Consider the following 56,556-nt stretch of genomic DNA (forward strand, 5'->3'; position numbering starts at 1 on the left):
TTACCTCAGGCGTAGGTGCTTTGTAGCAACGTTCAATGAGTGATAGTTAACGTTTAAGTTAATTAATACTAAAAAACTCGAGCTTAGCCTCGGGTTTTTTAATGCCTAAAGAAAAGTGTTTCGTTTTCAGCTATTAGTAGCTTGGTGTTAAATTATACTTAACACATAAAAAAGCACGACTTTAAGCCGTGCTATTAATTAAACTTTTTGATAACTGACAAATTTCACAGCTTAGTGTTTTTTGGCATATGCTTCAGCTTGCTTCCATACTCTTAGTGTATTGCCACTCAGTATTTTTTTTATGTCGCCATCGCTGTAGCCTCTATCCATAAGGCCTTGTACTAAGTTTGGATAACTAGACACACCCTTCAAACCAATCGGTAACGAATCGCCAACACCGTCGTAATCAGAGCCAATGCCAACATAATCAATGCCAATCAACTCTACAACGTGATCAATATGATCAAGCACTTGTTCAAGGCTGGCAAAAGGGTACGGATTTTTAGCGCGATAAGCCGCATCAAAATCATTACTTAGCTTAGTGCCTTGTTCTTTAGCAGACTCTTTTGTACTTTTTAGTTGCTTACCCCATGCACCTGCTTTTGCTGTAACAAAGCTTGAACCAAAGTTAATTTGAATCACACCACCGTTCTTTTTAAGGGCTAATAGCATATCGTCATTCATATTACGCTCAAAACCCGGAGTGTATTTACGAAGCGATGAATGTGAGGCAATAACAGGAGTTTTAGACAATTCCATTACCTGATAAAACGCATCATCAGAAATATGCGATACATCTATTAACATACCCATATTATTCATTGCAGTGACCAGCTCTTTACCAAAGGGGCTTAAGCCTTTCCATTTACGGCGAATATCGTAAGATGAGTCAGAAATATGATTGCTTTGTGAGTGAGCAAGGGTGATATAACGTACGCCACGGTCAAAAAAGTGCTGAAGGTTTTTTAAGTCACCTTCAATAGGAGAGCCGTTTTCCATTCCCATAGCAATAGACAATTTGCCATCTTTAAATTGTTGCTCTATGTCGTTTGTAGAGCTTGCCATTGCAAATTTAGCGGGCGCGCGTTGTGCAATCGCTTCCATCCCATCAATTAACTGATTTGCTAATTGATAGCTTTTACCTTTTCCTTCAAACTCTAAATGAGCAGGAATATAAATCGACATGAATGGCGCGTTTAAGCCACCTTTTACTGCGCGAGGATAATCAAAATCGCCATCCTGAGTCGCTTTAGTTACATCAGCCCACGTATCGTGAATACGGTAAGGTACATCAATGTGGGTGTCGATTAAAATAGTGTCTTTGGCAAGTTTGACCGCTTTGTCTGACGCGCTAACAGGTTGCTCTGCAAAGGCTTGGTTTGTTAAAGCTAGTGATACGGCTACCACTAGAGTGCTGAGTTTTATCATGTTTTGGCTCTTTGGGTAAAAAGCCATTGTGTACGCTCAGCTAAAAAGTTACAAGTATTACACTCTAATCATACGACGCTTGTTGGTGCTCTTCACTTTGCAGTGCTTTAAATTCACTCTTTGAGATGATAGTGACCGATTCGTGCAGCTCAGAGAAAAATACCATGGCTTCACCATTTTTTAGCTGCTGATTGACTTGCGCTACTTTACTTTCAATACTGAACTCTTGCTCGCCATAATCAGTGCCTTCACGCAGTACATAGCTTTCTATTAAGTTGTATAGTGTGTCTTTATCAAGTTGTTCAAAAGGGATAATCATTACTGCTTGTTACTCGTTTTGTTTATTATGTGTTGGCTAAAATAGCTAGGTACGGCTTTTTCTAACCAAAAAATGGGTTTAAACGGATTACTACCGCTAATAAATCCAACGTGCCCACCTTTTTCAGAGACGCACAGGGTAACATCTTCACTCACATCTTGCTTGCTAGGCACTGCTTTAATCGACAGCATTGGGTCGTCTTTCGCATGAATGATTAAGGTAGGTACAGCAATATGTTTTAAGTAGGGCATAGCACTGGCTTGACGATAATAATCATGTGCATTCTCAAAGCCATGCAAAGGGGCTGTTATATGATTATCAAATTCTAATAAATCATTAATGTCCATTAATTCATCAGTTGTAATGGGTATTTGCTGCTTAATTTGAGGCAACTTGCGCTGCATCGATTTTTTCATACGATCGAGCAAATACTTTTGATAAATTTTACCCAAGCTTTTGCGTATTACATCACTTGATGATGATAAATCATACGGTGCTGATATAACGGCTGCTGCATTTAATGGGCATCGCTGGGCTTGCTCACCTAAATATTTTGCTAAAACATTACCACCTAACGAAAAGCCAACCGCAAATAAAGGCCTGTTTGGAAATTGTAGTTTTAAGTGATTAATAAAAAAGGCTAAGTCGTCTGTGTCACCACTGTGGTACGCACGGGGAAGACGGTTTACCTCTGTTGAGCAGTTTCTAAAGTGCATGAGTACAACGGCATACCCTTGCTTTTTTAGCGCTTTCATCATGCCTTTGGCATAGAAGCTATTAATATTGCCTTCAAGGCCATGCAATACAATGGCAAGTGGAGCGTTTTCGTTATGCGGAAGTGACCATGCAAGCTCAATAAAATCACCGTCGGGTGTATCAAGCTGTTCTAATTCGTAGCGAGTATTATGAAAAGGGCGGAAAAAACGCGGCATTATGGTTTGAACGTGACGATTGGTCATCCACCATGCGGGTTTAAACTTATGAGTCATGTTTATACTACACACTTTGCAAAAACGAAGCGTTAGTGTATCAAAAAGAATAAAAAGCGCCTAATTAATAACTAATTAGGCGCTTTGTGCGTCGTGCTTAATTTTTTAATGTTGTTCTTTCAGATCAGCGTCGTGTACTTTTTTCATGAAAAAATACACAAAAAATAGGCATAAACTAATAACGACGCCTAAAAAGCCAAATGATAAAAATAACACTGGGTCGCTAAAAAAATCTCTAAAGAATACGTCCATAATTGCCTCCTGATGTCTATGGGGTAATCATAGGTCTATTTTTGCAGCTCTGAACTGATCCAGATCAAGCTATTTTCCTGATTATTAAAAGAGTCGTAAAGAAGTTGATTTGGATCAAATAGGTTGGCTAGAGCATAGCGAAACCCAACGAGAATTAATGATAAAAAGCAGTTTCAAGGTAATGAATTACTGTAGGTCGTCATTTATGGCGATAATTTTTATTGTAAGTTTGCTGAGCTAAATCACGGCTTTGTTTTTCTCTTAAAGCGAAGCGCCTCTATGCCTCATTGTGAGTCAGTTATTTAAATAGTTTTTTGCACAAAGAGAGAATGAGAAGTAAATGAGGGGAATGCAAAATTTATTCGCAGCTAAAGCTGGTTCCTACAAGCTTAGTAGCAATAACATCTGCTTGGGCTTATAATTTTCCTTTATAGCTTTATTTTTATACCTAGTAACAATGGTGGCAGGCATTGAACATTACACGGATAGTTAAATACACTTTAGTGATTATGCTGCTGCAAATTGCCTTATCGACATTACTTAATACTGTTGTTGGTTTTGAGCGCTATGCATCATCGAGGCTTGGCGATTACATTCTTATTGCAATCATGCCTTCTAGTGTTTTATCTTTTTTACTATACGGTGTAATGGCATATCGCAGTGATAATTATGCTTGGCGATATACATTTTATGTTTACTTTTTAGGCTCTTTGCTTGGTACAGTAACTGTCTCATTGATATTGCAAGAGTTTTACTTTTTCAGTGAAACTTCCATTATAGAGTTGCCTGTTTCATTGTTAGTTATTACTTTAGCAACCCTAACAGGGTTGCAGTTGCAGCAAAAAACGAATGCTTAAAGCTCTCCAACATATAGCATTACATTAGTGGTCTTCGAATCAGGCTCTAATGTTAAAGTATTCACTTTTTCTACTAACATCTGTTGTTGTTGTTTCTCGAGCTTGAGCTCAGTACTGAGCAGCTCTTTACGAATTACAGCGTAATCTGCAATCTCGGTTTGATTTGCTTTTAGATAGGCGCGTGTAGCACGAAGGGGCTTCAGTACCTGCTGGTCAAATTCACAAATTGATTGTTCAAGCTTGTTTAGCTGAGTTTGACTAACTGCTAGCTTGAGAGAGTCTAGGTAATACAGTAACAAACACAGGTTTACATTTTTACCTTGCTGGTTTTGATAATCCAACAGACGCGTTTGCATGTCACCTTTGCTATAAAGGTCACATGCAAATTGCCAAAAGTCATCGCAGTTAAGCAAGTTCATCGGCAAACGCTTGTTCTTTTTCTTCCATTTCTTCAAGGGCCATGAGTAGCTCTTCTTCGATATCGTTTACTTTAGGTGTTAATGTCGCTTGTTTTGCTATTAACTCTTTTAACCGGGCTTTGTTGTCATCGTTATAGAGTTCGTTATCGCCAAGTGCAACTTCCACTTCGCTGAGCTCTGCGGCGTGTTTGTCGAGCTGCTTTTCAAGTTTCTCAATTTGCTTTTTAAGCGGTTGAATGGCTTTTCTAAATTCAGCCTCTAAGCGCTTTTGCTCTTTTCTATTAACCCCTGAGTTTGCTTTTGGCTCTTCGGCTTGCTCCGATTTAGTAGCCGCTTTATTAGCATTAAGAAGCCATTGGTAATAATCGTCAAGTTCGTAGCCAAATTGGGTTACTTCACCGCTGTCTACAAGGTAAAACTCATCGGCGGTGTTTTTCAGCATGTGGCGGTCATGCGATACGGTAACCATAGCGCCTTCAAAGCCTTGCAGGGCCATAACAAGTGCATGGCGCATTTCTAAGTCAAGGTGGTTGGTAGGCTCATCGAGTAGCAGTAAATTTGGTTTTTGATATACCAACATAGCCAGCACTAAACGGGCTTTTTCACCACCCGAAAACGGCGCTACAGGCTCAAGCGCTTTATCGCCAATAAAGGCAAAGCCGCCTAAAAAGTCACGTAGTGATTGTTCAGTAGCTTTTGGGTTTAAACGTTGTAAATGTGTAATTGCGCTGGCTTTTAAGTCAAGGGATTCAAGCTGGTGCTGTGCAAAATAGCCAATATTAAGGCCTTGGTGCTGAAATACATCCCCTGCTTGTGGTTTTAAGTCGCCGGCAAGTAATTTAATTAATGTGGATTTACCTGCGCCATTTCTACCAAGCAGTGCAATACGGCTGCCAGGTACCAGGTTTAGCTTAATACTATTTAAAATAGTTACGTCGCCATACCCAGCTTGAGCTTTGTCGAGCGTCATAAGTGGGTTTGGTAGCGCTAATGGCTCTGCAAACTCAAAATTAAATGGTGAGTCGGCATGTGCAGGGGCAAGCTTTTCCATACGCTCAAGTGCTTTAACACGGCTTTGCGCCTGTTTAGCTTTACTGGCTTTTGCTTTAAAGCGAGTAATAAACTGTTCTAGATGAGCAATTTGCTCTTGCTGTTTTTCGAACATGGCTTGCTGTTGTAATAAACGCTCTGCTTTTTGGCGTTCAAACTGCGAGTAGTTACCTTTGTATACATTGATAAGTTGTTTATCTATGTGCCAAATTTGATCAACCACTGCATCTAAAAACTCGCGGTCGTGCGATATAAGTACCAATGTGCCTGTATAGGCACGTAAAAAGCGTTCAAGCCAATATACGGCATCTAAATCAAGATGGTTTGTTGGTTCATCGAGTAATAGTAAATCAGCGTTTCGAATAAGTGCTTGGGCAAGGTTTAAACGCATGCGCCACCCCCCTGAAAACGCACTAACGGGGTTTTCTATTTGGTTATTAGCAAATCCTAACCCATGCAACAGCTCGCCAGCTTGCGATTCAATGCTGTAGCCTTTCATGTTTTCTAGCTGAATATGCACTTTGGCTTGGGTATCGCCATCGTTATTTTGTTCTGCTTCTCTCAGCGCAATACGCAGCGCGTAGTATTCAGGGTGGCCTTGTAATACATAATCAATCGCGCTTATTTCGAGGGCTGGGGTTTCTTGTTTAACCGAGGCAATAGACCAATCTTTAGGAATACTGCAATTACCAGCATCAAGTTGCAATTCAGATTTTAGTAAACCAAATAAGGTTGATTTTCCACAGCCATTGGCGCCCACAAGGCCTACTTTGTGCTCTGGAAATAACGTAGCTGATGCATTTTTTAATAAGGCTGTTCCGCCACGAAGGAGTTCTATTTCTGATATTTGGATCATGAATGCGTTACTTTACTGTACCCTTGTTAAGTTGGCGCTATCATACCATAGAACTTAATGCGCTTATCAAGCGTATCAACAAGTGATGTTATACGATAAAATAGTTGTAGTTCAAACCACAGGAAAAATGTTGTGAGACAAAAGAAGCGATTTATTGCTGGTGCATCGTGCCCTGACTGCAAAGCCATGGATACAATGATGCTTTACAGAGAACATGATGTTGAAAAAGTAGAGTGTGTTGAGTGTGGGCATAAAATGTCACAACCAGAGAACGCTGTTCAGGCATCTACTCGCCAATTTGAGCAAGTCATTGGTGTGTTTAAACCGGGCGACTAACCCGGTTTTTATTATTGCCTAAGTACATACCTTTTAGTAATGCGGAGGCGGTGGCTCTGGCATATTAGACATCATAGAAGGCGAGGTTTGCGCTTCTTTAATTTTTTCTGCCAGCAGTTCTGTTTGGCGTTTCATTTTAGCTAGCATTTGCTGGTGCACTTTGATCTCATCGTTTAAGATTTCAATCGTTTCATCTTGAAAAGCCACTTTGGCTTCAAGTTCCATTACGCGGTGTTCAATTGTGTTCATTAGTGTCTCGTATAATAAATCGCTCTGCGATACCGCTGGAGCTTTCGGTTAACAACGACTTATCGTTATCTATAAATGCCACATCAAGCACAACGGCCGATTTTGGTTTACTGCCTTCTCGCGGCGTAACTTGCCACGTTTGAATTTTTTCACCGCTTGATATTTGCCATAAATCAACTCGCTTATTAGGCGAACCCGTTGCCAGCAATGTGCCTTGCTCATTAAAGCGCACGGCAGTAAAAATTTTCTGACGCGCAATATACGCCAGTTTACTCACAAGATCACCTGTAGTCAGTTTCCATACATGTGCTTGTGCCATACTGTCGGCGGTAAATGCAAAGCGACCTTGTGGATCAAGGGTTACTTGAGTAACACGAGTTGGGTGGTTAAAGCGATGAATAACTTGGCCTGTATTGGTATCCCAAAAATAGGCAACATAGTCGTTAGAGCCGCTTAATGCATAACGTCCGTTTGGCGCCAAATCAACGGTGTTAACTTTATCTTGATGGCCTAAAAACTCAATGCGACGTCCGGTTTCAAGGTTTAAAAATACAACCACGCCATCGCTGCGGCCATATAATACACTGCGACCTTGGTTACTAATGGCAATATCTCGAATCGTGGCTTTTTGTATTTTGTAATAGCCTTTGTTTTCGCCAGTGTTGATATCCCACACTGCGAAAGTTGTTTTTTCTGCGGTAACCGCCACGCTGTTATCAAAGGCAATAGCAAGGCTGTAAACTAAGTTGTCTTGTGATTGCTGCTGAAACCATTGGTATTTTAAAACCTGCTGTTGATTATCCCACAGCGCGACCCCATGGTTGATAGAAGAGATTAAACTGTACTTTCCATCGTGAGAGAGAGCTGACGAAAATGCACCTTGTGCGGTATGCTCAAAGCTTTCTACCGATTGATTTTTTTTATCGGTACAGGCAATGGCTAAAAAACAGCTAAAAACGATTAAAAAAGTACGAAATATCGACATCTTACAGGTATTTCCTCTTAACTCTTAGTGACTGAGAGGTTAGACTAGGTGCGTTAAATGCCTAGGTTGTTTGTCTAATCACTGGATATATATTTCTAAGTTTAGCTAACAATACAGACTTTAGTTATTAAACAAACAGCCTACCATGTAGGGCGTTAATCTTTAACTAGTAATATTACAATAAATGACAACTGCAAAGTATGTCGGAGATTTAAAATGAAAAAGACGATTAGATTGTCATTGATTGCAGCGTCGGTTTTAGCGCTTACAGCTTGTAATCAAGAAGCAAAAAAAGAGCAAGCTGAAGTAACATTAGACACTGTAGAGCAACAACAAGCATACGGTATTGGTGCTTCTGTAGGTAACTTTTTAAATAAAGACCTAGCAGACAAATCTGAAATTGGCATTGAGCTAGACCAAGCGCTATTAATTCGTGGTTTTGAAGATGCACTTGCTGGCAATGCAAAAATTGACGAAGAAAAAATTCGTGAAGTGTTAACAGCTTTAGATACCTCAGTACGCACTAAGCAAGAAGAAAAAGCGAAAGTTGAGTCTGAAAAAAGCAAAGCGGCAGGTGTTCAATACCTAGCTGATAACGCTAAAAAAGAAGGCGTAACAGTAACTGAGTCTGGCCTACAATACGAAGTATTAAGCGAAGGCGAAGGCGAAAAGCCAGCAGCAACAGACGTTGTTAAAGTACATTACAAAGGTACTTTATTAGACGGCACTGAGTTTGATAGCTCATACGCACGTAACGAACCAACTACATTCCCACTTAACCGCGTAATTGCTGGTTGGACGGAAGGTTTACAGCTTATGCCTGTAGGGTCTAAGTACAAGTTTACTATTCCTTCAGAGCTTGCTTACGGCGATCGTGACCTTGGTAAAATTCCAGCCAATTCAACACTTGTTTTTGAAGTTGAATTACTAGAAATTCAAAATGCAGAAGCACCTGCAGAATAAGCCAAGCTTAAAACGTAAAAAGGGACCTTAGGGTCCCTTTTTTAATTCGTGTAACTTAATTAAATCTTGATTTAATCAGTATGATTAGAAAACAGGTTATCAATCAGTTCATCTTCAAGCTCAAAACGAAGCTCTAATGACTCACCAATAACTGAAAGGTCGTTATCAAACCCTTCTAATAAGTCTTCTTTATTTACTTCAGCGTACTTGTCATTAAAATCAAGTGCGACATCGGTGGTGCTTGAAATACGCGGATAAATTGAGTTTGCAAGTTTTTGGCTCTCTAAGCCCTTTTTTTCACAGGCTTTAGCAATATCATCGTACACTTCAAAATGCCCTGCAGAGAGGTAATCCATAAGGAGTTGGCAAAAAGACTGTATTTGTTCAGGCTCTGGTAGCGCGTGATCTTTTTTATCATAAGGCGCAAACCCTGCAATCTTGCAATACAGTACAATAAGTTCTTGGCGTTCATTAAGCCAGTTATCGATTACTGTATGGCTACCACCCCATTTCTGTTGAGCTTTTTCTACACGCGTCAGCATAACTGTTCTCCTAAGCTGGGTTGGTTTTTAGTTACATTCGTTTTTATGTACATCAAGATATATTTAATTTGCGTGTATATCAACAAGTAATGCAGATGTTGTAAAAGTGCAGAAGAATTATTTATTGAAAGGCTAAACATTTTATTGCAGGCAAGAAAAAACCACCGGTTAAGGTGGTCTAATTTCTTCAAGTGGCTTGTTATAACAAGCTTTCTTATTTTTATTAAATGATTTTTATTGTTATTATTTAAAACTTTTTATTTTTATTGTTTTAATAATTTATTATTGTTTTTGTTAACGCGGGAAAGACAATACCAAGGTTTTTGTTATGTTGCAAACATATTAACAAAAAGTTTTAAATGTTAGTGTTTCTTGCCTGATTTATAATCAAAATGGATTAAAACCATCAATATTATTGATCTGCTTCTATGTAAAGGTGTTTTCGTCTTTAAGAAATAGAGAGGCGATGAATATGGTGGTACAATCTTGCACAATTTCTATAAGCATTAGGATCATTTACGCCATGAGCGAATTAAAAAACGACCGTTATTTACGTGCACTTGCAAAACAACCTGTTGATGTAACGCCTGTATGGATGATGCGTCAAGCTGGACGTTATTTACCAGAGTACCGTGCTACGCGTGCGCAAGCGGGCGATTTTATGAGCCTGTGCCGTAATGCTGAGCTTGCTTGTGAGGTAACACTTCAGCCACTGCGTCGTTACCCATTAGACGCGGCCATTTTGTTCAGCGATATTTTAACGATTCCTGATGCAATGGGTTTAGGTTTGTACTTCGAAACAGGTGAAGGCCCTAAGTTTGAACGTCCTATTTCGTCGCTTGCAGATGTTAAAAAAATACCTAAGCTCGATCCAACTGACGAGCTTGGTTATGTAATGAATGCAGTAAGTACTATCCGCCGTGAACTTAAAGGCGAAGTACCACTTATTGGTTTTTCTGGTTCACCATGGACACTTGCTACCTACATGGTTGAAGGCGGTAGCAGCAAAGTATTTGGTAAAATTAAAAAAATGGCGTTTGCAGAGCCGCAGACACTGCATTTACTATTAGACAAACTTGCTGATTCAGTAATCGACTACTTAAACGCACAAGTAAAAGCCGGCGCACAGTCGTTAATGGTATTTGATTCGTGGGGCGGTGTATTAAGCCCGCGCGACTACAACGAGTTTTCACTGCAATACATGCACAAAATTGTTGATGGCCTGATTCGTGAGTACGATGGTCGCAAAGTGCCAGTAACGTTATTTACTAAAAATGGTGGCCAATGGATAGAAGCCATTGCAGCCACAGGTTGTGATGCAGTGGGCCTAGATTGGACCATTAATATTGGCGATGCTAAACGCCGTGTAGGCGATAAAGTAGCGCTACAAGGTAACATGGACCCGTCAATGCTACATGGTACGCCAGATCGTATACGCCAAGAAGTAGGCACTATTTTAGAAGACTTTGGTACAGGCAATGGCCATGTGTTTAACTTAGGTCACGGTATTACGCCAGATGTTGACCCAGAAAATGCCGGTGTATTTATTAATGCCGTGCACGAGCTTAGCGGCCAGTATCACAAATAATTAATGTGTTTTATGCATTAATACTAAAAAGCCCGCTTAACAGCGGGCTTTTTGTTTATACGCTTTAAAGTGCTTACTTAAACAAGCGATTTAAACCATTTAATGCTGCAACTCGATAGGCTTCTGCCATGGTTGGGTAGTTAAATGTGGTATTTACAAAGTAGTCGATATTATTGCCACCATTTTTTTGCTCCATAATGGCCTGGCCAATGTGAACAATTTCAGAGGCACGTTCGCCAAAGCAATGTACCCCAAGTACTTCTTTGGTTTCGGTGTGGAACAATATTTTTAAACTACCTACTTCAGTACCTGCAATCTGCGCGCGTGCAAGGTGTTTAAACTGAGCGCGGCCTACTTCGTAAGGTACTTTAGCCGCGGTTAGTTCTTGCTCTGTTTTGCCCACTGAACTCATTTCTGGAATGGTATAAATACCCGCCGGAATATCAATAATTAACTTATCATCACAGTTACCACAGGCTATTGCATCAGCTGCAATACGGCCTTGGTCAAACGCAGCACTAGCTAGGCTTGGGTAGCCAATTACATCGCCTACCGCATAAACGTTTTCAACCTCAGTTTGGTAGGTTTCGTTTACTTTTATTTGCCCACGGCCGTCGGCTTTTAAGCCAATGGCTTCAAGGTTAAGTGTGTCAGTGTTACCTGTGCGGCCATTCGCAAATAAAATACAGTCAGCCTTTACACGCTTGCCCGATTTTAAATGCATAACAACGCAATCGTCGCGCGTTTCTACACGGTCAAACTCTTCGTTATGACGAATAACAATGCCGCTATTCCAAAAGTGGTAGCTAAGTGCATCAGATATTTCAGCATCCATAAAGGCAAGTAAACGGTCGCGAGTATTCACTAAATCAACTTTAGCGCCTAAACCTTTAAAAATAGAAGCATACTCACAGCCAATAACCCCTGCTCCGTATATAAGTACGCGCTGAGGGTCGTGCTCAAGGCCTAAAATAGTATCGCTCTCGTAAATACGAGAATGGCTAAAATCAACTTCAGGTGGGCGGTAAGGGCGAGAGCCCGTAGCAATAACAATTGTTTTAGCAGTGATACGCTCGGTTGAACCATCAAGGCGTTTTACTTCAACAGTGTGTTTATCAACAAAGCTCGCATCACCCTGAAACATATGAATGCGATTACGATCGTAAAAGCTGCTACGTAAATTAGACTGCTTAGAAATAACCGAACTTGCGTGACGTAAAATATCAGGGAACGTTAAACGACTCGGGCGTTCACCAATATTAAACAACGGGTTGGCTTTGTATTCAATATAGCGGCTAACCGAGTGACGTAATGCCTTAGAAGGGATAGTTCCCCAATGTACACAACCGCCGCCGACTGTTTCTTGGCGCTCTATAACCGCTACTTTTTTGTTGTTTTTCGAAAGGTTCATGGCGGTGCCTTCACCGCCAGGGCCCGTACCAATAATTATTGCGTCATATTGGAAACTTACGGGTGCTTTTTTCTGTTCTGGTTGTTTGGCCACAGCCACTCCTAAATTAATTAAAAGAGGCTTTTAATAACCTCGCATTAAGTGCTAGCCATGCCTGTTTTTGATTTTCCCAGGCGGCTTCCAGCTCGTGATATTGTGCCATTAAAGCTGAACGTTCACACTGCTTTGCCATATTATTTTTTTTAACTTCTAAAACTTGTTTTTGAAGTGAACAATAAGTCTGCAGTTTTTTCAGCAATAAATCGTATTCTTGTTGTAATAATGTAAGCCTATCTTGCGCTAAAGGCAATTTTGCAAGGCGTGTTTGCGTTTTGCTCATAAGCGTATCGGCTTTGGCTTTTTCTATGCGCTCAACAGGGGTACGCTTTAATTTACTGGCTAAACCAACAGCGGCTAAAGAGCGAATCATCCATTTAGTGGGGTCATAATGAAACCACTTAATCCCATTACGGTAATCACTTGCAAAAATATGATGAAAGTTATGGTAACCTTCGCCATAAGTAAATAACGCTAAAAAGCCATTATCGCGCGCGGTATTTTTTTCAGTGTATGGGCGCGAACCCCAAATATGAGCCACCGAGTTAATAAAAAAGGTAAAGTGTTGGCTTAATACTAAACGCAGTAAACCCGCTAAAATAAGCATACCCCACACGTCGCCCACTAATAAACCAAGTACTAATGGTAGGCCAACATTCATCGCAATAACCAGTTTTAGGTAGTGCTTGTGTTGCCACATAACGATTTTATTACGCTGTAAATCACGACAATTACTGTAATCACCGTAGCTATCGCCTTGGTAGTCACGTAACATCCAGCCAATGTGGCTGTACCAAAAGCCATTGGTTGCGGCGTAAGGGTCTTTTATTGGGTCGTCAACTTGGCCATGGTGTATACGGTGATCGCTACTCCAGTGCAGAGCGCTGTTTTGCAACGCAAACGCACCGCCAAGGGCAAAAATAAATTCAACGGCAGGATGAGCATTATACGTTTTATGTGCCCATAAACGGTGATAACCGGCTGTGATAGATAGGCCCGCAAAAAACATACAGGCTACAAAAGCAATCCAATGTGCGCTGGTAAATCCGTAGCTAATGCCATACCAAGGAACAAGTGTGATAGCCGCTAAAAAGGTAAGGCTAAAAAATAGGACGTTTGTCCAAATAATCGGTGGTTTATTCATCATTCTCAATCTCAGCGTACAACTGTAAGCTAAAATAGTATTTCAAACTCTCGCCGTCAAGTATTAGACTGGGGAATTGAGCTATTATCACTAAATATTAATATAAAATTATTCAGGGAGTTGTTGATGTCGGGTGTTAGAGCGCAACAGAAACAAAAAACACGACAAGCCTTAATTCAGGCGGCATTTAATCAGCTAAGTGCAGATCACAGCTTTTCGAATTTAAGTTTACGCGAAGTAGCCCGCGAAGCCGGCATTGCGCCCACCTCGTTTTATCGCCATTTTAAAGACATGAACGAGCTAGGTTTAACCATGGTGGACGAAGCCGGTTTAACCCTTCGCCAGCTAATGCGCCAAGCCCGAAGACGCATAGCAAACGACGGTGGCAGTGTAATCAACACCTCGGTTGTTACGTTTATGGAATTTATAGACAGCTCAAGCAACCAATTTAGGTTATTACTGCGTGAGCGCTCTGGCACATCTAAGGCATTTAGAGCCGCAGTCGCACGCGAAATCAAACACTTTATTTTAGAGCTTGCCCACTATTTAGAAAGCGAAACCAAGTGCGACGCCATGCACGCCTACATTCAATCTGAAGCCATGGTAACACTGGTATTTAATGCCGGCGCAGAGGCGCTAGATATAGAAGGTCAACAACTCGACGAACTTGTTGAGCGTGTTATTTGGCAGCTGCGTTACATAACGCGTGGTGCAACCCATTATGTAAGAGAAACAAATTAAGTAACTTAGCCTAAAAAATAGTAAAAAGTTAATATAAGCAGAGTAGCTTGTTGAGATTGTAAATTTAAGCGTGACTTAGCTTTTTTTTGATTTTAAAATCTATTTTTCAGTGATTTTTTGAATAATAAAACCCAAAAGCGTGTGCTATGAAGTTGTTTTTTGGAATATTTATGCTTGCACCAACTGCTTTGTAATGTTAAAAATAGGCCTCACTGAACACACACAAGAAACAAGATGCAAAATATTCGTTTAATTACACTAAAACTTAACCTCTTACTGCTATGGCAAGTAAGCGGGGATTAGTGTGTTTGCATTGAGTTGAACATTAAAAACCCCGCAATTGCGGGGTTTTTTTTATCTCGCGGCTGGGATAAATTGAAATTTGGGTAACATAGGAATGAGGGGCAGTTATGCAAGACAAAGATAAAGTATGGATTTTTGATACCACTTTACGTGATGGCGAGCAGGCACTTAAGGCAAGCCTTACTGAAGATGATAAAATTCAGTTAGCGCATACTATTAGCCGTTTGAATGTTGATGTGATGGAAGTGGGTTTTCCGGTATCCAGCCCTGCTGACTTTCGCTCGGTGCAACGAATTGCAACTGAAGTAAAAGGCCCAATCATTTGTGGTTTAGCACGTTCAGTAGCAAAAGATATTGAAGCCTGTGGTGAGGCACTTCGCACAGCACAGCAAAGCCGTATTCATACTTTTATTGCCACAAGCCCTTTGCACCTTGAACATAAATTACGTATGAGCCTAGATGATGCAACGGCCATGGCGGTTAAATCAATAAAATTAGCGCGCAACTACACAGACGATGTGGAGTTTTCGTGTGAAGATGCAGGGCGCACACCGCACTGGGATTTATGTAAAATTGTTGAGCAGGCCATTAACGCAGGTGCCTCTACTATTAATTTACCCGACACCGTTGGCTTTGTAACGCCAGATGAATACGCCGCGATGATCCACCATTTAATGAATAATGTGCCGAATATAGATAAAGCACGTTTAAGCGTGCATTGTCATAATGATTTAGGTTTAGCTGTTGCTAACTCGGTCGCCGCGGTACAAGCCGGTGCTCGCCAGATTGAATGTACAATAAATGGTATTGGTGAGCGTGCGGGTAACTGCTCGCTTGAAGAAGTGGCAATGATCATGAAAATGCGCAAAGACCACTTAAAAGTTCACACCGATATTAAAAGCGAAGAAATTTATCGTGCATCTCGCCAAGTGGCAAAAATTTGTAATATGCCAGTACAGCCAAATAAAGCCATTGTGGGCGAAAACGCCTTTGCACATAGCTCGGGCATTCATCAAGATGGCGTATTAAAAGCACAAAATACGTACGAAATTATGTCGCCAGAAAGCGTAGGCGTACCAAACAACCAATTAAATATGACTTCGCGTTCGGGCCGTCATGTTATTGAGCACCGCTTAGAAGAGTTAGGGTATCAAAAAGCGGACTACGATATGGACAGCCTATACGAAAGCTTTTTAGCGCTAGCTGATCAAAAAGGCACGGTGTACGACTACGACCTTGAAGCCATGATTTACTTAAATCAAATTAACGACAAAGACGAAAAATACCAGTTAGAGTTTGTTAACTCAGCGTCTAACTCGCAATCGGTAGCCAGCTCTACTATTGGTATGGTGATTGATGGCGAAGTTAAACAAGAAGCCGCAACAGGTAATGGCCCCGTAGAGGCGTCGTTTGCAGCTATTGAGCGCTTAACCGGTATGAGCGTTGAAATGATTGAGTATAACTTAGAAGCGACAGGCCAAGGTGCAAGTTCGCTTGGCCAAGTAAATATTATAGCTAAATACGATGGCCGACCTTACCACGGTGCGGGCATTGCAGCGGATGTGGTAGAAGCGTCGGTACGCGCCATGATCCGTGTTTACAACTTAATTTATCGTGCACAAAAAGTGTCTGATTTAAAACAACAAAGGAAAGCAGGATGAGTAAAACAAACTACAGCGTTGCCGTATTAGCAGGCGACGGTATTGGCCCAGAAGTAATGGCAGCAGCAGAGCAAGTACTTGATGCTGTGAGCAATAAGTTTGGTTTTACTCTAAACCGCGAGCATCATGCTATTGGTGGTGCAGCCATTGATGAATTTGGTGAAGCATTACCACCAAAAACACTGAGCGCGTGCGAAAACGCTGATGCTATTTTATTTGGCTCAGTAGGTGGCCCTAAGTGGGAAAACCTTCCACCAAACGAGCAGCCTGAGCGTGCATCGCTTTTACCGCTTCGTAAGCACTTTGGTTTGTTTTGTAACTTACGCCCAGCACAGCTTTTACCGGCGCTTAGCGCAGCATCGCCATTACGTGCCGATATTAGCGAAAAAGGCTTTGATATTTTATGTGTACGCGAGCTTACCGGCGGCATTTACTTTGGTGAAAAAGGGCGAGGTGGCGAAGGCGAAGAAGAGTTTGCATTTGATACGCAAAACTACTCGCGTAAAGAAATTGAACGCATTGCCCGCTTTGCTTTTGAAGCAGCAAAATTACGTAGTAACCATGTTACCTCTGTTGATAAAGCCAACGTACTTGCATCAAGCGTATTATGGCGCGAAGTAGTCACCGAAGTAAGTAAAGACTACCCAGAAGTCAGCCTAGATTATATATACGTAGATAACGCAGCTATGCAGTTAGTTAAACAGCCTAGCCAGTTTGACGTGCTACTTTGCGATAACTTGTTTGGTGATATTTTGTCAGATGAGTGTGCGATGATCACAGGCTCAATGGGCTTATTACCATCGGCAAGCTTAAATCAATCGGGCTTTGGTTTGTACGAACCTGCTGGTGGCTCCGCGCCAGATATTGCAGGTAAAGGCGTTGCAAACCCAATAGCACAAATTTTAAGTGCCGCACTGATGCTACGTTACTCATTAGGGCAAGACGAAGCAGCACGTACGATTGAAAAAGCAGTAGCCGAAGCCGTAGAAGCAGGCGTTGGCACGCCAGATATCTACCCACAAGGTGGATACAGCACAAGCGATGTGGCAGCTGCCATCGTTTCACGTATTTAATATATAAATCGCAGCACCGTTATGCTGCGACTTAACAAAGTAGGGAATTAGCAAGTGGCCCAAACGTTATACGACAAAATTTGGCAAGCACACACCGTTGCCAGCATAAACGAGCAAACTGATTTACTTTATATTGACCGCCATTTAGTACACGAGGTGACATCACCACAGGCTTTTGCAGGCTTACGTGAAAAAAACCGTACGGTGCGTTGCCCAGAAAAAACCTTTGCAACGATGGATCATAATGTATCGACTAAAAGCCGATCACTTGATGCCGCAAGCGAAGTCTCTAAAAACCAGTTAATGGCGCTAGATGCGAACTGTAAAGAGTTTGGCATTGTACTTTACGATTTAAACTCAATTAACCAAGGTATTGTGCATGTAATGGGCCCAGAGCAAGGTATTACGCTGCCTGGCACTACCATTGTATGTGGTGATAGCCATACTTCTACGCATGGTGCGTTTGGCGCATTAGCACATGGTATTGGTACCTCTGAGGTTGAGCATGTATTAGCAACGCAAACGCTACAGCAAAAAAAGGCAAAATCGTTAAAAATTCAAATTAACGGTGTGCTTCGCCCAACGGTAACTTCTAAAGATTTAATTATGGCGGTTATAGGCAAGTTAGGTACCGCTGGTGGCACAGGTTATGTTGCTGAATTTTGCGGTGAAGGCATTGAAGCACTTTCAATGGAAGCCCGTATGACGCTATGTAACATGAGCATAGAAATGGGTGCTAAAGCGGGATTAATAGCACCAGATCATATTACGTATGATTACTTAAAAGGTCGTCCGTTTGCACCAAAAGGCGCAGATTTTGATGCAGCAGTTGAATATTGGGAAACCTTAAAATCAGATGAAGGTGCACACTTTGATTTAGTTGTTGAGCTAAATGCCGACGATATTCAGCCGCAAATTACGTGGGGGACAAGCCCAGAGCAAGTAATTGGTGTTGATGAATGCATACCTGATCCAGACCAAGAGCCCGATTTAATTAAAGCCGACGCTATACGCAGTGCGCTTAAATACATGGACTTAAAAGCCGGCGATAAATTATCAAGCGCGAAAGTAGATACGGTCTTTATTGGCTCATGTACAAATAGCCGTATCGAAGATTTACGTGCCGCGGCAAAAATTGTTGAAGGCAAGCAAGTAGTAGCAGGCATTGAAGCACTTATCGTACCGGGCTCAGGCCTTGTTAAAAAGCAAGCCGAAGACGAAGGCTTAGCCGATATTTTTAAAGCGGCAGGTTTTGAGTGGCGCGAGCCGGGTTGCTCAATGTGTTTAGCAATGAACGACGACCGCTTAGAAGCAGGCAAACGCTGTGCATCTACGTCTAACCGTAACTTTGAAGGTCGCCAAGGTCGTGGCGGACGTACACATTTAGTAAGCCCTGCAATGGCGGCAGCCGCTGCAATACATGGTCACTTTGTTGATATAAGAGGAGAAGCCTAATGAGCGTATTTTTTAGTGGCTTAATGGCCCCACTTGATAAAAACAATGTAGATACAGACCAAATTATTCCAAAGCAGTTTTTAACATCAACTAGCCGTGATGGTTTTGATGCAGCACTGTTTTACGATTGGCGTTACCTAGAAAACGGCGAACCAAATCCTGATTTTATTTTAAACCGTCCATGCTACCAAGGCGCACAAATATTATTAACGCGCGATAACTTTGGTTGTGGCTCATCACGTGAGCATGCACCGTGGGCACTTAAGCAATATGGTTTTGAAGTGATTTTAGCGGAAAGCTTTGCCGATATTTTCTTTAATAACTGTGGCAACAACCAAATGCTAGCCATTGCGCTACCGGCTGATACGCTTGAGCAATTGTTTGTACTTAGTGAGCAACACGACGATATAAACATTCAAATCGATCTTGAAAACCAAACACTAACAAGCGATAAGTTTGCGCCAATTAGTTTTGATATTCGTAAAGACGTAAAAGAGCGTTTATTAAGTGGCTTAGATTTTATTGGTGTGACCGAAACGCTAAATCCACAAATAGATGCGTTTGAAAAACAACTTGCTGCTGAGCGCCCTTGGCAGTAACGAAAAGCAATTAATTACATATGAAAACAAAGCGCGGCTGAGTATATAAGCCGCGCTTTTTTATGTTTAAGTCTTCTTATTATTAATGTCTAAAATCTGCCATTAGCGCGGGTATGCCTGGCAGCATACCAACAATAGCCATTACCGTAGTTAAAACCACAAACATAATGAGTGGGATAACCCAACGGCTCATTTTAGTTAAGTTAGCACTGCGCTCTTTACAGCCAATTAAGCCTAAGTTATCAAGCAGCATAGTTAGAGACCAACCAAAAGCAGGGTTAACCAAGCTTGAGGCAAATACCACAATAGCGGCCGATTGCGTTGTTTTACCTTCGCGTGTCATTTCCATACCCGCCTCTAGCAGCGGAATAAACACACCTACAATAAGCGCAACGCAAAGCACGGGTTGCCAAATGGCTAAATCCATTGGGTAGCCCCATAAACCCGCAACAATACAAAATACGGCTGTTAAAATGGCGCCTGCCGGAATAGGGCGTTTAGCAATAGCGGCAGGGACAATGTAAGTTCCCCACGATGAGGTAAAGTTAGCACCACCGGCTAGCGAGCCAAAGGTTTGTCTAACCGATGCGCTTAGCATGGTGTCGTCTATGTTCATTTGAACTTTTTCAGTGCGTTGCGGGTAACTAATTTTTTGAAATACTTGATGCCCTAAAAAATCCGGTGACCACATAGCCACAGCTAATACCGCAAAAGGCAGTACAACCACAAAGCTTTCAAGCGTAGGTAAGCCCAGCATCCAACCTGTGTTTTCGCCCCACCAATAAGCTGGGTTCATATTTGGTAAGCCCGGCGCGGTATTAAATTCAAACGGCGCACCGAGTGCAAATGCAACCACACCGCCAATAAGGCAGCTAAGCGGCACAGCTAACCAGCGCTTTTTAAAGTGCTCAAGTAACGCATACAATAAAATGGTCGCCAAAATAACAATAAACGCAATGTGCGCCATATCAATGGCCTCAGCCCATGCAAACAGTTTTTTAACCTGCGAAATTGTGCCAATAAAGCCTAAATATATAAGTAAGCCCCCGCACACGCCTTTACTTGTTAAGCGTGCCAGCAAGCTCCCTCCTTTGGTTATGGCTAAAATAAAGCCAAAGGCACCAATCAGTAAGCCAAACGCCATAGGATGGCCGCCAGCGGCAACCACAATAGGAATAAGTGGAATAAGTGGGCCATGAGTACCCGCTAAGTTAGCGGTAGGTAAAATAAAGCCCGAAAACAAAATAATAAAAATAGAAACAATCAGTAATTCATAGCGTACGTTCTCTAACACAAACGCATCGCTTAAACCTAGTGGCGCTGCAAATGTAGCGGCAATAGCACCCACCATAACCACTTTACCAATAGTGCCCGCCATGGCTGGAATCGTGTCTTCAAATTCAAAGCGGTAGTCTCTAAAAGGTAAATTAGGCCGCCAGCGCTTAGGCTGCATAATTTGTAGCTCGTGCTCTAGGTATTCGTCGCGGGTATTAAACTCTGAACTGGGTTTATGGTTGTTTTGATAGCTGTTGGTATTGTCGTGCAATGTACTTTTGTGATCTGAGTTGTGACCCTTTGGGGTTACTGACATAGTCCCTCCTGTTACTCGTTGCTTATTTACTAATACGGCTTTTGTTAAAGCAAATGAATAGTGAAGGGGCAGGGTAGATCAGCTTTTACTCAGGAATGTATAGGCAAAAGGTCGTGTATGGTTGTTTTTAATACAGTTAATTTAAAAAACAGCTTTACACTAAAAGTCATAAATTACAGAAAATGATTAAAAGTTTATATAGATCATGCTCTTGAATGTGTCATTAAAGATGCTCAGAGCTATTTGCAGAAATAGTATCGTGTTAACGGCAGGTTATTATCCTTTAGTCTTAGTGGTTGTTAAAGTTGTTTTATTTCAAGCTATTTGTTTGCGGGAGCCGTTAATTTTGTTTTATTTGTGGTGGAATAATACATCTGTTACTTTCTGATTGTTAATAACAACAATAAAGAATAGAGATGCAATTCAACTCCCCTAAATCAATTGGTATTTTACTTGGTATGCTTTACGGCATATTTATGCGGCTGTTTGTCGAGCTGCTTGATACTTATAATTTAAGTAGCCTTGTATCCATTTCATTTATGTTTTTAGTGCCCGTTGCAATTGGTTATATTCGTATTCATTTTGAATTTAAAAGCTCAAATACATTAACTAAAAGGCAAATGGTGACTATTGCTTGGCAGCCAATTTTTGTTTTTTTACTTGTAAGCGTTATTACACTGCTTGAAGGCAGTATTTGTGTGGCAATGGCTTTGCCTGCCTTTATGCTCTTTGCAAGTATGGGTGCTTTATTGGCAGGCTTTATTAAAAACCGTCAAACAAAAAACGCTAACCGGCCTTTACTTTCAATCGCTTTGCTTCCTGTGTTGCTCTCACCTATTGAGGTAAATTATTTAAACTTATCAAAAACGTACGAAGTCACCAACTCTATAATTATTGAAGCGCCTATAAATCGTGTATGGCAGCAGCTTGCAAATGTAAGCACCATAGAGCCACAAGAATTGCCATTTTCGCTTACCCAGTTAATCGGTGTACCTAAACCTTTAGAGGCAAATATGAATGCTACGGGTGTTGGTGCAATTAGAACCAGTAAATGGCAAAAAGGGGTTATATTTAAAGAAGTTATTACTGATTGGCAGCCAAATAAACAGATGCTTTATAGGTTTGACATAGACCATGATGCTATTCCCGATGATGCACTCGATAAACATGTAAAACTAGGCGGCGAATACTTTTCACCTCTTTACGGTGGGTATGCGTTAAGTGAAGATAAAAGCGGCAATACCATTTTAACTTTAAAAACGACCGTGCAAGATAATACAAATTTTGGTGTTTATTCGCGAATATGGGGTGAGGTAATTTTTCAAGACTTCCATTATTCACTTTTAACATTAATGAAAAACAGAGCAGAAAAGCCACTTGTCGCAGCTATTTCCTATTATTAACTTAAACCGCTATGGTATTAAAAAACTATTATAAGAGTACTTTATGAAATTATTAACGGTAGCAACGTTATTACTTGCTTCATCAGCCGCTATTGCGCGCCCTGCGCCTTTGGTATCTATACCGACACACGATGCATTTTTTAATAATATAGCTGCGCATTGTGGGAAAGCGTTTGAGGGCAAAGTAAGCGTAGATAACGCAAAAGGCCCAAGCTCATTTGATAATAAAAAGTTAGTTATGCATGTACGTAAATGTACTGATAGCGAGCTACAAGTGCCATTTCATGTGGGTGATGATGCATCGCGTACGTGGATCATTACTAAAACGGGCAGTGGTTTGAGCTTAAAGCATGATCATCGCCATAAAGATGGCACAGATGACGCTTCTACTATGTATGGCGGTCATACACTTGATGCGGGTTTTGCACAAATGCAGTCTTTCCCGGCCGATCAATACTCTAAAGAATTATTTGTAGCACAAGGCATTGAACAGTCGGCAGGTAATACATGGCAAATGTATATTTATCCTGAGGTATTTACGTATCGGTTAATTCGCCAAGGGCGCGAGTTTAAGGTGGACTTTGATTTAACTAAACCTATTACGCCACCCGCTGCACCATGGGGATACGAAGAGTAAGCGTATTATTCAGGCTCCTCGCATTGCAATAAAACCGTTAAAGGTGGTTGATAAGCGCGTGGTTTAGTAGGAAAACGTTCGTACTCTTGCACGCCTTCAAGCACTTTTAACATAAAGGTGTTACCACGGCATAACCTGTCTGCATGGCGCAGTAAAAACATACTTTGATTAGCAAAGTGTTTGTAATCGTCTGATTGTATTTCTATTTTATAATTGCTGTTGTCAATTTTGGTTTGATAATAATGAACTTTGTTATCAAAGTCGTATGATTTTTCTTTTTCGACGGTGTCGGCCAGTGCAGTGCCCGTATTCGAAAGGCCCACCAGTACGCAACTAATGATAAAGCGCGGTGAATATAACCCTTTCATAAAATGTATCCTTTAATTTGCGAACTTAATACCCATTAAATACTCATACAAGTTCGGTTTATGTACGTTAAGTCTAACACCCAAAAGAGATAATGTGATGTTCAAACAAATAAAACAGCTTTTTACAGCATTCGATGATCCAGCGCCAAGTATAGAGCCACACGATTTAAAAACAGCGGTAGCAGCGTTGTTAATTGAAGTAATGCGTGCAGATACCAAGCTTGACCATGATGAACAACACACCCTGACTGTAACCTTAAAAAAGTACTTTAATTTAACTGATTCTGAGGTTGAAGAACTCACTACCAATGCAGCAAGTAGTTTAGATGGTGCAATTGATTACTTTCAGTTTTCAAAGCAGATTAATGAGCATTGCAGTGCGGCAGAGCGAATAGAGATAATAGAATTGCTGTGGCGTTTAGCCTACGCAGACGGTGAAATAGACCCACAAGAAGAGTATGTAATACGTAAAATAGCGGGTCTATTATATGTAACGCATGTTGATTTTATCGCCGCAAAAATAGCGGCGACAAAGCAAAAGTAAAGCGTATAAGGTTACTTTAATTTGCTTGTAACACTGACTAATTGATGAGCAAGCGAAGATACTTTATCGGCTACTTCTGGGTCGCTAATTTGGCCATTGTCATCAAAAACAGAAAACGCAGACGGTACAGCAAGTTGGTCGGCAAGCACTAACGAACCAATGCCGCTTAAAATATCACGTACGTGGTTTAAACCGCGTAAACCTCCTAATCCACCCGGTGAAGTAGCAAATAAGGCCACAACTTTATTACGAAACGCCGGTACTGCACCTTGCTCAGTGCGTGACGCCCAATCTATAGCGTTTTTCAATGGCGCAGTGATCGAGCCGTTATACTCTGGGCTTGCCAGTAAAATACCATCTGCAGAGCGAAGTGTGTCTTTTAAACGTTGTGCATCAGCGGGTGTGCCTTGTGCTTCAATGTCCTCGTTAAATAGTGGAATATCTAACTCGTTTAACTGAATAACTTCTACTTCAGCACCTGTTTGCAGAGCAAAACGTGCTGCTTCATTAATAAGTTTTTGATTAAAGCTTTCTTTACGTAAGCTGCCCGCAAGCGCGATAATTTTTGGTGCTGACATGAGTTTGGCCTTTTTATGTTTTAAGTTACATACCTAATCTAGCAAACTTTTACTTGTAGAAAACCCAAATAAACGCAACACTTATGTGCATATATGCACACAAGTTAAAGGCAGAGCGCATGGCAATTAAATTTGATGACTGGCAAGACGTAAAAGTGGCCTTTGAAGTGGCGCGGCTTGGCACACTTACAGCTGCAGCAGAGGCACTTAATGTGCACCACAGTACTGTGTTAAGACGAATTAACAGCCTTGAAAAAAACCTAGATACCCGCTTGTTTCATCGCCATGCTCGTGGTTACAAGGTAACTGAAATTGGCGCTAAATTATTTGCGACAGCGCAAACTATAGATACCTCGCTCGAACAGCTACATAACGATATTGCCGCTGCCGACAGTACTTTACGCGGAAGTTTATTACTTACTACGGTGAGTGGGTTTATTGATGTTATGGGTGATGTATGTGAGCAATTTCAGGCATTACACCCACAAGTGCAGCTTGAAGTTATTTTGGAGCAAAAACGCTTGCGGCTCGATCACGGGCAAGCACATATTGCGCTTCGTGCAGGCCCTAAACCTGATGAGGGTGACTACATTGCTCAGCACTTAGCAAAGCTTACATCGGGTTTATATGCTAACAAACGCTACATTACAAGGCATGGCATGCCTAAATCACTAGGTGATTTATTGCAGCATAATTTTGTATCCGGAGTGGCGGGATATAATGCGCGCGTACCTTATTTTGCTTGGGCAGACGAAAACATTCCTGCATCGCAAATCAAATTACGTGTATCAGAAACTGCCGAGGCCACGCGCGCGATTATTAAAGGCTTAGGCATTGGTGGTTTACAACATGATGTAGCAGCGCAATATAGCGATTTGGTCCCTGTGCTACATAGTGAATTAAATTGGCCCACAGATGTGTGGTTAGTGACCCACCATTTAGTGCATCGCACCGCGAAAGTACAAGCTTTTGCAGGCTTATTAAAGGCGCATTTTAATAAACTTGCTAAGTAAAAAAATTGAAGGGCTCCCGATCGAGTTATTTTTTGGCAATTAGCATTTAAACAGTTTTACAATGAAAAGGCGTACAACAACAAGTTGTACGCCTTTTTAGTTTTTAAATTACTGTGCTTTACAACTTACGTTTTTAAGCTCAATAGTGAGATCTTTTTTAGGGTAATACAGCACGCATTGCTCGCCAATAATTTGCAAAACAAACTTTTCTGACTTGATATTATGCGCGCCCATAATGGGCATGCCATTGGGATCTTTACTATTTCCATGGCTTAGTAATAACTCACTGCGTTTGGTAAAAACGGTGTCGGCCAGTGTAACTAGCGTACCGCCTTTAGCTTTTATAATTGCCTGTTGCAGCACAGTTATAACGCCTGGGTTAACCTCTGTTAATAGCGCAGGCTTTGCAACGGCATTACTCATACTATTACATCCCCCTACACTTATTAATACAGTGAGTACCGTCAGTAACTTTACCATTATTGCTCCTCAGACAAAGTAGGCCATGTTAGATCCATGTTACTGCGGGTAAGATCGTTTGGTGCGTTTAAAGGCTGCAGTTTTTCGCCCGTTGCAGCAAAGCTTGGTACATCTACTTTACTATTAGCGACTGTTGTTGTAATTGGGCATGCGCCGTTATTATCTATATGAAAAAGTGCTGTAGATAGTAACCTTTCGTTGCTATCACCAAGTTGATTATCAAAGTCATCACTAACAACACACCCTTGTACATCGGCATTAAATTGTGGTGTTGGTGTTGGGGTAAAGCCTGCGGCATATTCGCCAAAGCCTTTACTGTTAACGCCACTAAATTGAATGGTGTAGTAGGTTGTTCCACAGTTGTGTGTAGGCGTAAATCCGTATGGTTTACCACAGGTTGTGTCGCCAATAAGTACCACCTCTGCATCTATTCCCTTTAAGCCATTAATAAATGCTTCAGAGGCTGAACAGGTACCTGATGTACTTAGTACATACACTTTAGATAAGTTTAAATCAGGTAATTTATCGCCAGTACTAAAAAACGTTGAGTAATCTATTTCTTCGTCAATAAACGGAAATGGAGAATCGACAGGCTGTTTATCATTTTGTTGTGTTTGATAGTAAAAGCGGTTTTGTACATTGGCACTTCCTGCCACCATATACGCTAGCTGCGCAGACAGCGCTAATAAACCACCGCCGTTGTATCTAAAATCAATAACGAGTTCGTCTACGTTATCGGTTCTAAATTTATTTACTGCATCAATTAAGCCCTCTTGGGCAATACCTATATGACTATTAAACTGCATATAACCAACGCGCGTGTTATTGCTTGTTACAATCGTTTTTACATTTTGAACAGGCGTTTGCTCAATGTTACCCGCTGTGACGTTAAATGTTTTTTCCGTGCCGTCGTTACTGCGAACAACAATTGTATGTGAATCACCGTTGGTTGGGCTAAATAAGCCTTCGTTTAAAGTATCAATCCCTGCTTGGGTATTGGTATTAATGCTTACGCCATCAACTTCAAGTACGGTATCGCCTCGTTGAAAGCCAATTTGGCTAGCTGGTGAGTCATCTTCAAGGTAAGCAACACGTAAAATTCTATCGGCTGAATCACCAATAAATGCCCAGTTAATACCATAACCAGAGGTAACGCCCGATTGTGCTTCTTGGAAGTAATCTTCAGAGGGTTCTGAAAAATGAAAGTTATCTTTTTTAGCGCCTGAATCGGTTAGCTCTTCGGTTTTTAGTTGAGCAAAATAGTCAGCGACGGTATCGAACGATTCAGGGTCGTTATCGGCTATTTCGTCATACCACAGGTATGTTTCGTCGCTCCATGAGCGAAGCCATAATTTTTCGTATAAGGCTGAACCAGCTTGGTCAGGGTAAGGCTCATTATTATTAAACGGGTCGTTACCTGTACGTGGGTTTTCGCAAAAGTTTTTGAGTTCGTCTGAAGGTTCAAATACACCGGCAGTCCATGTCGGTGTGCTACTTGTAGGTGGCGTGACAGGCGCTGGTGTAGTGTTGCTACCTCCGCCTCCACCACAACCTGTTAAAGCAAAAACTGAGAGCGCGCTAATAATTGCAAGCGATAGAGTGTTGTTTTTAAACATATTCGGTACTTCCTGTAAATAAGTTGTTTAAAATACTACAACACCTGATTATTTATTCAACGTTTTGCTTTTTCTTTATGTAAATAATTGTGTCATTTTTTATTGGTAAAGCAGTATTTTAAGTTCGCTTATTAGCAGGAATATCATTACATTTTTTGTATAGTGCTTTTTAGTGCTAGGTCTTGCTTTTGCCACGCATTAAAAAGTTTTTGTTGTTGTTTTGAAATTTTTAAACCATAGGTTTTTTGCATGTAAGCATAGGCGTCGGCAATTTTTTTACGGGCATAAAATGGTGGCTCAACAACACGTTGCTTAAAGTTTACTTTTACATCGCATTGGCCGTATTGAGTCGCGGCTCCACCTAGCATGCCAAAACGATAATTAGAGCGGTCAGCATTTATTTCGCCAATTGCGGGGGCTAAGTTGTTTATGTCAGCTTCCATTTTTCGAAATTTTTCGCTGACTTTACGGCAGTTTTTCCGCCCACCATTTTGCCAACATTGTAGTTGATGCCCAAACTCCCATGCCGATACAATATGCTCCCATTCAATACGTAAAGCGCGCTGGTTTACTTTGCCTGAGCGGGTAAATGTATTACGAGGTACATAGCCACAACCCGTTGGATCTGGCACTAGTTTTTTACCTTGTTTTTTAATATCACAACCGCAATACAGGCTTTTTGCATTGTGCGGTAGCGTTTTTATTAAGTGCTTTTTAGCAGTAGAGAAGCGAGTAAAGTCTTTACTTGATACCGAAAAACAGACACAGCAAGCCAGTAAGGCCAAAATCAATCGGGTCATATCCATCACATACGTGAACTACAGGAGTCCCTAGTTTACTGGCTCAACAGGCAAACATAAACTTATTTAAATCTGCGTTTAATCCTTATGTTTTGCAATAGCAGTAAAAAGCCAGTTAAACAAAAAAGCACACTGGTTGCAGCAAAGCTAATTAATAGAGGATTGTTAAAGTTTTCACGTTCATCGTAATCCATAATATGCAGCATCCAAAAAAAGTCGAAAATTCGCCACAGTGTGCTGCGCACAGTAATCACTTTGCCTGTATCTGATGACAAATAGAGGGTGGTATTAAATGTATCGTTAAATTGTACTTTCCATACATCTTTTTTATAACCGCTTTCTCTTGGCCCTAAACCTAACAAAGTTGTACTTACTGGTTGAGCATCAATAAGTAAATGCGCGTGTGCATTAGCAATTATTTGCTGTTTATTGGGGGCTTTAAATGGTTGCCCAGTAATGCCATTAAAACTTTGAGGGTTGCCTTCACTGGTTACAGTTATAAGTGGGGTAGATAAAAAATGTGCAAAGGTTATTTTAGTCGGATTAGTGACTTGCGAAACAATATTATCAATTGATGCCACGTAATCGCTGCTTTTAAAGGGGTTAACTAGGGTGCGTGTTGCTAGGTGTTTACCATGTACTTTTTCAAGCGGGATGGCGCTCATAACCAAACCGCCAAGCAACCAAGCTAGTATTTGTATTCCTAATAAATAGCCCAACCATTTATGAAGTTTACGTGCTGGTTTAAAAGTTTTTTTCATGTGTGTTTATCTTATTATTTTTACAAGACATTTTACGCGATGGTTGAGCAAGGTGAGTGCGACAAAATGTCGCACTAGTGCATTAAAATAGCGTTTCAGCACAATAGCGCCAATTGTAAGTAGCAATCGCACTCTAAAATAAGAGTATTACCATATAAAACGTCTATTTATAGGGTGTTGATTTGGTATAAAGGTAAAACTGCGTTAAAGTTTGCATGGTAACCATTAGAGGATAAATACGAGACAATGTCGGAAATTCAATTTTTAAATGTAGATCTAGAGCTTGAGTCAAAACAAGATATTAGTGTGCTGGTGGCCGACCTAAAAAAAGTCGCAACGATTTTACATTATGACAAAGACGAATACCGTCAATTAGCACGTATTGAGGTAGCTGGCGATGTAAAATCACCAGACAAAGCAATAAACCATATATGTGAGCTTATTGAGTCATGTTCACGCAATGCATTAAAGCAATGGTTGAGCTGCTCACGTAGAACGTTTGATATAGGGTTTGAGTCAGGCACGTCGCCAAAGTGTTTTAATCAAGCTTTACATGCAGATACACTACTGCGTATATCTGCTATTGGCGCGGGTATGGAAATAACAATTTACCCTCTCGAAAAATAACTTACGTCTTTCGCTCAACAACGGCTGCGGTCATTTTTGATACGCAGCATAGCTCGTTGCGGCTGTTTGTAATTTTTATTTCCCAAACAGAGCTTCGTTTTCCAATATGAAATGCGCGTGCTGTTGCCGTTAATGTACCATTGCGAGAAGCCTTTAAATGGCTTGCACTTATTTCTTGCCCAACACAGTAAAACTTTGTGAAATCAACCACAAAATTAGCAGCATAGCTAGCTACGGTTTCGGCGAGTACAACGTTTGCGCCGCCATGAACCATGCCAATAGGGTTATGGTGTGCAGGGATTGCAGGCATAGTTGCTACTAGATAATCGTCGCCTATCTCTGTTATTTCGATTCCCATGGTTTTCATTAGCGTCCCTTGGCCATTAATGCCTTCGTCCAATTGTTTACACAATGCTAATGTAATGGGTTGATGCCAAATACTCATATAGACTCCTTTAAATTTAATGTAGCAAGTTACTATTTTTATAGGCTATTTTAGAAAGCCCCTAAAATGTACACGTAAGCAAGTAATTTGGCTATTTGAACGAATAATTTAAATTTGCGATTTTTATTTAACTGTATATACTCACAGTTAAATGTACTGTATGGAAAACCAGTTGTATGCGCCCATTAACTAAACGCCAAGCTCAAATACTCGAATTAATTAAAGTGTTTATTAAAGACACTGGTATGCCGCCTACACGTGCCGAAATAGCACAAACGTTAGGGTTTAAAAGTGCAAATGCCGCTGAGGAACATTTAAAAGCCCTTGCCAAAAAAGGGGTGATTAAAATGAAACCTGGCGCAAGCCGTGGAATTCAACTTGTTGAAGAAGAGGAGCCAGAACAATTAGGTTTACCGCTTATTGGCCGAGTTGCGGCAGGTTCCCCTATTTTGGCGCAAGAACATGTTGAAAGCCACTGTAAAATTGACCCATTAATGTTTAAACCAGCTGCCGACTTTTTACTGCGCGTAAACGGTATGAGTATGAAAGATATAGGCATTATGGATGGCGATTTACTTGCTGTGCATAAAACACAAGTGGCTGAAAATGGTCAAGTTGTGGTTGCCCGTGTTGATGACGATGTAACCGTAAAGCGCATTGAAAAGGCGGGTCGCCAGGTGTTGCTTCATGCTGAAAATGACGAGTTTGCACCAATTAAGGTCGATCTTGAAACTGAGTCGTTCAACATTGAAGGCTTGGCAGTGGGTGTAATTCGTAACGCGGACTGGATGTAGTTCTTTCTTATTTTATAAATTGCGCACTATTTTGGTGCGTATTTTTATTTTTTTAAATTTATTTGTTTTTTATTGACACTCTTTCATTTCATCCTTAGCCCTTACTACCTCTCGATTTTAGCTACTTTTTTCTACGCTAAACTAAATCAACGCTCTACTTTTTACATATTTATTGTTTGTTTTTAATACAAAAAACTTGCATGCTGGTTAAATATTAACTAATTGTTAATGAACTGACGCTGGCAATACTCATCGCTTTTAAGCTTTGAGCACACACAATAAATTTGTTGCTAGCGCAGTGAATGCCAATTTTTATAAATAAAACGGCATTAATAAAAAAATAAAAATAACGAATTGGCGTTTAAGCCGTATGCCTCTTCGCTTTGCACTAGCAACAGCATCAAAGGAGTCGTCACATGGGTAAACTTAGTTGTACCTTGTGGCTTATATTGTGTGTTTTTCCGCAGTTAGCCTTGGCAAATAGCCAATTTAATATGCGTAAAGGCGTTACAGATATAAGTGAAAATGTTTACGAATTACACATGACCATATTTTTTATATGTTGTGTGATTGGGATAATAGTGTTTGCCATTATGCTTTGGGCACTCATTCATCATCGCAAATCTAAAGGAGCGGTTCCCGCTCAATTCCATGAAAGTACCAAAGTAGAAATTCTTTGGACCGCCATTCCATTTGTTATTTTAATTGCTATGGCAGTGCCTGCTACAAAAACGTTAATAGCGATGGAAGATGCCAGTAAAGCCGACTTAACAATTAAAGTTACAGGTTCACAGTGGAAATGGCATTATGAATACATGGGAGAAGATGTAGAGTTTTACTCAATGCTTGCAACTCCTCAGGATGAAATAACTAATTTAGCTGATAAAAACCCAAATTATTTACTTGAGGTAGACAAACCCCTCGTACTACCAATTAATCAAAAAATTCGTTTTTTAATGACCTCAGATGATGTTATCCACTCTTGGTGGGTACCAGACTTTGCCGTTAAAAAAGACGCCAATCCAGGCTTTATTAACGAAACATGGACCAACATAAACGAAGAAGGTATTTACCGAGGTCAGTGTGCTGAGCTGTGCGGTAAAGATCACGGGTTTATGCCCGTTGTGGTAGAGGCCAAATCTGAGGCTGACTTTAAAGTATGGTTGGCCGATGCTAAACAAGCTAAGCAACAAGCAGCTTTAGCTGATGCAGCTTTACTTGATCAAACATTACCTAAAGAAGAGCTAATGGAGCTGGGTGCTCAAGTATACATGGCAAGTTGTGCAGCATGTCATCAACCTACGGGGTTAGGGCTACCGGGCGTATTTCCGGCTCTTAAAGGCAGCCCAATTGTACTTGGCGATATAAAAGGTCATATAGACATACTTATTCATGGGAGCCCAGGCACGGCAATGCAATCATTTGCCAAGCAGTTATCTATAAAACAATTGGCTGCGGTTATTACTTACAAGCGAAATGCATGGGGTAACGATACCGGTGATGTTATTCAGCCTAGTGAGATTCAAGCAGCACTTGATGCCGACGTGGAGGCTAACTAATGAGTAGCATAGCAGAACAACCAAACGCCAATGAAGCGCATCATGCTCATCATCCAGCTAAAGGCTTTAAGCGCTGGCTTTATACAACAAATCATAAAGATATTGGCAGTTTATATTTAATATTTTCGTTGACCATGTTTTTAATTGGTGGCGCCATGGCTATGGTGATCAGGGCCGAATTATTTCAGCCAGGGTTGCAGTTGGTCGATCCCCACTTTTTTAATCAAATGACTACAGTTCACGGTTTAATAATGGTGTTTGGCGCCGTTATGCCTGCCTTTACGGGATTAGCCAATTGGATGATACCGTTAATGATAGGTGCGCCAGATATGGCATTACCTAGAATGAATAACTGGAGCTTTTGGATTTTACCTTTCGCATTCTTAATTTTGCTTGCTTCTTTATTTATGCCTGGAGGAGGTCCTGCTTTTGGCTGGACCTTCTATGCTCCGCTTTCAACCACATACAGTAACGACAATACTGCCTTGTTTGTATTTGCGGTGCACATTATGGGTATTAGCTCAATTATGGGTGCTATTAATGTGGTTGTGACTATAGTTAATTTGCGTGCACCTGGGATGACGTGGATGAAACTCCCCCTGTTTGTATGGACATGGCTAATAACGGCATTTTTACTCATTGCTGTTATGCCCGTTTTGGCAGGGGCGGTGACCATGGTTTTAACCGATAAATATTTTGCGACTAGCTTTTTTGATGCTGCCGGCGGTGGCGATCCGGTGATGTTCCAGCATATATTTTGGTTTTTTGGTCACCCCGAAGTTTACATCATGATTTTGCCAGCCTTTGGTATCATTTCAACCATAGTGCCCACTTTCTCGCGTAAAAAGCTATTTGGCTATGCATCTATGGTTTATGCCACGTCATCTATAGCATTGCTAAGCTTTATTGTGTGGGCGCATCACATGTTTACCACCGGTATGCCGGTAGCTGCAGAGCTATTTTTTATGTACTCCACAATGCTGATATCGGTACCTACCGGCGTGAAAGTATTTAATTGGGTAGCCACCATGTGGCGCGGTTCTATTAGCTTTGAAGTCCCTATGATGTTCAGTATTGCTTTTATAGTGCTGTTCACATTAGGTGGTTTTTCAGGGTTGATGCTTGCTATTACTCCCGCTGATTTTCAATACCACGACACTTATTTTGTAGTGGCTCATTTTCATTATGTGTTAGTGACAGGGGCGGTATTTTCAATCATGGCCGGTGCTTATTACTGGCTGCCAAAATGGACTGGCAATATGTTTAATATCACGCTGGCTAAGTGGCATTTTTGGTTGTCGTTAGTCAGTGTAAATGTGCTGTTTTTTCCAATGCATTTTGTGGGTTTGGCTGGTATGCCTCGTCGTATTCCTGATTATGCACTGCAATTTGCAGACTTTAACGCAATTATAAGTATTGGTGGTTTTGCATTTGGTTTATCTCAGCTGTTGTTTGTAGTGGTTGTTTTTAAATGTGCAAGAGGCGGCGAAAAAGTCCCTGCAAAAGTATGGGATGGCGCTGAAGGGTTAGAGTGGGAAGTTGAATCCCCTGCGCCTTACCATACCTTTTCAACACCACCGGAAATTAAATAATGACCCACGCACCGCTCCTTAAACGCTTGATTATTATCAGCATAGGTATGTTTGCGTTTGCGTTTGCCTTAGTGCCGTTATACGACGTGTTTTGTGACTTAACCGGGCTAAATGGTAAGCCATCGTTAGAGCAAGCGCAGCAAAGTAGCGTGATTGAGCAAACAAGGGACGTTAGCGTGAGTTTTACAACTCATGCACAAAGCGGTGCACCTTTTGAGGTGAAATCAAAAGAGTACAGTGTGGTTGTGAAACCCGGAGAAATGCGAGAAGTCGTTTTTAGCGCAAAAAATAGTAGTGAACTCGATAAAGTTATGCAGGCAGTACCGTCTGTTTCACCAGGCAAAGCGGCAAAATATTTACACAAAATGGCCTGCTTTTGCTTTGATCAACAACCCCTAAAAGCGGGGGAAGAGCTCGAATTTAAATTGCTTTTTTATGTTGATACAGCGCTTCCAAGTGATGTTGAAGAGCTAACTTTGTCTTACACCGTATTTGATATTAGTGAGCAACTAGTTGCCAGTAATAACTAGCAACAAACACTAGTGCGAAACTAGGAGCAAGTAAAATGAATCAAGAACATGAGCATTATTACGTACCAGAGCAAAGCCCGTGGCCCATTGTAGGGGCGGTTGCGTTGTTTTTTATCGCCGTAGGCGCAGGCTTAACAGTTATGGAAGTTGGCAAGGAAGGGGGGAGCGGTGTTTATTTACTTTATGCCGGTATAGCCGTTCTTTTATATATGTTATTTGGCTGGTTTAAAAATGTTATTCACGAGTCAGGTCAAGGGTTGTACTCAGCACAAATGGATCGTTCTTTTCGACAAGGCATGAGCTGGTTCATTTTTTCTGAGGTTATGTTTTTTATGGCCTTTTTTGGTGCGTTATTTTATGCACGTATGATTTCAGTGCCTTGGTTGGGGGGCGCGGGTAACAATGCTATGACTAATGAAGTGTTGTGGCCTACTTTTGAAGCTATGTGGCCTTTGGTTGTTACACCCTCCGGTGACACAACCCAAGCTATGGGGTGGCAAGGCCTACCATTGATCAATACGTTAATTTTAATCGCTTCATCGGTCACGTTACATTTTGCCCATGTTGCAATGGAAAACAACAAACGTAAACCACTGAAAGTATTTTTAGGACTTACGGTGTTATTGGGCGTGTGCTTTTTAGCATTGCAGGTAGAGGAATACGTTCATGCATATAATGACTTAAATCTAACATTAGATGCCGGTGTGTACGGTAATACATTCTTTTTGCTTACAGGCTTTCATGGCATGCATGTCACACTCGGAGCCATACTTTTATTTGTCATTTTAATACGAATATTAAAAGGTCATTTTACCAAAGAAAAGCACTTTGCGTTTCAAGCTGCTGCTTGGTATTGGCATTTTGTTGATGTGGTATGGCTGTGTTTATTTGTGTTTGTATATGTGCTGTAACGTTTATGGGCGAGCTATTTGCCTTTATATAACCGAGCTTAACTGCTGCGATTGTGACCAATAATACAACAACCGAAAACAACACTCGGCGTCCTAAAAAGTGAGACATAGGTCGCCCGTTTGTTTTTCCAGACACCATAATAAATAGCGCTCTAAATAAGTTAAAAAGTATAAACATTAACAACAGTACAATAATAATTTTAATAATCACTGAGTTGACCCTTTATGCAAGTAGTTTTAAGGCACAAACAAAAGCTTAGTTCAATAATCACAATTTGTATGGTTGTGGTTGTCGTACTGGTATGTGTGCGCCTAGGTTTTTGGCAATTAGAACGAGGTGAAAAAAAACAGCAACAGCTCACTGCTATTGCTCAAATACAAACTCATGGTGTTATGAGTTGGTCGCAGTTGCTAAATTTACCAAAGCAGTGGAATAAAACCGGTGTACTAGTCGAGCTTAAAGGGACACTTTTAAGCGAACATTACTGGTTGTTAGATAATCAAGTATATAACGGACAAGTGGGTTACGACCTACTCGCCCTGTTAAAACCAAATAATGATATGCGTGCAGTATTGGTTAATTTAGGTTGGGTGAGAGCCCCGCTATCACGGGATATTTTACCTGCAGTAGTTATGCCCCAAGGTGAGTTTACGGTCAAAGCACAAATTAAAGAGAATAACCTCAGTAGTTTTACCCTAGAAGATAAGACCTCGAGTGGTGATTTGCCCAAACGCATTCAATCAATCGACTTAAGCTTTATACAATCACACACTAATTTCCCATTGGTTAACTTTATGGCTTACCGCCAAGGTGAGGGTGATGAAATTGCGATACCGCATTACGAAGCGGTTGTAATGAGCCCACAAAAACATAACGCCTATGCGGTGCAGTGGTTTTTAATCGCCTTTGCATGTGTTGTTGTAGCCATTTTTGCGAGTAAAAAAAGGAATAAAAATGAAAAATAAACCCCTTTTATTGTTTGTAACCTGTTGTGCTATCCCTTTGTTTTTAGCCTATAGCGCGCTCAAATTCGATTGGTTACCTAGTGCGGTTACAAATCACGGTGAATTTCTAAATGAAGAGATAAAACTAGAAAACTGGCAACAAAATAATCCTAAACAATGGACTATAGCGCTTAATTATTCGAGTGAGTGCAGTGCGTCATGTAACGAGCAACTTGAGGCGCTTAATAATTTGTATATAGCGCTTGGTAAAAATCAAGGAAAGGTAGATATGGCTGTTATGGGAAGTCCTTCACAAGCTGACTTACCATGGAAAAAAATGGCCCAGCAAGCAAGCTTGACCCCCGCAAGTTTGTATTTAATTGATCATATGGGGCTTGTGGTACTTGAGTACCCATACAAAGCAAAGCCTCAAGAAAACCGCTTAGTTCAAAAAGGGCTATTAAAGGATTTAAAAAAACTACTTAATTATTCTCGTTCAAGCTAATCCGTTTAGTGTGAGGTTAAAGATGTACAAAAATTATAAGAATTGGGTTTTATTGACCGGACTTTTTGCTTTAGTTGTTGTTGCACTGGGTGCATACACTCGTTTGAGTGATGCAGGGCTGGGTTGCCCAGATTGGCCCGGGTGTTATGGCTTTTTAACGGTTCCTAAACATGAAGCTGATATTGCTTTAGCAACACAAAGCTACCCTGATATGGTGTTTGAAAAAGCAAAAGCCTGGAAAGAAATGATTCATAGGTATTTTGCGGGCACCTTAGGATTGATGATTTTAGCGCTGTTTATTGTTGCTTTTTTAAAGCGTCAATTTCCAACTACACCATTAAAGCTCACATCTTTATTGCTATTACTTGTTGTGTTTCAAGCTGCCTTAGGTATGTGGACTGTCACTATGAATCTGCAACCACTTATTGTGATGGGGCATTTATTGGGTGGTTTTAGTATTTTATCGCTAATTACATTGCTGTATTTAAGGTTAACAGCAAAACCCATTATGGGCGGAGATGCGGGGGCTAAGAGGTATTATGGAATAAGTTTGATTGCTCTTTTTGTGCTGATTTTACAAATAGCGCTTGGCGGCTGGCTTGCGGCTAATTACGCAGCACCACACTGTAATGGTTTACCTTTGTGTGATTACGCTCAGCCTTTTTCACTGAGGAGTGTTTTTCAGTTACCGCTTGAGCACAGCAACTACGAGTTTGGTGTGCTTTCACAACAAGCAAGAATGTCTATTCACTTATTACACCGTATTTGGGCATTAGTAACCTGCATAGTTTTGGCGCTTATTATGTGGAAAATTTACAGTCACGCTTACTCTCAAAAAATTAAAAGCTGCGTAATAGCAGTATTGGTTACTTTATTTTGCCAAATTAGCTTAGGACTCATTTTGGTACATTGGCACTTTCCGTTGGGTGTAGCACTGGCGCATAACCTAATGGCTGCCATACTGTTATTAAGTATGGTTAGGTTGTGTTATTACCTGAAATCACGCACATAAAGGAGAAATATAATGGCACTAACAATAAACAAAAAAACAATACAGCCTGCACATACTCAATCACTTAGCTTGCGTGCTTACGATCTATTACAAGATTACTTAGCCATCAGTAAATTTAAAGTGGTGGCGATGTTGGTTTTAACAGCCTGGGTTGGATTAGCATTAGCTCCGGATGTTGGACGTGGGATAGGCGTTCAGATGATTAGTCTATTAGGAATAGGGCTGTTATCTGCTGCCGCTGCCGTTATTAACCATGTAGTAGATAGCGAAATAGACTCTAAAATGGCAAGAACGCGTCATCGCCCTGTTGCTAAAGGGCGTTTAAGTAAAACTCATGCATTAACGTTTGCAGCAAGCATTGGTATCGCTGGTTTTATCATGCTTATGGTGTGGGCTAATACGCTTACAGCAATATTAACGTTATTTGCATTAGTGGGTTATGCCTTTATTTATACGTCATTTTTAAAACGTGCAACACCTCAAAATATTGTAATAGGCGGACTTGCTGGAGCGATGCCGCCATTGCTTGGTTGGGTATCTGAAACAAACCAAATGGCGGCAGCGCCGTGGTTGCTTGTTATGATTATATTTACCTGGACTCCTCCTCATTTTTGGGCTTTAGCCATTGCTCGAAAAAGTGATTACGAGCGTGCAAAAATTCCAATGCTGCCGGTTACCCACGGTATCGACTTTTGTAAAACATGTGTAGTTGCGTACTCAGTTTTATTGGCCTTAGTGTGTGTGATGCCATACTTAATTGGTATGTCAGGAGGTATTTACTTAGTGGGTGCTTGTGCGCTAAATAGTGTGTTTATGTACAAAGCCATTAAGTTAAAATTTGCAGCTAATAACGACAAGGCTATGGATTTATTTCGTTTTTCGATAGTGCATTTAATGGTACTCTTCGTGATCTTATTTATAGATAAATGGCTTCCTTTATGAAACGGTTATGGCTTTTAGTAATTGTTGTTTTAAGTTTATTTTTATCAGCGTGCTCAAGTGAAAACGATCCTCAAAATTTAAATGCACTTGTTTATGAAAACGCTAAATCACTTTCGGATTTTACGTTAAAAAATCAGCACGGCGAACCAGTGACAAAAGCGCAATTTAAAGGGCAATGGAATTTAGTGTTTTTAGGATACACAAGCTGTCCCGATATATGCCCGTTAACATTGGCTAAGTTAAACGCAGTTTATAAAGAGCTGGAAGCTGATTACCCATTACAAATATGGTTTGTGTCGGTCGATCCAAACAGAGATACAGCAGAAAAACGAAAACAATATATAGATTACTTTAACCCCAGTTTTTTGGCTGTTTCAGGGGAGCACAAAGATCTTTTTCCAGTAGTAAGAGAGCTTGGCCTCATTTACGCAATTAGTGATACAACAAAAGCTGATTATGCGGTTGATCATAGCGCATCAGTTGCGTTGGTTGATGATACAGGAGCGCTAAGAGCTATTTTCAAACCTGAGTTTAAGCAAGGCAGTGTGCCGCTTATTAATTCAACTCAATTAACGCAAGAGTTTAAAGTTATTGCAAACTACTACTAAAAACTGACTTTTTAAATTTTCACGTATTTTAAGGGGGCTTTAGGCTCCCTTTTTTGTTTTTTCATTCCTGTTTATAAATTTATTAAATTTTTTTTTGACCCTTTTATGGCAATTTTAACAACTAGAGCTAAGCTTTTGTTATGAATTGAAATGAAAGGGATTACACAATTTTAAATGTTGAAACTTCCAAGCGAACTTGTGATTACCCAAGTTGAAACGCTCCACCAAGACTTACTACAAGAACTCAATAGCAACGACGATATCAGTCTTGATATTAGCGATGTAGTGTCTGCAGATACTGCATCTATTCAGCTGTTATGTGCGCTTCAAAAACACTTGCTTACCATCCAACACAAAATTATATGGGTCGGCAGTAGTGCAGCATTAGCACATACCATTAATCAGCTTGGCTTAGGGCATTATTTAACAATCGAAAGAAATAGTTAGAGGTTTATATGAAAAAAATCTTAGCAGTTGATGATTCAGCATCAATGCGTCAGATGGTGAGCTTTACCTTAAAAACCGCAGGCTTTGATGTAACAGAGGCCAAAGACGGCAGTGAGGCATTGGCTATTGCTAAGCAGCAAGGTTTTGATGCGGTTATTTCAGATGTAAACATGCCCATTATGGATGGTATTACATTAATTCGAGAGCTACGTACATTACCCGATTATAAATTTACGCCACTACTTATGCTAACAACCGAGTCGGGCTTAGAAAAAAAGGTAGAAGGTAAAGCGGCTGGTGCAACAGGCTGGATAGTAAAGCCATTTAATCCTGAGCAGTTACTAGCGGTGATTAAAAAGGTTATTCGTTAGTCAAGGAGCGCAAAGTGAGTATAGATTTAAGTCAATTTTTTGAAGTTTTCTTTGAAGAGAGTTTTGAAGGCCTCGATACCATGGAAGCTGAGCTTTTAAACTTGGTACCCGGTGAGGAAGACTTAGAAACTATTAACACTATTTTTAGAGCCGCTCATTCAATAAAAGGGGGAAGTGGGACATTTGGTTTTTCATCGGTGTCTGATTTTACTCATGTACTTGAAACCTTACTGGACCAAATTCGTCAAGGCGAGCGCACCCTGACAACCGAGCACGTTAATTTATTACTTAAAGCGGTTGATTGCCTTCGTTCGTTACTGGCTGGATTGCAGGCAGAGCAAGAGCCCGACTTAACTGAAGCCGATACACTACGAGCACAATTTGAAGAAGTGCTAGGAATAAATAGCACAACGCAAGAGTCCAACATTCAAACGTCTGATAACCAGTCTGATAGCGATACATACCAAATAGACTTTAAGCCTCATCATCACTTATTTAAAACAGGTAATGAACCACTCATTATGATTAGTGAGCTTGAGCAGTTAGGCGAGTTAGATACCACCGTTTTTTATGATGAAGTCCCTGAAATAACCAATTTGAGTAGTGATGAGTGCTTTTTACATTGGCGTTTTTTCTTAAATACCAGCCATGGTGAAAGCGCAATTAAAGAGGTGTTCGAATGGGTTGAAGATGATGCTGATATTACCATTGAATTGTGTGGCGGCCTGTTTACTGATGAGTTACCCACTCCTGAAAATGACAGCAGTACAGTAGCTCAAGAGCCATTAATCCAAGAACCAGTGCCGAAGCAGGCGGAACAAGCTAAGCCTATAAAGCCAACTTCTGCTAATACTAATAAAAAATCAACAACACCCGAGTCGACTTCTATTCGCGTTGGGATTGATAAAGTTGACTCATTAATAAACATGGTGGGTGAGCTTGTTATTACCCAAGCCATGCTTAATCAACTTAGCGAGCAAGACATTACGCCAGCAACAATTACGGCATTGCAAGAAGGTTTAGCGCAACTTGCGCACAACACTCGCGATTTACAAGAAAACGTAATGCGTATCCGCATGTTGCCAATTAATTTTGTATTTAGCCGTTTCCCACGTTTGGTGCGCGACATTGCGCAAAAGCTAAATAAACAGGTTGAATTGAAGCTGATAGGCGAGCAAACCGAATTAGACAAAACCGTGATGGAGAAAATTTCTGATCCTATGGTTCATCTGGTTAGAAACTCATTAGATCATGGCCTAGAAACGGTTGAGAAAAGACTGCAAGCCGGAAAAGATCCAGTAGGAACGGTCACTTTAAATGCATTTCACCAAGGCGGAAATATTGTTATTGAAATAATGGATGATGGGCAAGGGCTAAACACTAAAAAAATTCAAGAAAAAGCCATTGCTAATGGACTGATCTCTGCCGACAACCACCTTAGCAATGAGGAAATAAACGAGCTTATATTTATGCCTGGTTTTTCCACTATGGATGAAGTGAGTGACTTATCTGGCCGTGGTGTTGGTATGGATGTAGTTAAGCGTAATATTCAGTCATTAAATGGCTCTGTAGAGGTTGCATCCGCGCCAGGTGTAGGATCAACGTTTACAATTAGATTACCACTTACACTGGCTATTTTAGATGGCCAACTAGTTAAAGTGGCCCAGCATACCTATATTATTCCGCTTATTTCTATTGTTGAATCGCTGCAAATTGATATTGCCAAAGTAAGCCGTGTAGGCAAAAACCTAGACGTGCTTAGATTGCGTGATGAATACATTCCAATTTTAAGGCTCTACGATATTTTTAATCATGATAATGCCATTGAGTCTCTTGATAAAACCCTGCTTGTTGTTGTAGAAACCGACAACCAAAAAGTGGGTTTATTGGTAGATGACCTCCTATCGCAACAACAGGTTGTAATTAAAAGTTTAGAGGCAAATTACCAAAAAGTAGATGGTATATCCGGTGCGACTATTTTGGGCGATGGACGGGTTTCATTGATAGTTGATATAAGTGGGTTGATAAAGCTTTCAGGTTTAAAAAAGCCGGGCAGCCAAGAGTTAAGTATTGAGTCGCAAGCTGCTTTGGAGGCGTTATGATTTCTGAGCTAAATCTGCAGCAGCAAAAGGGCGTGAAACAGTTTTTAACATTCATTATGGCTGATGAAGAGTACGGCGTAGATATTTTAACTGTGCAAGAAATTCGTAGTTGGGAAGAGATAACCGTTTTACCCAACGCTCCCGAATTTGTAAAAGGCGTTATAAATTTGCGTGGCACTATAGTGCCGATTATTGATTTAAGGCTGCGATTTGGTTTGCCCAGTATAGAGTACGGGCCGCTTACAGTGGTAATTGTAGTAAAAATAGAGTTTGAGCACGACAGTAAAATTATTGGTATTACCGTTGATGCCGTTTCTGAGGTTTACAGTATTTCAGAGCAAGATGCCAAAGCGGTACCAAGTATTTCAGAGACAAATAACGACGATTATGTGGCAGGGTTAGTTAACGTGGGTGAAAAAATGGTGGCGTTAATCGACTTGCAAAAAACAATGAATATTTAGAGTCAGTATTTGCTAAATAAAGTAAAAATAACTTAAAGGTGGTGATGAGCATGGGATGGTTTAGTAATCCAAAACAGTCTGAATCAAATAATGATTTAATTGTAAGCGCATTAAATAAGTCATTAGCTGTGATTGAGTTTGAGCCAAGCGGTAAAATAATTACCGCTAATGCTAATTTTCTTCGCGTAATGGAATATCAACTAGAAGAGATTCAAGGCCAGCATCACTCTTTATTTGTTGATAATACCGAGGCCCAAGGGAGTGACTACACACATTTTTGGGTACGATTAAACAGCGGCGAGTTTATATCTCAAGAATTTAGGCGTTTTACCAAAAGTGGTAAGGAGGTTTGGATTCAGGCCACTTATAACCCAATTATAAACTCCCAGGGGCAAGTTATTAAGGTTGTAAAATTTGCGACGGATATAACACCACAAAAACTCGCTGCTGCAGAGGCAATAGGGCAAATTAATGCAATTAGTAAGTCTCAAGCAGTAATAGAATTTAATTTAGACGGCACTATTATTGATGCAAACGATAATTTTTTAAATACGTTGGGGTATCAGCTTAACGACATTATAGGGCAGCACCACAGATTATTTGTTACATCTGAACACGCAAATAGTGATGAATATAAAGCTTTTTGGACTAAGTTAGGGCGCGGTGAATTTGACTCGGGTGAATATTTAAGAATAGGTAAACAAGGTCAGGAAGTTTGGATTCAGGCCTCTTATAACCCAATCTATGATATGAATGGCAAGCCATTTAAAGTAATTAAATACGCATCCGATATAACAGCTCAAAAAGAGTTAGAAAAATCTTCGCGTAAAACTGCAGAGTTAGCCAGCGCCTTAAAAGTATGCCAAGCAAATGTAATGATTGCAGACCAAGACCTCAATATTGTATTTGTAAACGAGCGCGTGCAAGACATGTTAAAAGCGCGAGAAAAAGACCTAAAAACCGTATTACCACAATTTTCTGTTGATAATTTAATAGGTACTTGTGTTGATGATTTTCATAAGAAGCCGTCACACCAACGAGATTTATTAAAAAATTTAGATAAGCCTTATAAAGCAGAGCTGCGTTTAGCGGGGCTTATTTTTAAATTAATAGCGACGCCATGGTACAGCCAAGAAGGAAAGAAACTCGGTACCATTGTTGAGTGGGACGATATTACTGAAAAGGTTGCTAAAGCTGACGCAGAGCGTGCCATAGCACAAGAAAACCTTCGTGTGCGTCAAGCACTTGATACTGTCGCGACTAATACCATGATTGCAGATTCATCAAATGTCATTGTGTACATGAATAAAGCTGTTAGAAATATGATGCGTATTGCTGAAAATGACCTTCGAAAAGACTTACCTAATTTTGATAGCAAAAATCTACTTAATCAAAATATTGATGTATTTCATAAAAACCCAGCGCACCAACAAAACTTATTAGCAACGTTAAAAGATACTTACAGCACGCAAATAAAGGTTGGTGGACGCACATTTGGTTTGGTTGCAAACCCAATAATAACCCCAGAGCAAGAGAGAATTGGCACCGTTGTAGAGTGGGAAGATAGAACCGCAGAAGTTGCAATAGAAAGAGAAATAGCGCAATTAGTGAGTGCTGCAGGAGAGGGAGACCTTGATACGCGTGTAATGGAAGAGGGTAAAGAAGGGTTCTTTTTACGCTTGGCACAAGGGTTAAACAGTTTAGTTAAAATTGTTGACGATGCGGTCGCAGATACTGGCAATATGCTAGATGCCTTGGCAACAGGTGACTTATCTAAGCGAATTGAAAAAGAATACAAAGGCTCGTTTGATAAATTAAAACGCGACGCAAACACCACGGCAGATAAATTAACGGAGGTTATTAATCGTATAAGTTCATCAGCAACCCTAGTGGCCAGTGGCGCAGAAGAAATTTCTCAGGGGAACGCAGATTTAAGTCAGCGCACGGAAGAGCAAGCATCATCATTGGAAGAAACCGCCTCAAGTATGGAAGAAATGACAAGTACAGTACGTCAAAATGCAGACAATGCTAAAGTGGCTAATACACTCGCAGAAGAAACATGCGATAAAGCGATTCAAGGTGGTGAAGTGGTTAATCGTGCTGTGACGAGTATGTCGGCAATTAATGAATCGAGTAAAAAGATTGCTGACATCATTGGTGTGATTGACGAAATTGCATTTCAAACTAACTTGCTTGCACTTAATGCGGCCGTTGAAGCAGCTAGAGCGGGAGAACAAGGGCGTGGCTTTGCGGTTGTTGCAGGTGAAGTGCGTAATTTAGCTCAGCGCTCAGCAGGGGCCGCTAAAGAAATTAAAGAGCTGATAAGAGATAGTGTAGGTAAAGTAGCAGATGGCTCTCAGCTTGTTAATGAATCAGGTGCAACGCTTAAAGAAATTGTGGTGTCGGTACAAAAAGTGACGCAAATGATTTCAGATATTACAGAGGCATCTGAAGAGCAAAGTGCAGGTATAGAGCAAGTAAATAAAGCTATATCTCAAATGGATGAAATGACCCAGCAAAACGCAGCCTTAGTTGAAGAAGCATCGGCTGCAGGTGAATCAATGGCTGAGCAAGCAAATGAAATGCGCAGACTTCTTAATTTCTTTTCACTGGGTCAGCAAGACATGGCTATTATGTCGCCCACAATGAATACCCCAAGCTTAGCTCACAAATCACAAAGTAACGCAGTACAAAGCAAGCCAAGAGGCGATAATTTTATTGATTCGGCAGACGAGTGGGAAGAATTTTAATTATTTGATTACAGGCCTTATTGGAAAAGCGCTCAATAAGGCCACACTCACTACTATGTATGAGAGCTGCTAATGAAAGAGTTTCTGTGTACCGATCGCGATTTTAAAGACATTGCCAATTTAGTTTACAACGCTTGCGGTATTGTATTAGGCGATCATAAACGTGAAATGGTGTACTCACGTTTAGCTAGGCGGATAAGAGCGCTAAAATTAAACGACTTTAAAGCCTACTTAGCCTACTTAGATACGCATAAAGACCAAGAGTTTGATGCGTTTATAAATGCAATTACCACTAATTTAACGTCTTTTTTTCGTGAAGTTCATCATTTTGAATTTATTAAATCTGAGCTTATATCTAACTTAATAAAGGCGAACAAAGACACCAAGCGGGTCAGAATATGGTCTGCAGGCTGCTCAACAGGAGAAGAGCCCTACAGCTTAGCAATGACGCTCAATAATGCATTTCCAAGTAATTGGGATGTAAAGATTTTAGCCACCGATTTAGATTCTAACGTGTTAGAAAAAGCGCAAAAAGGTGTGTATACCGCGGCAAACGTAAATGGCTTAGATGCCACTCATCTAAAGCGTTGGTTTTTAAAAAGTAAAGATGGCGAACACTATAAAGTGAAAGACACGCTGCGTGAGCGTATTTCTTTTAAGCGCTTAAACCTATTGCAAGACTGGCCAATGAAAGGGCCGTTTGATCTTATTTTATGCCGCAACGTGGTTATTTATTTTGATAAAGAAACGAAAGATCATTTATTTAAACGCTATGCAAATATTCTAAGCGATCACGGTTACTTATTTTTAGGTCACTCAGAGAGTATGGGTAAAGAGCACTCAAATTATAAAAATTTAGGAAAAACTATGTATCAATTGAGAGCACATGCAGGCTGAATTTAGAAGTGTTTTACCCAGTTTTGAACACATTAAGCGTTACTGGGATTCAGGAAGAAATCATGTTGTTGCCAAAGTGCTTCCAGGAGAATTTTATGTATCTAAAAATAATGAATTGATTTCAACGGTACTTGGCTCATGTATTGCGGCCTGTGTTTACGATGAAGTGTTAGGTATTGGCGGGATGAATCATTTTATGCTGCCGATACAAAAAGGCGTAGAGCTTAAAAGTGCACACGGCTTAAACTGCCGTTATGGTAATTGGGCTATGGAATACCTAATTAATGAAGTATTAAAAAACGGTGCGTCTCGTCATAACTTAAAAATTAAGCTATTTGGTGGCGGAAAAATAATTAGTGCAATGACAGATATTGGGCTGGGTAATATTAGTTTTGCTACCGCCTATGTCAAAGAAGAAGCCTTAAATTTAGTGGCCCATGATATGGGCGGCCCGTGGCCTAGAAAAATATTTTTTCATCCACAAACGGGTAAAGTGTATATGAAAAAACTTAAAAAATTACATAACGATACCATTGAAAAGCGCGAAGTACGTTACTTGCAAAACCTTAAAAAGCAAGAAGTGGTATCGAATATAGAGTTGTTTTAGGAGTCGCTATGATAAATGTATTAATAATCGATGACTCCCCTTTAATTAGAGGGTTGCTTACAGAAATACTGCAACAAGCTAACGACATTAACGTAGTGGGCTGCGCAGAAGATCCATACCAAGCACGCGAAATGATTAAAAAACTTAATCCCGATGTACTTACCTTAGACGTAGAAATGCCAAAAATGGATGGGATTAGCTTTTTAAAAAACCTAATGCGCCTAAGGCCTATGCCCGTGGTTATGATTTCTACGCTTACGCAGAAGGGGTCGCCCATTACATTAGAGGCGTTAGAGCTAGGTGCTGTGGATTTTATTGCTAAGCCAACAAGTAACGTAAGAGCCCAGCTGAGTCATTATGCGTCACTGGTTCAACAAAAGGTAAGAATAGCCGCCGGTGCACGAATACGCAGCTTTAAAAAAGCGCCACCCGATACAAAACCTATAAGTTCAGAGACTGAATTTTTATTAAATAAAGTGATTGCAATTGGTGCATCTACCGGGGGGACCGAGGCAATAAAAGAAGTACTAATAAAAATGCCAGTTAATTGCCCTCCTATTGTAATTACTCAGCATATTCCTCCTGTATTTAGTGCTTCGTTTGCTGAGCGTATGGATAGAACATGCTTAATTAACGTCAAAGAGGCACAACATGGCGACAAGCTAAGCCCAGGTTGGGCTTATATTGCCCCCGGCGGGCTTCATTTAAGTGTAAAAAAGCGAGGAATTGCTTTGTATTGCCAGCTCGACGATGGTGAGCCTGTAAATAGGCATAAACCAGCCGTTGACGTACTATTTGATTCGCTTGTAGATTGTGGATCAAAAAATGTAGTGGCAACAATACTTACAGGGATGGGCGCTGATGGGGCTAAAGGACTGTTAGCACTTAAGCAAAGCGGTGCATACACGTTAGCGCAAGATGAATACTCATCAGTTGTGTGGGGAATGCCTAAAGCCGCCATTGATTTAAATGCAGCCAATGAAGTGGCTGCACTTGATAAAATGGCTGAGCGATTATTAAGCCAAGTAGTTAAACCTAACTAAATAAATAGAAAGCTCAAATTTATTGAATAACCCAAGGCTGAGAAAACCAATAATAGCTGTTCGGTTTTTTAATTGAAGGCGCTGTACAATTAAAGCGTGAACGGCCTTTGTTCAGTTTTTTAGGTGATGTTACCTCTACCGTATTATCAGTCACCCAGTTCAAGTTTGCTTTGCCAATCCCCGACACATAACAAGCCAGTTGAGACTTGTTAAAATCATCAACTTCAAACCCAATGGTTAACACAGGTGGGTTTTGGGTTGTTACGCTATTTTCATAGCTTAATTGAGTAATATTAAATGCCTGAGAATTTAATTTGGTTGCCAGTGTTTTTATGTCGCTATAAACGCCAGATGCAGGAAAGCGAGGTAATCGACTAAAGTTAGCGTGTTTATTTAGAGCACCAGAATGCTGGCCAATGCCTATATAGCCAAGCTCTGTCACTAAAGCTTGTAGCTCGTTATCAAACTCTCCGTAGGGGTAAGCTAAATATTTATAGTTGTGGCCTATCTCTTCTTTTATACGTTGTTGTGAATGAACAATATCTTGGGTGATACGTTTTTTCCATTGCGTGTTAGTTTCACCGTCAAGTTTTACATGTAAATAGTCATGCTGTGCGGTGTGGTTACTTATAAGTGCGCCTTTTTTGCTCAGTTCTTTAAGTTTATCCCAACCCATCACATAGCGTTTACCTTCGTCTATGAGCTTAGGGTTAACAAAAATTGTGTATGGATAGCCAAACTTTTCGAGTATTGGAGCGGCTTGATCATAATTATTGTTGTAACCATCATCAAACGTGATGGCGACGGTTTTATCAGGTAAGGTATGGCCTTGTTTTAAAGCATCAAGTAGTTCATTTAAGGCAATAACATTAAAATTATTATTTTTTAAATAGTTTAGATGCTCTGTAAACGTTTCTTCGCTCACACTAGTGACCGCCGGCAGGGTTTCACTTACATGGTGGTACTGTAAAATAACACCAGCATGAGCACGTAAAGATAACCCAATAAGAGTCAATAAAAATAAATGAAACAATTTCTTATACATAATAAAGCACACCATAAAAGCTTGCTGTTGTTAGCAGGACCAATGATATTATCAAATATCACCGTGCCACTGTTAGGAATAGTTGATACCGCGGTCATTGGCCATTTAGGCAGTGCTCATTATTTGGCTGGTATTGCGTTGGGCTCAGCTGTTATTTCCATTTTATTTTGGCTCGCGGGTTTTTTAAGAATGAGCACGACCGGCATGGTTGCACAAGCCTATGGCCAAAATGACTTAGCCCAATTAGCTGCTTTACTCAAACGAAGCCTATTACTTGCCAGCATAGTGGCATTATTTCTTATTGCTATGTCTCCTTTAATAAAACACGCAATAGCATTTTTATCAGACGCCAATAATGCCGTGCTAAGCGAGGCTTATACTTATTTTAGTATTCGAATTTTTAGCGCGCCAGCGGCACTATGTAACTTGGTTTTATTGGGTTGGATGTTAGGCGTTCATTATGGACGAGGGCCATTTTACTTATTGTTGGTAACAAATAGTGTAAATATTGTGCTTGATATTTATTTTGTTGTTTTTTTAGATTGGGCTGTAGCAGGCGCGGCATGGGCATCGTTAATCGCTGATTATACTGCGCTGGTATTCGCGCTGTTTTTAGTGACTAAACTCGCAAAAAAACAAGGTGTAGTATTAAGTACTCCGCACTGGTTTAGCTTTAAAAAAATGGCAGGGTTATTGAGTTTAAATCGCGACATTTTCATTCGCTCTTTAATACTTCAGTTGTGTTTTAGCTTTATGACTTTTTATGGCGCGCGTATTGGCGAAACAACCCTTGCAGCGAACGCAGTATTACTAAACTTTTTAATGTTAGTCAGCTTTGCACTGGATGGTATAGCTTACGCAAGTGAGGCTAAAGTAGGCCAAGCTAAAGGTCAGCAAAGTGTAAGTAAAATACAGCTGTGGGTAAAAATAAGTGTATTTTGGGGAATATTATTTGGCGTGATTTATAGCGTGTTTTTTGCTGTGTTTGGCGCTTATATAATTACGCTATTAACCAACGTACCTGAGGTTATTAATGAGGCTACGCAATATTTACCATGGGTAATTGCTTTGCCATTATTAGCAATGAGCTGCTTTTTATTTGATGGTGTATTTGTTGGTTTAACGCGCGCTAAAGATATGCGAAATAGTATGTTGCTATCGGCAGCTGTTGGGTTTTTTGGTGTATTCTGGGTATTTAATGATTGGCAAAATAATGGGCTATGGCTTGCGATGAGCTGCTTTATGCTAATGCGTGGAGTTACATTAATAATAAAATATCAAACGCTTAAAGCTAATAATCAGCTGCTAGATTAACGTTTATTTCCACAGATCAGGATCGTGATGTTTGGGCCCTATTTCTTTAATTACTTGCGAAAAGCGATTGGCAAAAATGCCACTGTAGCCCCAAAAAGCAAAAAATAGCGCAGGTATTAAAATTAAAACGCCAATAATTTGCAAACTGTAATGACTATAGTAACCCGCAAAAATAAAAATCACGGCTAGCACAAACAGTGCTACGCCGCGAAAAAACCGCTTTAAACTCAGCTTAGGGTTGCTCCCTAAGCGGTATATAAGAGGCTTTAGCATTTACTTGGCTTAATAGTAAGAGTGCTCGCCAGCTTCGTGATCAGTAATATCTGCAACACCTGTGATCTCGTCAAACTTAGCTATCATTTCTTTTTCGATGCCTTCTTTTAACGTTACATCGATCATAGAACACCCATTACAACCGCCACCAAACTGAAGCACTGCAACGCCAGCAGCTGTAATCTCTACTAGGCTTACTTGGCCGCCATGGTTAGCTAGTTGTGGGTTTACTTCTGTTTCAAGCATGTGCTGAACACGTTCGTTTAATGATGCATCATCACCAATTTTACGTGCTTTTGCATTAGGTGCTTTAAGCGTTAGCTGAGTACCCATTTTGTCGGTAACAAAATCAATTTCAGCTTCTTCTAAAAAAGGAGCACTTTCAGCATCAACAACGGCATCAAATCCGTTAAAATTTAAGCGAATATCGTTGTCTTCAACGGCGTCTTCTGGACAATAAGAAACACCACACTCGGCTTGTGATGTACCAGGGTTTACAACAAAAACGCGAATATTGGTCTGTTGTGATTGATCTGCTAATAGTTTAGCAAAATGTGCTTGTGCTGTTTCGGAAATAGAAATCATAAAAACGGCTTTATACCTGACTAAATTACTCGGATACTGCATATCATACTCCGCTCATCGTGTTGCGGCTAGTGTTGAGCGTAAAAAGTTGGCATCTATTTTAAGCAATGCTAGCGTGCAATTAACAAACATTTTTAGAGTGATCTATATGCGTTTATTAATAACAATAATGGTGGTAATGCTGAGTTTTTCAAGTGTAGCAAAACCGCTTTCATACTATTTTGAAGACGATGTTGTATTCGACCCAGCCATTCCTACGCCAGAAGAAGTATTGGGTTATCAAGTAGGTGAGTGGCATGTAAGACACGACCAACTCGTGCGCTACATGGAAGTACTTGCTCAAAAGAGCGATAGAATAAACTTTGAGATAATTGGCCGCACACATGAGCAACGACCACTGGTAATGTTAACGGTTACAGCGCCAAATAAATTAACTCAAATAGAGCAAATACGCCAAGCGCACTTGGCTCGTTTGGGTAATAACAGCAAAAAAGCAAAAGATGAACCTGCAGTCGTTTGGATGGGCTACAGTGTGCACGGTAACGAATCATCGGGAAGCAATGCATCGCTTTTAACGGCTTATTACTTAGCTGCAGCACAAGGTGATGAAATAAATAACCTATTAAACAATACCGTTATTTTGCTCGACCCATCATTAAACCCCGACGGACTTGCACGTTTTGCTAATTGGGCAAACAGTAACCGCGGCATGAATTTGTCATCAGATCCTAAAACTCGTGAGCATACCGAAAACTGGCCAAGCAGCCGTACTAATCATTATTGGTTTGACTTAAACCGAGATTGGCTATTGCTACAGCACCCTGAGTCGCGTGCGCGTATTGCAAAATTTCATCAGTGGAAACCAAATGTACTTACCGACTTTCATGAAATGGGCCCAAACAGCAGCTACTTTTTTCAGCCGGGTATTCCAAGTAGAAAGCACCCAATTACGCCAATTGAAAACGTAACATTAACCAAAGCAATTGCTAATTATCATGCCAAAACATTGGATGAAAATAATGCACTGTATTTTACAGAAGAAAGCTTTGACGATTTTTACTACGGTAAAGGTTCAACTTACCCAGATGTGAACGGGGGTATAGGTATTTTGTTTGAGCAAGCAAGCTCTCGAGGCCATATACAAGAAACCATTAATGGCCCTTTAACGTTTCCATTTACTATAAAAAATCAGTTATTAACGAGCTTATCTACCTTTAAAGCGGCGGTTGAAAACCGTCAAGCGTTGCTTGACTACCAAGCTAAATTTTATAATCAAGCAGCAGAGCTTGCAAGTGACGAAAACTTTGCAGGTTATGTTGTTGAAGGTGCAAAAGACAGCACCCGAATTACTGACTTTTTAGCGCTATTAGAGCAACATAAAATAAAGGCATTTGAACTTACTAAACCACTAAAAGCAGGTGGCATAAACTTTACTACCAACAGCTATTATGTGCCTTTAGCACAGTCTCAATATCGTTTAGTTAAAGCGATATTTAGCGAGCAAAAAAACTTCGCAGACAATACGTTTTACGATGTATCTGGCTGGACATTAGCGCACGCATTTAATCTACCCTTTGCAAAAGTAAAAAGTAACTGGGGGCTAGACGTTGCAGATGCTCCTTGGAATAAAGCACCTAAAGCACCCCTATCAAGTTTAGAGTCAGCGTATGCATTTGGTTTTGCATGGGACGACTACTTAGCGCCTAAAATGCTAAATACATTATTAAAGCAAGGTATAAAAGCACGCGTGGCATTGAGCGCCTTAACGGCAAAATCGAGCGCGGGCGACATAAATTTTGAGCCAGGGAGTATTATTATTCCGGCTGGTTTACAAACACAGCAAAACTGGATTACTTTGTTAAACACTGCGCAAAGTGAATTTGGTATTGCCATAAAACCTATTACAACGGGCTTAACCAGTAAAGGTGCTGATTTAGGTTCACGCTCTATGGCAGTTGTTAAAGCACCCAAGGTTTTACTAATTGGCGGCCAAGGCACTAGCCAGTACGAAGTAGGTGAAGTGTGGTACTACCTAGATAGGTTTGTAGGTGTTGCTCCCACAATTGTTGAAATGACGCGTTTAAGTTCACTTGAGCTTAGTGATTATAGCCATATTGTGTTGGCCCACGGCAATTACAATAGCTTAACGGATGCAGAAAAAGTAGCGATTAAAAGCTGGGTAAGAAAAGGCGGTGTTATTTGGGGCCACAAAGGCGGTGCTAAATTTTTAGTCGACCAGCAACTACTTAAAGCAAATTATTTATCGCGACAGGATTTAGCTGGTGCTTTCAAAACTGAAGGCTTAAGCTATGGCGATAAAGATCATCTAGCGGGGCGTCAGCGTATTGCTGGGGCTATTTTTAATACTAGCGTGGATTTAACGCACCCATTAACCTTCTCACTCACGCGCGACACCTTACCGGTATTTAAAAACAGTACATGGTTACTTGAAGCGTCAGATGCCCCTTTTGTAAATGTACTAACCTACACAAAACGCCCGTTGTTAGCTGGCTTTACTGATTCTGTAAATGTAGAGCAAGTAGCTGAAGGTGCTGGTTTAATAGCACATTCGTACGGACGCGGCAGTGTTATTGCTATGACCGACAACCCCGTATTTAGAGGTTACTGGTATGGTACAAGTCGATTGCTTAGCAATGCACTGTTTTTAGGCCATACATTCCGCGCAAGTGGCCAGTAACATAAATTAGCTAAATTGGCGTTAAACAGGTTGTGAATGCCCACACTTGTTTAGCGCCGGCCTTCTTTAAAGCCTGAGTTGCGGCATTTAATGTTGCGCCGGTTGTCATAATGTCATCAACAATAGCGACTGTTTTACCGCTCATATCTTCAGTACATATAAATGCATTGGTTAGATTTTTAATACGTTTTGCTTTAGTGAGCTGCGATTGCGCATGGGTTTTTTTATTACGGATAAGCGCATTATTTAAAACAACGCGAGAGCACAAACAAGGGTGCCATACTTGGCTTACTTGATTAAAACCTCGCTTTAAAAATCGGCTTTTATGCAAAGGTAAAATTATAAATAGATCAGGAGATTGCGTGCTGTATTTAAAAAACGCATTGAGCTGCCTGTGTACAACCTGCTGAAGTGCTTTTTTGTAATGTATTTGGTTACTAAATTTAAGTTGGGTTAGCCACTGCTCAAATGGAGGGCGGTAAAAAGCGCAAGCAAATAACCTGTCAAATTCGCAGCTAGGAAACATATCAACAATATCAGGTCGGTGAAGTAAATTTGGGTGTTTAGTTACATCTAGTAATGCTAAATCCTCTAAGCAATATTCACATAAACCTAGGCTTGCACTTACAGGGCTTTTGCACTGTACGCAATACGACGGGAACAGCCAGTTAAACAGACCTTTCATGAGATAGTGCCTTCCATTGCAATCATCTTTTTAAACGTTATTATGAGCCTAAGTTTGGTTAAGAATATGCAAATATGCAAAAAGAGTTAGTACTTTTACATGGTTGGGGAATGAATCAAGGCGTTTGGCAACTTATACAGCCAGAGCTTGAAAACTTATATACAGGACAAGTACGTAGCCTTGATTTACCTGGGTTTGGTAATAGCGCAACCACATTACCAACCCCGTATAATTTGCATGATGCCGCTATGCAATTAAGTCAACAGTTAAAACCTCATTCTATTTTAATGGGGTGGTCTTTAGGTGGTTTGTTTGCTCTATACATTGCAAAGCATTGGCCTGAAAAAGTAGCGAAGGTTATTTTAGTCGCATCGACACCTTATTTTGCAGAGCAGGGTGAATGGCCGGGAATTAGTGAAAAAGTACTAACTCAGTTTAAAGACCAATTGGTTAATCACAGAGAAAAAACCATTGAGCGCTTTTTGGCTATTCAGGCTATGGGAAGTGAGTCAGCGAGAGATGACATAAAGCAGCTTAAACAATTGCTAAATCAATATTCAGAACCCAACAGTGAGGCGTTAGCGGCCGGTTTAGATATTTTACAAAATAATGATTTACGCGATTTATTTGCAACGTGTCCGGTAAAAATTATGGGTGTATTTGGTCGCTTAGATGCTTTAGTGCCGTATAAAGCAATAGCTAAAATGTCAGTACTAAATGCTGAGTTTGAATACCAAGTAATAGATAAAGCATCTCATGCTCCGTTTATTTCTCACAAAAATGAGTTTTTATCTATCGTTAAATCAATGCTTTAAAAATGCGACGATAATTGCGCCCCGTAAAGCTTTATTTTGCGCATAAACTGAGCGATAATTAAACAATATTTAAGTGGTGGAGGTTTACCATGTCAATCGGATCTGTATTTAATAATGGTGTTGAAGGGTTTAACCGTGCAAGCCAAGGTATTGAAAAGGCCAGCGCAGAAATAAACCGTGCCAGTATAGAACAGCAAGACGATGCGCAACTTGCACAACAGCGACAGTTAGTTGCAGCAACGCCAGACGAAGCAGTAACAGCACCGGTTGCTCAGCCTGCGCGTATTGACGAATCACTTGTTAACCTAAAAGTTGAAGAATTTAACGCTAAAGCTAATGCGCAAACAATTCAAACAGCTGATGACGTACTGGGTACGTTAGTCGACATTAAAGTGTAATTTAATGAATATTGTCACGCCATTTCCATCAATAAATATAAACACAGCCAATGTTTATACGGAAACCGCTCGTCGTGACAATCAACTGCGGGAAGTAATTCCTGCTCCTTCTGCAAATAGCGCAAGTAATACCGAAACCAAAGCGCAAAGCGATGCTGAAAAAGCCAAATTACCAGGTAATAATGAGGGTGCAACGTATAGTGCATCGGGTAAGTTAGCTGACGAAAAAGTGGTTCAAGCGCGCGACGATGAAAACGCTGAGAACCCAGAGGAGTCTGAAGAGCAAAAAGCGCAGCAACAAGAGTCTGAGCAAGAACAGCAAGTTTTAGAGCAAGAGCAGCAGCAAATAAAAGAGCTAAAAGCGCGCGATACTGAAGTGCGTATTCACGAACAAGCTCATGCTTCTGTAGGCGGTAAATATGCGGGTTCGCCAAGTTATGAATATCAACGTGGTCCTGACGGCACTAACTATGCAGTGGGCGGCGAGG

General features: G+C 40.6%; 60 protein-coding genes (1 of these 60 only partly in view). 37 read left to right on the top strand and 23 right to left on the bottom strand.

What is annotated here, in order from left to right:
- Positions 1–231 precede the first annotated feature (231 nt).
- The 3 genes from R0J88_RS12995 to R0J88_RS13005 all read right to left on the bottom strand — a co-directional run bounded on the left by R0J88_RS12995 (position 232) and on the right by R0J88_RS13005 (position 2,736).
- Positions 232–1,428, bottom strand: coding sequence for a dipeptidase (locus R0J88_RS12995; RefSeq protein ID WP_410900123.1), 1,197 nt, complete (start codon positions 1,426–1,428; stop codon positions 232–234).
- Positions 1,429–1,492: 64 nt separating this feature from the next.
- Positions 1,493–1,747, bottom strand: a complete 255-nt coding sequence (locus R0J88_RS13000) for a YheU family protein (RefSeq protein ID WP_010557790.1) — start codon at positions 1,745–1,747, stop codon at positions 1,493–1,495.
- Positions 1,747–2,736: a hydrolase gene (locus R0J88_RS13005; protein WP_138740762.1), complete on the bottom strand. Its 990-nt coding sequence runs from the start codon at positions 2,734–2,736 to the stop codon at positions 1,747–1,749. Before R0J88_RS13005 ends, R0J88_RS13000 begins: the two co-directional genes overlap by 1 nt.
- A 722-nt stretch (positions 2,737–3,458) precedes the next feature.
- Between R0J88_RS13005 and R0J88_RS13010 the strand changes: the two genes are divergently transcribed.
- Positions 3,459–3,845 carry a hypothetical protein gene (locus R0J88_RS13010; protein WP_008126769.1) on the top strand — a complete coding sequence of 129 codons (387 nt, stop codon included), beginning with the start codon at positions 3,459–3,461 and terminating at the stop codon, positions 3,843–3,845.
- Here the strand turns inward: R0J88_RS13010 and R0J88_RS13015 are convergent.
- Positions 3,842–4,264, bottom strand: coding sequence for a TIGR02444 family protein (locus R0J88_RS13015; protein WP_410900124.1), 423 nt, complete (start codon positions 4,262–4,264; stop codon positions 3,842–3,844). The genes R0J88_RS13010 and R0J88_RS13015 overlap by 4 nt on opposite strands.
- Positions 4,251–6,170 (bottom strand): ATP-binding cassette domain-containing protein, encoded by a 1,920-nt coding sequence (locus R0J88_RS13020; protein WP_410900125.1) that lies wholly within the window; start codon positions 6,168–6,170, stop codon positions 4,251–4,253. The genes R0J88_RS13015 and R0J88_RS13020 overlap by 14 nt, the downstream gene beginning before the upstream one ends.
- A 132-nt stretch (positions 6,171–6,302) precedes the next feature.
- Here R0J88_RS13020 and R0J88_RS13025 point away from each other — a divergent pair, with 132 nt between their 5' ends.
- Positions 6,303–6,506: a YheV family putative zinc ribbon protein gene (locus R0J88_RS13025; RefSeq protein ID WP_010557786.1), complete on the top strand. Its 204-nt coding sequence runs from the start codon at positions 6,303–6,305 to the stop codon at positions 6,504–6,506.
- Positions 6,507–6,539: 33 nt separating this feature from the next.
- Here the strand turns inward: R0J88_RS13025 and R0J88_RS13030 are convergent, their stop codons facing one another.
- Positions 6,540–6,755, bottom strand: coding sequence for a SlyX family protein (locus tag R0J88_RS13030; protein WP_006793743.1), 216 nt, complete (start codon positions 6,753–6,755; stop codon positions 6,540–6,542).
- Entirely contained in the window at positions 6,742–7,740 is a 999-nt protein-coding gene (locus tag R0J88_RS13035; protein WP_410900126.1) for a WD40 repeat domain-containing protein, read from the bottom strand. The genes R0J88_RS13030 and R0J88_RS13035 overlap by 14 nt, the downstream gene beginning before the upstream one ends.
- Before the next feature lie 216 nt (positions 7,741–7,956).
- Between R0J88_RS13035 and fkpA the strand changes: the two genes are divergently transcribed.
- Positions 7,957–8,703 (top strand): FKBP-type peptidyl-prolyl cis-trans isomerase, encoded by a 747-nt coding sequence (fkpA, locus tag R0J88_RS13040; RefSeq protein WP_008126756.1) that lies wholly within the window; start codon positions 7,957–7,959, stop codon positions 8,701–8,703.
- 71 nt (positions 8,704–8,774) lie between these two features.
- Here fkpA and R0J88_RS13045 read toward each other — a convergent pair whose 3' ends face one another.
- Complete coding sequence (locus R0J88_RS13045; RefSeq protein WP_008126754.1) at positions 8,775–9,245, bottom strand: Rsd/AlgQ family anti-sigma factor; 471 nt, start codon at positions 9,243–9,245, stop codon at positions 8,775–8,777.
- Between the two features lie 523 nt (positions 9,246–9,768).
- On the opposite strand from R0J88_RS13045, the gene hemE reads away from it, so the two are divergent.
- The gene (gene hemE, locus R0J88_RS13050) at positions 9,769–10,833 is read left to right on the top strand and encodes a uroporphyrinogen decarboxylase (protein WP_008126752.1); all 1,065 of its coding nucleotides are present in this window, start codon (positions 9,769–9,771) and stop codon (positions 10,831–10,833) included.
- A gap of 73 nt (positions 10,834–10,906) precedes the next feature.
- Here hemE and sthA read toward each other — a convergent pair whose 3' ends face one another.
- Together sthA and R0J88_RS13060 are read right to left on the bottom strand one after the other, a co-directional pair.
- Positions 10,907–12,337 carry a Si-specific NAD(P)(+) transhydrogenase gene (gene sthA, locus R0J88_RS13055; RefSeq protein WP_010557785.1) on the bottom strand — a complete coding sequence of 477 codons (1,431 nt, stop codon included), beginning with the start codon at positions 12,335–12,337 and terminating at the stop codon, positions 10,907–10,909.
- 13 nt (positions 12,338–12,350) lie between these two features.
- Positions 12,351–13,484, bottom strand: coding sequence for an acyl-CoA desaturase (locus tag R0J88_RS13060; protein WP_006793749.1), 1,134 nt, complete (start codon positions 13,482–13,484; stop codon positions 12,351–12,353).
- 126 nt (positions 13,485–13,610) lie between these two features.
- Here R0J88_RS13060 and fabR point away from each other — a divergent pair, with 126 nt between their 5' ends.
- The 5 genes from fabR (at position 13,611) to leuD (ending at position 19,316) form a co-directional block, all read left to right on the top strand.
- On the top strand, positions 13,611–14,225 hold the full coding sequence (fabR, locus tag R0J88_RS13065) for an HTH-type transcriptional repressor FabR (RefSeq protein ID WP_039038350.1): 615 nt from the start codon (positions 13,611–13,613) through the stop codon (positions 14,223–14,225).
- A gap of 410 nt (positions 14,226–14,635) precedes the next feature.
- The gene (leuA, locus tag R0J88_RS13070) at positions 14,636–16,189 is read left to right on the top strand and encodes a 2-isopropylmalate synthase (RefSeq protein WP_375277948.1); all 1,554 of its coding nucleotides are present in this window, start codon (positions 14,636–14,638) and stop codon (positions 16,187–16,189) included.
- A complete protein-coding gene (gene leuB, locus R0J88_RS13075; protein WP_006793757.1) occupies positions 16,186–17,262 on the top strand; it encodes a 3-isopropylmalate dehydrogenase in 1,077 nt (358 codons plus the stop codon). The genes leuA and leuB overlap by 4 nt, the downstream gene beginning before the upstream one ends.
- Before the next feature lie 54 nt (positions 17,263–17,316).
- A complete protein-coding gene (gene leuC / locus R0J88_RS13080) occupies positions 17,317–18,717 on the top strand; it encodes a 3-isopropylmalate dehydratase large subunit (protein ID WP_410900128.1) in 1,401 nt (466 codons plus the stop codon).
- On the top strand, positions 18,717–19,316 hold the full coding sequence (leuD, locus tag R0J88_RS13085) for a 3-isopropylmalate dehydratase small subunit (protein ID WP_004589386.1): 600 nt from the start codon (positions 18,717–18,719) through the stop codon (positions 19,314–19,316). Before leuC ends, leuD begins: the two co-directional genes overlap by 1 nt.
- An 82-nt stretch (positions 19,317–19,398) precedes the next feature.
- Here leuD and R0J88_RS13090 read toward each other — a convergent pair whose 3' ends face one another.
- Positions 19,399–20,907 carry a DUF3360 family protein gene (locus tag R0J88_RS13090; RefSeq protein ID WP_058430104.1) on the bottom strand — a complete coding sequence of 503 codons (1,509 nt, stop codon included), beginning with the start codon at positions 20,905–20,907 and terminating at the stop codon, positions 19,399–19,401.
- Positions 20,908–21,323: 416 nt separating this feature from the next.
- Between R0J88_RS13090 and R0J88_RS13095 the strand changes: the two genes are divergently transcribed.
- Positions 21,324–22,310, top strand: coding sequence for a hypothetical protein (locus tag R0J88_RS13095; RefSeq protein WP_410900129.1), 987 nt, complete (start codon positions 21,324–21,326; stop codon positions 22,308–22,310).
- Between the two features lie 43 nt (positions 22,311–22,353).
- Positions 22,354–22,947 carry a hypothetical protein gene (locus tag R0J88_RS13100; RefSeq protein WP_058430106.1) on the top strand — a complete coding sequence of 198 codons (594 nt, stop codon included), beginning with the start codon at positions 22,354–22,356 and terminating at the stop codon, positions 22,945–22,947.
- A gap of 5 nt (positions 22,948–22,952) precedes the next feature.
- On the opposite strand, the gene R0J88_RS13105 is transcribed toward R0J88_RS13100, so the two are convergent.
- Positions 22,953–23,315: a hypothetical protein gene (locus R0J88_RS13105; protein WP_008129050.1), complete on the bottom strand. Its 363-nt coding sequence runs from the start codon at positions 23,313–23,315 to the stop codon at positions 22,953–22,955.
- 97 nt (positions 23,316–23,412) lie between these two features.
- Here R0J88_RS13105 and R0J88_RS13110 point away from each other — a divergent pair, with 97 nt between their 5' ends.
- Positions 23,413–23,859 carry a TerB family tellurite resistance protein gene (locus R0J88_RS13110; RefSeq protein ID WP_008129052.1) on the top strand — a complete coding sequence of 149 codons (447 nt, stop codon included), beginning with the start codon at positions 23,413–23,415 and terminating at the stop codon, positions 23,857–23,859.
- Between the two features lie 11 nt (positions 23,860–23,870).
- Here R0J88_RS13110 and R0J88_RS13115 read toward each other — a convergent pair whose 3' ends face one another.
- On the bottom strand, positions 23,871–24,437 hold the full coding sequence (locus R0J88_RS13115; RefSeq protein WP_410900130.1) for an NADPH-dependent FMN reductase: 567 nt from the start codon (positions 24,435–24,437) through the stop codon (positions 23,871–23,873).
- 119 nt (positions 24,438–24,556) lie between these two features.
- Here R0J88_RS13115 and R0J88_RS13120 point away from each other — a divergent pair, with 119 nt between their 5' ends.
- Positions 24,557–25,450, top strand: coding sequence for a LysR family transcriptional regulator (locus R0J88_RS13120; protein ID WP_058430109.1), 894 nt, complete (start codon positions 24,557–24,559; stop codon positions 25,448–25,450).
- A 108-nt stretch (positions 25,451–25,558) separates the two neighbouring features.
- Here the strand turns inward: R0J88_RS13120 and R0J88_RS13125 are convergent, their stop codons facing one another.
- From R0J88_RS13125 to R0J88_RS13140, 4 genes are all read right to left on the bottom strand, one after another.
- Positions 25,559–25,930, bottom strand: coding sequence for a hypothetical protein (locus R0J88_RS13125; protein ID WP_410900131.1), 372 nt, complete (start codon positions 25,928–25,930; stop codon positions 25,559–25,561).
- A complete protein-coding gene (locus tag R0J88_RS13130) occupies positions 25,930–27,546 on the bottom strand; it encodes a S41 family peptidase (RefSeq protein WP_410900132.1) in 1,617 nt (538 codons plus the stop codon). Before R0J88_RS13130 ends, R0J88_RS13125 begins: the two co-directional genes overlap by 1 nt.
- Before the next feature lie 146 nt (positions 27,547–27,692).
- The gene (locus R0J88_RS13135; protein WP_033019623.1) at positions 27,693–28,346 is read right to left on the bottom strand and encodes an endonuclease; all 654 of its coding nucleotides are present in this window, start codon (positions 28,344–28,346) and stop codon (positions 27,693–27,695) included.
- Between the two features lie 62 nt (positions 28,347–28,408).
- Entirely contained in the window at positions 28,409–29,107 is a 699-nt protein-coding gene (locus tag R0J88_RS13140; RefSeq protein WP_410900133.1) for a hypothetical protein, read from the bottom strand.
- 246 nt (positions 29,108–29,353) lie between these two features.
- Here R0J88_RS13140 and R0J88_RS13145 point away from each other — a divergent pair, with 246 nt between their 5' ends.
- Entirely contained in the window at positions 29,354–29,734 is a 381-nt protein-coding gene (locus tag R0J88_RS13145) for a hypothetical protein (RefSeq protein WP_006793771.1), read from the top strand.
- A 1-nt stretch (position 29,735) separates the two neighbouring features.
- On the opposite strand, the gene R0J88_RS13150 is transcribed toward R0J88_RS13145, so the two are convergent.
- Entirely contained in the window at positions 29,736–30,179 is a 444-nt protein-coding gene (locus R0J88_RS13150; RefSeq protein ID WP_039038356.1) for a PaaI family thioesterase, read from the bottom strand.
- Between the two features lie 176 nt (positions 30,180–30,355).
- On the opposite strand from R0J88_RS13150, the gene lexA reads away from it, so the two are divergent.
- From lexA to R0J88_RS13175, 5 genes are all read left to right on the top strand, one after another.
- The gene (lexA, locus tag R0J88_RS13155; RefSeq protein ID WP_006793773.1) at positions 30,356–30,973 is read left to right on the top strand and encodes a transcriptional repressor LexA; all 618 of its coding nucleotides are present in this window, start codon (positions 30,356–30,358) and stop codon (positions 30,971–30,973) included.
- A gap of 416 nt (positions 30,974–31,389) precedes the next feature.
- Complete coding sequence (gene coxB / locus R0J88_RS13160) at positions 31,390–32,532, top strand: cytochrome c oxidase subunit II (protein ID WP_006793774.1); 1,143 nt, start codon at positions 31,390–31,392, stop codon at positions 32,530–32,532.
- The gene (gene ctaD, locus R0J88_RS13165) at positions 32,532–34,124 is read left to right on the top strand and encodes a cytochrome c oxidase subunit I (protein WP_006793775.1); all 1,593 of its coding nucleotides are present in this window, start codon (positions 32,532–32,534) and stop codon (positions 34,122–34,124) included. The genes coxB and ctaD overlap by 1 nt, the downstream gene beginning before the upstream one ends.
- On the top strand, positions 34,124–34,654 hold the full coding sequence (locus R0J88_RS13170; protein ID WP_010557765.1) for a cytochrome c oxidase assembly protein: 531 nt from the start codon (positions 34,124–34,126) through the stop codon (positions 34,652–34,654). Before ctaD ends, R0J88_RS13170 begins: the two co-directional genes overlap by 1 nt.
- 35 nt (positions 34,655–34,689) lie before the next feature.
- Complete coding sequence (locus R0J88_RS13175; RefSeq protein ID WP_006793777.1) at positions 34,690–35,565, top strand: cytochrome c oxidase subunit 3; 876 nt, start codon at positions 34,690–34,692, stop codon at positions 35,563–35,565.
- Here R0J88_RS13175 and R0J88_RS13180 read toward each other — a convergent pair.
- Positions 35,465–35,776: a DUF2909 domain-containing protein gene (locus tag R0J88_RS13180; protein WP_338109295.1), complete on the bottom strand. Its 312-nt coding sequence runs from the start codon at positions 35,774–35,776 to the stop codon at positions 35,465–35,467. The genes R0J88_RS13175 and R0J88_RS13180 overlap by 101 nt on opposite strands.
- Before the next feature lie 14 nt (positions 35,777–35,790).
- Here R0J88_RS13180 and R0J88_RS13185 point away from each other — a divergent pair, with 14 nt between their 5' ends.
- The 13 genes from R0J88_RS13185 (at position 35,791) to R0J88_RS13245 (ending at position 48,255) form a co-directional block, all read left to right on the top strand.
- Positions 35,791–36,531 (top strand): SURF1 family protein, encoded by a 741-nt coding sequence (locus R0J88_RS13185; RefSeq protein WP_033025338.1) that lies wholly within the window; start codon positions 35,791–35,793, stop codon positions 36,529–36,531.
- Positions 36,521–37,015, top strand: coding sequence for a hypothetical protein (locus R0J88_RS13190; protein ID WP_006793780.1), 495 nt, complete (start codon positions 36,521–36,523; stop codon positions 37,013–37,015). The genes R0J88_RS13185 and R0J88_RS13190 overlap by 11 nt, the downstream gene beginning before the upstream one ends.
- 22 nt (positions 37,016–37,037) lie before the next feature.
- Entirely contained in the window at positions 37,038–38,027 is a 990-nt protein-coding gene (locus R0J88_RS13195) for a COX15/CtaA family protein (RefSeq protein ID WP_010557761.1), read from the top strand.
- A 12-nt stretch (positions 38,028–38,039) separates the two neighbouring features.
- Positions 38,040–38,969 carry a heme o synthase gene (cyoE, locus tag R0J88_RS13200; RefSeq protein ID WP_006793782.1) on the top strand — a complete coding sequence of 310 codons (930 nt, stop codon included), beginning with the start codon at positions 38,040–38,042 and terminating at the stop codon, positions 38,967–38,969.
- The gene (locus R0J88_RS13205; protein ID WP_410900134.1) at positions 38,966–39,577 is read left to right on the top strand and encodes an SCO family protein; all 612 of its coding nucleotides are present in this window, start codon (positions 38,966–38,968) and stop codon (positions 39,575–39,577) included. Before cyoE ends, R0J88_RS13205 begins: the two co-directional genes overlap by 4 nt.
- Positions 39,578–39,751: 174 nt before the next feature.
- On the top strand, positions 39,752–40,024 hold the full coding sequence (locus tag R0J88_RS13210; RefSeq protein WP_410900135.1) for an STAS domain-containing protein: 273 nt from the start codon (positions 39,752–39,754) through the stop codon (positions 40,022–40,024).
- 8 nt (positions 40,025–40,032) lie between these two features.
- Positions 40,033–40,395 (top strand): response regulator, encoded by a 363-nt coding sequence (locus R0J88_RS13215; RefSeq protein ID WP_006793785.1) that lies wholly within the window; start codon positions 40,033–40,035, stop codon positions 40,393–40,395.
- 14 nt (positions 40,396–40,409) lie between these two features.
- On the top strand, positions 40,410–42,497 hold the full coding sequence (locus tag R0J88_RS13220; protein ID WP_410900136.1) for a chemotaxis protein CheA: 2,088 nt from the start codon (positions 40,410–40,412) through the stop codon (positions 42,495–42,497).
- Positions 42,494–42,958, top strand: coding sequence for a chemotaxis protein CheW (locus tag R0J88_RS13225; RefSeq protein ID WP_006793787.1), 465 nt, complete (start codon positions 42,494–42,496; stop codon positions 42,956–42,958). The genes R0J88_RS13220 and R0J88_RS13225 overlap by 4 nt, the downstream gene beginning before the upstream one ends.
- A 50-nt stretch (positions 42,959–43,008) precedes the next feature.
- The gene (locus R0J88_RS13230; RefSeq protein ID WP_410900137.1) at positions 43,009–45,708 is read left to right on the top strand and encodes a methyl-accepting chemotaxis protein; all 2,700 of its coding nucleotides are present in this window, start codon (positions 43,009–43,011) and stop codon (positions 45,706–45,708) included.
- A gap of 72 nt (positions 45,709–45,780) precedes the next feature.
- A complete protein-coding gene (locus tag R0J88_RS13235; protein ID WP_410900138.1) occupies positions 45,781–46,605 on the top strand; it encodes a CheR family methyltransferase in 825 nt (274 codons plus the stop codon).
- Positions 46,595–47,212, top strand: coding sequence for a chemoreceptor glutamine deamidase CheD (cheD, locus tag R0J88_RS13240; protein ID WP_006793790.1), 618 nt, complete (start codon positions 46,595–46,597; stop codon positions 47,210–47,212). Before R0J88_RS13235 ends, cheD begins: the two co-directional genes overlap by 11 nt.
- Before the next feature lie 8 nt (positions 47,213–47,220).
- Complete coding sequence (locus R0J88_RS13245; RefSeq protein ID WP_410900139.1) at positions 47,221–48,255, top strand: protein-glutamate methylesterase/protein-glutamine glutaminase; 1,035 nt, start codon at positions 47,221–47,223, stop codon at positions 48,253–48,255.
- 19 nt (positions 48,256–48,274) lie between these two features.
- Here R0J88_RS13245 and R0J88_RS13250 read toward each other — a convergent pair whose 3' ends face one another.
- Positions 48,275–49,300 (bottom strand): polysaccharide deacetylase family protein, encoded by a 1,026-nt coding sequence (locus R0J88_RS13250; protein WP_203985763.1) that lies wholly within the window; start codon positions 49,298–49,300, stop codon positions 48,275–48,277.
- A gap of 42 nt (positions 49,301–49,342) precedes the next feature.
- Between R0J88_RS13250 and R0J88_RS13255 the strand changes: the two genes are divergently transcribed.
- A complete protein-coding gene (locus R0J88_RS13255) occupies positions 49,343–50,614 on the top strand; it encodes an MATE family efflux transporter (RefSeq protein WP_410900140.1) in 1,272 nt (423 codons plus the stop codon).
- A 3-nt stretch (positions 50,615–50,617) separates the two neighbouring features.
- Here the strand turns inward: R0J88_RS13255 and R0J88_RS13260 are convergent, their stop codons facing one another.
- On the bottom strand, positions 50,618–50,887 hold the full coding sequence (locus tag R0J88_RS13260) for a hypothetical protein (protein WP_006793794.1): 270 nt from the start codon (positions 50,885–50,887) through the stop codon (positions 50,618–50,620).
- 9 nt (positions 50,888–50,896) lie between these two features.
- Positions 50,897–51,472, bottom strand: coding sequence for a Fe-S biogenesis protein NfuA (gene nfuA / locus R0J88_RS13265; protein WP_006793795.1), 576 nt, complete (start codon positions 51,470–51,472; stop codon positions 50,897–50,899).
- Between the two features lie 148 nt (positions 51,473–51,620).
- On the opposite strand from nfuA, the gene R0J88_RS13270 reads away from it, so the two are divergent.
- Positions 51,621–54,170, top strand: coding sequence for a M14 metallopeptidase family protein (locus R0J88_RS13270; protein ID WP_410900141.1), 2,550 nt, complete (start codon positions 51,621–51,623; stop codon positions 54,168–54,170).
- Positions 54,171–54,180: 10 nt separating this feature from the next.
- Here R0J88_RS13270 and R0J88_RS13275 read toward each other — a convergent pair whose 3' ends face one another.
- Entirely contained in the window at positions 54,181–54,855 is a 675-nt protein-coding gene (locus tag R0J88_RS13275; RefSeq protein ID WP_410900142.1) for a ComF family protein, read from the bottom strand.
- A gap of 74 nt (positions 54,856–54,929) precedes the next feature.
- Here R0J88_RS13275 and bioH point away from each other — a divergent pair, with 74 nt between their 5' ends.
- The 3 genes from bioH to R0J88_RS13290 all read left to right on the top strand — a co-directional run.
- Positions 54,930–55,670 carry a pimeloyl-ACP methyl ester esterase BioH gene (bioH, locus tag R0J88_RS13280; protein WP_410900143.1) on the top strand — a complete coding sequence of 247 codons (741 nt, stop codon included), beginning with the start codon at positions 54,930–54,932 and terminating at the stop codon, positions 55,668–55,670.
- Between the two features lie 89 nt (positions 55,671–55,759).
- On the top strand, positions 55,760–56,068 hold the full coding sequence (locus tag R0J88_RS13285; protein ID WP_006793799.1) for a hypothetical protein: 309 nt from the start codon (positions 55,760–55,762) through the stop codon (positions 56,066–56,068).
- Between the two features lie 4 nt (positions 56,069–56,072).
- Positions 56,073–56,556, top strand: the 5' portion of a protein-coding gene (locus R0J88_RS13290; RefSeq protein ID WP_410900144.1) for a putative metalloprotease CJM1_0395 family protein. It continues 368 nt past the right edge of the window; 484 of the gene's 852 nt are visible here — the first part of the coding sequence; the start codon lies at positions 56,073–56,075; its stop codon lies beyond the right edge, outside the window.

This window comes from Pseudoalteromonas sp. SIMBA_162 (genome assembly GCF_046535955.1).
In the GTDB taxonomy this organism is placed as follows: Bacteria; Pseudomonadota; Gammaproteobacteria; order Enterobacterales; family Alteromonadaceae; genus Pseudoalteromonas; species Pseudoalteromonas marina.

What these genes read in the sequence shown, in the direction of transcription:
- R0J88_RS12995 (WP_410900123.1), bottom strand. Translation starts at nt 1,428, where the DNA reads ATGATAAAACTCAGCACTCTAGTGGTAGCCGTATCACTAGCTTTAACA.
- R0J88_RS13000 (WP_010557790.1), bottom strand. Translation starts at nt 1,747, where the DNA reads ATGATTATCCCTTTTGAACAACTTGATAAAGACACACTATACAACTTA.
- R0J88_RS13005 (WP_138740762.1), bottom strand. Translation starts at nt 2,736, where the DNA reads ATGACTCATAAGTTTAAACCCGCATGGTGGATGACCAATCGTCACGTT.
- R0J88_RS13015 (WP_410900124.1), bottom strand. Translation starts at nt 4,264, where the DNA reads ATGAACTTGCTTAACTGCGATGACTTTTGGCAATTTGCATGTGACCTT.
- R0J88_RS13020 (WP_410900125.1), bottom strand. Translation starts at nt 6,170, where the DNA reads ATGATCCAAATATCAGAAATAGAACTCCTTCGTGGCGGAACAGCCTTA.
- R0J88_RS13030 (WP_006793743.1), bottom strand. Translation starts at nt 6,755, where the DNA reads ATGAACACAATTGAACACCGCGTAATGGAACTTGAAGCCAAAGTGGCT.
- R0J88_RS13035 (WP_410900126.1), bottom strand. Translation starts at nt 7,740, where the DNA reads ATGTCGATATTTCGTACTTTTTTAATCGTTTTTAGCTGTTTTTTAGCC.
- fkpA (WP_008126756.1), top strand. Translation starts at nt 7,957, where the DNA reads ATGAAAAAGACGATTAGATTGTCATTGATTGCAGCGTCGGTTTTAGCG.
- R0J88_RS13045 (WP_008126754.1), bottom strand. Translation starts at nt 9,245, where the DNA reads ATGCTGACGCGTGTAGAAAAAGCTCAACAGAAATGGGGTGGTAGCCAT.
- hemE (WP_008126752.1), top strand. Translation starts at nt 9,769, where the DNA reads ATGAGCGAATTAAAAAACGACCGTTATTTACGTGCACTTGCAAAACAA.
- R0J88_RS13060 (WP_006793749.1), bottom strand. Translation starts at nt 13,484, where the DNA reads ATGAATAAACCACCGATTATTTGGACAAACGTCCTATTTTTTAGCCTT.
- fabR (WP_039038350.1), top strand. Translation starts at nt 13,611, where the DNA reads ATGTCGGGTGTTAGAGCGCAACAGAAACAAAAAACACGACAAGCCTTA.
- leuA (WP_375277948.1), top strand. Translation starts at nt 14,636, where the DNA reads ATGCAAGACAAAGATAAAGTATGGATTTTTGATACCACTTTACGTGAT.
- leuB (WP_006793757.1), top strand. Translation starts at nt 16,186, where the DNA reads ATGAGTAAAACAAACTACAGCGTTGCCGTATTAGCAGGCGACGGTATT.
- leuD (WP_004589386.1), top strand. Translation starts at nt 18,717, where the DNA reads ATGAGCGTATTTTTTAGTGGCTTAATGGCCCCACTTGATAAAAACAAT.
- R0J88_RS13090 (WP_058430104.1), bottom strand. Translation starts at nt 20,907, where the DNA reads ATGTCAGTAACCCCAAAGGGTCACAACTCAGATCACAAAAGTACATTG.
- R0J88_RS13095 (WP_410900129.1), top strand. Translation starts at nt 21,324, where the DNA reads ATGCAATTCAACTCCCCTAAATCAATTGGTATTTTACTTGGTATGCTT.
- R0J88_RS13100 (WP_058430106.1), top strand. Translation starts at nt 22,354, where the DNA reads ATGAAATTATTAACGGTAGCAACGTTATTACTTGCTTCATCAGCCGCT.
- R0J88_RS13105 (WP_008129050.1), bottom strand. Translation starts at nt 23,315, where the DNA reads ATGAAAGGGTTATATTCACCGCGCTTTATCATTAGTTGCGTACTGGTG.
- R0J88_RS13110 (WP_008129052.1), top strand. Translation starts at nt 23,413, where the DNA reads ATGTTCAAACAAATAAAACAGCTTTTTACAGCATTCGATGATCCAGCG.
- R0J88_RS13115 (WP_410900130.1), bottom strand. Translation starts at nt 24,437, where the DNA reads ATGTCAGCACCAAAAATTATCGCGCTTGCGGGCAGCTTACGTAAAGAA.
- R0J88_RS13120 (WP_058430109.1), top strand. Translation starts at nt 24,557, where the DNA reads ATGGCAATTAAATTTGATGACTGGCAAGACGTAAAAGTGGCCTTTGAA.
- R0J88_RS13125 (WP_410900131.1), bottom strand. Translation starts at nt 25,930, where the DNA reads ATGGTAAAGTTACTGACGGTACTCACTGTATTAATAAGTGTAGGGGGA.
- R0J88_RS13130 (WP_410900132.1), bottom strand. Translation starts at nt 27,546, where the DNA reads ATGTTTAAAAACAACACTCTATCGCTTGCAATTATTAGCGCGCTCTCA.
- R0J88_RS13135 (WP_033019623.1), bottom strand. Translation starts at nt 28,346, where the DNA reads ATGACCCGATTGATTTTGGCCTTACTGGCTTGCTGTGTCTGTTTTTCG.
- R0J88_RS13140 (WP_410900133.1), bottom strand. Translation starts at nt 29,107, where the DNA reads ATGAAAAAAACTTTTAAACCAGCACGTAAACTTCATAAATGGTTGGGC.
- R0J88_RS13145 (WP_006793771.1), top strand. Translation starts at nt 29,354, where the DNA reads ATGTCGGAAATTCAATTTTTAAATGTAGATCTAGAGCTTGAGTCAAAA.
- R0J88_RS13150 (WP_039038356.1), bottom strand. Translation starts at nt 30,179, where the DNA reads ATGAGTATTTGGCATCAACCCATTACATTAGCATTGTGTAAACAATTG.
- lexA (WP_006793773.1), top strand. Translation starts at nt 30,356, where the DNA reads ATGCGCCCATTAACTAAACGCCAAGCTCAAATACTCGAATTAATTAAA.
- coxB (WP_006793774.1), top strand. Translation starts at nt 31,390, where the DNA reads ATGGGTAAACTTAGTTGTACCTTGTGGCTTATATTGTGTGTTTTTCCG.
- ctaD (WP_006793775.1), top strand. Translation starts at nt 32,532, where the DNA reads ATGAGTAGCATAGCAGAACAACCAAACGCCAATGAAGCGCATCATGCT.
- R0J88_RS13170 (WP_010557765.1), top strand. Translation starts at nt 34,124, where the DNA reads ATGACCCACGCACCGCTCCTTAAACGCTTGATTATTATCAGCATAGGT.
- R0J88_RS13175 (WP_006793777.1), top strand. Translation starts at nt 34,690, where the DNA reads ATGAATCAAGAACATGAGCATTATTACGTACCAGAGCAAAGCCCGTGG.
- R0J88_RS13185 (WP_033025338.1), top strand. Translation starts at nt 35,791, where the DNA reads ATGCAAGTAGTTTTAAGGCACAAACAAAAGCTTAGTTCAATAATCACA.
- R0J88_RS13190 (WP_006793780.1), top strand. Translation starts at nt 36,521, where the DNA reads ATGAAAAATAAACCCCTTTTATTGTTTGTAACCTGTTGTGCTATCCCT.
- R0J88_RS13195 (WP_010557761.1), top strand. Translation starts at nt 37,038, where the DNA reads ATGTACAAAAATTATAAGAATTGGGTTTTATTGACCGGACTTTTTGCT.
- cyoE (WP_006793782.1), top strand. Translation starts at nt 38,040, where the DNA reads ATGGCACTAACAATAAACAAAAAAACAATACAGCCTGCACATACTCAA.
- R0J88_RS13205 (WP_410900134.1), top strand. Translation starts at nt 38,966, where the DNA reads ATGAAACGGTTATGGCTTTTAGTAATTGTTGTTTTAAGTTTATTTTTA.
- R0J88_RS13210 (WP_410900135.1), top strand. Translation starts at nt 39,752, where the DNA reads ATGTTGAAACTTCCAAGCGAACTTGTGATTACCCAAGTTGAAACGCTC.
- R0J88_RS13215 (WP_006793785.1), top strand. Translation starts at nt 40,033, where the DNA reads ATGAAAAAAATCTTAGCAGTTGATGATTCAGCATCAATGCGTCAGATG.
- R0J88_RS13225 (WP_006793787.1), top strand. Translation starts at nt 42,494, where the DNA reads ATGATTTCTGAGCTAAATCTGCAGCAGCAAAAGGGCGTGAAACAGTTT.
- R0J88_RS13230 (WP_410900137.1), top strand. Translation starts at nt 43,009, where the DNA reads ATGGGATGGTTTAGTAATCCAAAACAGTCTGAATCAAATAATGATTTA.
- R0J88_RS13235 (WP_410900138.1), top strand. Translation starts at nt 45,781, where the DNA reads ATGAAAGAGTTTCTGTGTACCGATCGCGATTTTAAAGACATTGCCAAT.
- cheD (WP_006793790.1), top strand. Translation starts at nt 46,595, where the DNA reads ATGCAGGCTGAATTTAGAAGTGTTTTACCCAGTTTTGAACACATTAAG.
- R0J88_RS13245 (WP_410900139.1), top strand. Translation starts at nt 47,221, where the DNA reads ATGATAAATGTATTAATAATCGATGACTCCCCTTTAATTAGAGGGTTG.
- R0J88_RS13250 (WP_203985763.1), bottom strand. Translation starts at nt 49,300, where the DNA reads ATGTATAAGAAATTGTTTCATTTATTTTTATTGACTCTTATTGGGTTA.
- R0J88_RS13255 (WP_410900140.1), top strand. Translation starts at nt 49,343, where the DNA reads ATGATATTATCAAATATCACCGTGCCACTGTTAGGAATAGTTGATACC.
- R0J88_RS13260 (WP_006793794.1), bottom strand. Translation starts at nt 50,887, where the DNA reads ATGCTAAAGCCTCTTATATACCGCTTAGGGAGCAACCCTAAGCTGAGT.
- nfuA (WP_006793795.1), bottom strand. Translation starts at nt 51,472, where the DNA reads ATGATTTCTATTTCCGAAACAGCACAAGCACATTTTGCTAAACTATTA.
- R0J88_RS13270 (WP_410900141.1), top strand. Translation starts at nt 51,621, where the DNA reads ATGCGTTTATTAATAACAATAATGGTGGTAATGCTGAGTTTTTCAAGT.
- R0J88_RS13275 (WP_410900142.1), bottom strand. Translation starts at nt 54,855, where the DNA reads ATGAAAGGTCTGTTTAACTGGCTGTTCCCGTCGTATTGCGTACAGTGC.
- bioH (WP_410900143.1), top strand. Translation starts at nt 54,930, where the DNA reads ATGCAAAAAGAGTTAGTACTTTTACATGGTTGGGGAATGAATCAAGGC.
- R0J88_RS13285 (WP_006793799.1), top strand. Translation starts at nt 55,760, where the DNA reads ATGTCAATCGGATCTGTATTTAATAATGGTGTTGAAGGGTTTAACCGT.